This window comes from Rhodococcus sp. NPDC056960, from assembly GCF_042674125.1.
GTDB lineage: Bacteria > Actinomycetota > Actinomycetes > Mycobacteriales > Mycobacteriaceae > Rhodococcus_F.
Window position 1 is genome coordinate 225,951 of record NZ_JBHURF010000013.1, and the last position, 57,671, is coordinate 283,621.

Genomic DNA, 57,671 nt, shown 5'->3' on the forward strand with positions numbered 1-57,671 from the left:
TAGAAATCCGGGGCCGAGTGGTTACCGAGCAGACCCCGCCAGCGCGACGGTGGGAGAGGCGACGAAGAGTTCGGCCGCCGCGATACGCCGTGCCGCCCGGTGCAGCGAGACTGCCTCGACCACCCCGTCGAGAGAGGTGGTGAGGTCGATGTCGAGAACCCCCGCCGCCGTCCCCAGGCGCAGCGATCCGGGCCACCGCACGCGGGCATTGTCGGCCACCACTCCCCCGGCCACGGTGGCGGCCGCAGCGACCGCGACTGCCGAGGTCAGCCCGATCGCCGGATGGGGTGCGAGCATCGAGAGCATTCGCACCGAGATGTCGTAGTCCTCGCCGGCGACGTCGATGCCTGCGCTGGTGCGATAGTCCCGCGGCGGACCGACCACGCCGACCTTCGGAATTGCGTGGGAGACGGGGTCACCGGGCTTGCTCAGTCCCATCCGGAGAGACGATTCCTGCCGCAGGGCCATGAGGATATCGACGTGTTCGGATATCTCCGAATTACTTTCCGCCCCGGTGAGCCCCAGATCCGCGGCATCGAACAACGCAGCGGGCGCGCCCGCGACGACCATGGTGCCCCGGTGGCGGGAACTCCCGAGCTCGATCGAATCGGACGCCGAACCGGTGGGCAGCAGCGTGGCACCGGAGGTGAGGTCGGTGAAGGTCAGCGAGACCGGAACGCCGAGCGCGCTGGTTCCCGGCACGGCCGCCTCGCCCTCGGTGGGGATCATCCCGCCCGGGGTGGCGATCTCGGCGGTCAGGATTGCGCCGGTGTTGGTGTTGCGCATCCGCACGGTCGTCGTCGTGCTGTCGACGGGGACGAGTCCGGACTGCAGCGCATACAACCCGATCGCGGTGGCGCAGTTTCCACAGTTGCTGCCCCATTCCACCCGGCGGTCGCCGATCGCCACCTGCGCGAACAGGTACTCGACGTCGATGCCGGATTCCCCGGATCGCCGCACGATCGCGGCTTTGGACGTCGTCGAACTGCCACCGCCCACGCCGTCGAGCTGACGGGGATCACCCGAGCCGAAGGCGGAGGTGAGAATGGCGTCGAGCCCGCCCGCCTCCTCGACCAGTGGGTCGACATCAACCGCGTTGAAGAGCCAGCACTTGCTGGTGCCCCCTCGCATCCAGGTTCCACGGAGTGTGAACACCGTTCGGCCGCCTTTCGTTCGTGACGAAGTGTGAGGCACCGCCGAAGGCTCTGATCGGGTAGAGGAACTGAATCTCCAGCGGTGACAGCACAAGCCTGCGCCACCGCAGGTTGGAGCACAATTACGAAAGTATCGACGTCCCTTAAGGCTGACTTAAATGTCGATGACACCCGGAGGGTACGAGCGCCCACGACGACAGGCAGGCCAGCGCCCCGGCCCGCGAGACAGGCTGACTTTAGCTGAACTAAACCCCCGGATAGAAACTCGACATTGTTCTGAAGAACTGTCGTCTCTAACGTGATGTAGGCCATGATCGACGAGAGGATGTGACATGCGAATCCCGAGCCAGTTGCCCGACAGCGAAGGTGCCGGACGGAAGTCGCGAGCCCTGCGAGTTCCTTCGACAGGAACAGCCGTCGACCCGGCAGGCGCCCCTGCCGCACTGCAAGCGAAAGAACGACCATGACCTCCATCGAGATAGTCCCCCTGATCGCTCTGGTCGCGATGTTCGTGATCGCCACGATCTTCCCCATCAACATCGGAATCCTCGGCTTCATCGGCGCATTCCTTGTCGGCGCCTTCGCACTCGGCTACGACGACAAGGAAATCCTGGAGGCGTTCCCGAGTTCGATCGTCCTGACGATCATCGGCGTCACCTACTTCTTCGGCATGGCCAAGAGGAACGGCACGATCGATCTCCTCGTCAACGCCTGCATCCGCGCGGTCGGTGGCCGGACGGTCGTCGTTCCCTGGGTGTTCTTCTTCTCCGCGTCGGTGCTGACCGCCCTGGGTACGTTCAGTCCGGCTGCGGTGGCACTGATCTCGCCCGCCGCGATGTCCTTTGCCGCCCGCACCCGGATGAGTCCGCTCGTGATGGGCATCCTGACGATCAACGGCGCCCATGCCGGCGCATTCTCACCGATCTCGGTCTCCGGTGTCCTCGTCACCGACATCGTCAAGTCCAGCGGTCTGTCCATCCCTCCGTGGACGCTGTTCTTCGCCAGCTACGGCATCAACCTGCTGCTGTCGGTGCTGACCGTGGTCGGATACTCGGTTCTCGCCCGAGTCCGGGATCTGGAGTACACCGCCACCGGCACCAGCGACGGAACCGTCGGTGCACAAACGAATCCCACCGGAGGTACGGCACCCGACTGGGCACCGGCCGGCGGTGCGGGCGCGTCCGGCGGGACGCAGGTACTCACCCGTGAGCGCAGGTCGACGAGCATCGTGCCCGACGCGGACCCCGTGACCGCCGTCCAGAAACTCACCCTCGTCCTCATCGCGGCCGTCCTCGTCCTGGTGCTGGTCCTGCACCTGCCGATCAGCTTCGTCGCCATTGCTGCCGGAGCGATTCTCGCCTTCACCGACCTGTCGAAGCAGAACGAAGCCATCGCCGGCATCAGCTGGTCCACCGTTCTTCTCGTCGCCGGAATGGTCACCTACATCTCGGTGATGGAGGACATGGGCACCATCGACCATCTCGCCCAGATGGCGATCACCGTCGGCGCGCCGCTGCTGGTCGCGTTCGTACTCTGCTACGTCATCGGAGTCACGTCGGCGTTCGCATCGTCGACCGCACTGCTCACCGCCATCATTCCCCTCGCCCTTCCGCTCCTGCAGACCGGCGCGCTCCCGGTCGTCGGTGTCGTCGCAGCCCTGGCCATTTCGGCGACCGTCGTCGATGTGTCCCCGTTCTCGACCAACGGCGCGCTCGTTCTCGCCAACGCCCAGAACATCGAGCGGCCCGCGTTCTACCGCCAGCTCCTGCTCAACGCGGGCATCGTCGTCGCCGTCGCACCGGCACTCTGCTGGCTCATCCTGGTCGTCGTCCCGGCGCTGTTCTAGGAACAAGAGAAAACCGCGACCGCCACCCCACCCGGGGTGGCGGTCGCATGCGTGTGCGAGGTCTCCGGACCACTAACGGGGTCGTCAGGTGTATGTGCCGGTGGCGGTGGCGTGGACGCGCCCACCGCCGGAGGTGATCGCCAACTCGACGCCGGCCGAATTCGGTGTGGGAGTGCCCTCGACGCGAAACCGGTCCTCCAGGATCACAGGCTGCCTCAGGCGGAACTCGAAGCTGCGCAATGTCTTGTCGTCGGATCGCCGACGGCAGAGTTCGGCCATGTAGACGGCCAGCAACGGGCCGTGGACGACGAGTCCGGGGTAACCCTCCGTGCCCGTGGTGTACGGGTGGTCGTAGTGGATGCGGTGTGCGTTGGCGGTGAGCGCGCTGAATCGGAACAGCAGGGCGGTATCGGGATGTGGCTCGGCGGTCCAGGGCGCGGTCGGCGGCGGGAGCGGCTCGGAACTGCGGGTGAAACTGGTGGTCGATCCGATGTCGCTGCGGTAGACCAGGTTCTGTTCTTCGACGAGGGCGGTGTCCCCGTCCTGTCGGTATTCACTGCGTTCGGTGACGAACAGCAGATCGCCGGTGCGGCCGGTCTTGGGTTGGATGCGGGCGATGCTGGTGTGTTTGGTAGCCGGACTCCCGAGCCGCAGGGGCCGGTGTTGTTCGATCCGGGAGCCGGCGAACATCCTGCGGCGGTGTGGGATCGGTGGCAGGAAGTGACCGTTGCGAGGGTGGCCGTCCGCGCCGAGATCGCCCGCATTCGGCCAGTCGAGGAAGTACAGCCACTGCCACAGCAGGGGGAGAACAGTCCCTTCGGTGAACGTGTCGCCGGAATCGAGCGCGGCGGCCAGGTTGCACGCGGGTTCAGGAGAAAGGGAGTCGCGGCGGTCCACTCGACGTGGGTGCCATCCGGTGACGAACTGCGAGAGTCCGGAGTGGCCGGGAACGGTATGTGTCACGGTGTCCTCGAGAAAGATCGGTGAGCGTGGGTCACGGAGTCGGGGGCGCCCACGGTTGGAGCCGGGCCATTCCCGCGGCGCGACCCTTGCCTGCGAGAGAGAGCGCGAGTTTGCGGGACGCTTCGTCGATCATCTCGTCGTCGAGCGTCGCCGCTCCGCGGGCGCCGCCGGCCGCGGAGGTGTGCCAGGCGTAGGCGTCGAGGATGTTCTCGGCATGGTCGTAGTCGGCCTGGGACGGGGTGAAGATCGCGTTGGCAGCGTCGATCTGACTCGGGTGCAGAACCCACTTGCCGTCAAATCCGAGCGCGGCGACCTGGGAGGCGGTGCGACGGAAGCCGTCGAGGTCGCGGATTCCGGCGTACGGCCCGTCGATGGCCTGCAGGCCGTTGGCGCGGGCGGCCATGAGGATGGACATGAACACGTGGTGGAATGCGTCGGCGATTTCGTATCCGGGCGGCTGCTCGCCGATGGTCAAGGACTTCATGTTGATACTGGCCATGAAGTCGCCGGGGCCGAAGATGATCGTCTCGAGCCGCGGTGAGGCCTTCGCGATGTCGTAGACGTTGATCAGCCCCTGGGCGTCCTCGATCTGCGCTTCGATTCCGATCCGGCCGACGTCGAGGCCCTCGGCCTTCTCGAGTTGGGTGAGCAGCAGATCCAGGGCCTGGACGTGTGCGGCGCCGCAGACCTTGGGGAGCACGACGGCGTCGAGTTCCGACCCGGCCCCGGTCACGACCTCGATGACGTCGGTGTAGGTCCACGGGGTCGTCCAGTCGTTCACGCGTACAGCGCGGATCGTGTCCTTCCACCCGCCCTGGTTCAGCGCGGCGACCACGTTCTTGCGCGCCTCGGGTTTGACCGCGGGCGCGCAGGCGTCCTCGAGGTCGAGGAGCACCTGATCGGAGTCGAGGGTCCGGGCCTTGTCGAGCATCTTGCGGCTCGATGCGGGGACGGCGAGATTGGAGCGGCGCGGCCGCAGGGTGCGTGTCGTCATTCGAATTCCTTTGCCGTGTGCCGGATCAGATGATTCCGGCGTCCTGCAGGGCGGAGATGTTGTCGGCGGGCAGGTCGAGGAACTTGCCGTAGACGTAGTCGTTGTCCTCACCGACGTTGCGGCCGAGGTGGTCGATGCGGCCGGGGCTGTCGGACAGGCGGGCGACCGGGGCCTGGACGCGCACGACACCGAGGTCCTCGTCGGGGACGGGCACGAAGGTGTTCCGGGCGATCATCTGCGGGTCGTTCATCAGCTGTTCGGCGTCGTAGACCGGGCCCGCGGCGACTCCGTGTTCGTCGAAGCGGCGCAGCACCTCGTCGAGTGGCAGTGAACGCACCCAGTCGGCGACCAGGCCGTCGACCTCGTGGCGGTTGGCGACCCGGCGCAGGGGTTCGGAGAATTCCGGGTCGTCGCGCAGTTCGGGGCGGCCGATGGCGTCGAAGACGCGCAGGGCGAGCTCCGGGGAGCTGCCGGACAGGGCGAGCCAGTGACCGTCGGAGGTCTGGTAGGTGTTGCGGGGCACGCTGATCGCCCACTTGTTGCCGGTGCGCACGGGCGAGACACCGAGCTGGTCGAAGGTGAGGGTGGCCTGCTCGATGAACCGGGCCAGCGGCTCGACCAGGCTGAGGTCGACGAGTTGTCCGCGACCGGTGATGGTGCGGTGGTGGACGGCGAGCATGGTGGCGAAGGCGCCATGCACGGCGGCGGTGCAGTCGGCGAGCATGAAGCCGGGCAGGGTGGGGGTGCCATCCGGTTCGCCGGTGATATGAGAGAAGCCGCTCATGGCCTCGCCGATGGTGCCGAATCCGGGTTTGTCGCTATAAGGTCCGCCGGCTCCGTAGCCGGTGACGTGCACCATGATCAGGCCCGGATTGCGTTCGGCCAGTTCGTCATAGGTCAGCCCCCACTTGGCGAGGGTGGACGGGCGCGCGTTGACGATGACGATGTCGGCGCGGGCCGCCATGTCCTTGAACAGTGCCTGACCTTCGGGCTTGCGCAGGTTGAGCGACGCCGCGCGCTTGTTGCGGCCCAGGCTTTTCCACATCAGGTTGACGTCGCCCTTCATCGAACCCCACTGCCGGATCGGGTCTCCGGAGCCGGGCTGTTCGATCTTGATCACGTCGGCGCCGTATTCGCCGAGGTAGGTCGCCATCATCGGGCCGGCAACGAGGGTGGCGGCATCGATGACGGTCAGGCCGGACAGTGGTCCTGCATTCATGGGGTCTCCCGGGGTGGTGTGCGGCGGTGACGCGGACCGCGCCCCACTAACAATCGTCGGATTATGGATTTTGGATCCAGAACGATGGTAGCGTCGGTCACATTCACCGCGCAAGCCCCGTCCGGCCACGCGCATCGGCACCTCCACCCGACTACGAAACGGAACCACCATGACCCCATCACCCGAGCCCGGTGGCCGAACCCACTACCGCCGCGACGGCCACGTCGCCGTCATCGAACTCGACAATCCCCCGCTCAACGTCGTCTCGCTCGCGATGACGGCGTCCCTGGAGCGGCACCTCGCCCGCGCCGCCGACGATCCCGACGTCCGTGCTCTAGTTATCACCGGCCGCGGAGACCGTGCCTTCTGCGCGGGTTCCGACATCGGGGAATTCGACGACTACATGAGCCCGGGCAGGGTCGTCGAGTTGAAGTTGCGGCACCAGAACGAAGTCTTCGATCGCCTGGAGAACCTGCCCAAGCCGACGGTGGCGGCACTCAACGGCCTCGCCTACGGCGGCGGCCTGGAGATCGCACTGTGCTGCGATCTGATCGTCTCCGCACCGCAGACGAAGGTGGCGCTGCCGGAGACCCGGCTCGGCGTGTTCCCCAGCAGCGGGGGGCCGATCCGGCTCGCCCGCCGCATCGGCCCGGCCCGGGCGAAGTACCTGATCTTCACCGCCGACCCGATCGACGCGCGCACCGGCTACGACTACGGCCTGGTCAACGAGTTGGTCGAGGAGGGCGACGTCGTCGAGGCCGCCCTACGGCTGGCGCATCGCCTCGCCGCCGGACCGCGGATCGGACTGGCTGCGGCGAAGGAACTGATCAACCGCTCCCAGAGCGCCGACGCGCAGTCGCTGCGGGAGACCTCCCTCGCGTTCAGCGACCGGGCGTTCAGCTCCGCCGAATGCGCCGCCGGCGTGCACGCCTTCCGCACCCGCACCGCCCCGAACTTCGCCGACGCCGACCGGATCGCCGAGGCGGCGCGATGAACGCCGGACCCCTCGCCGGCCTGCGGGTCGTCGAGATCTCGGCGTTCGTGGCCGCACCGCTGTGCGGGATGACCCTGGCCCAGCTCGGCGCCGAGGTCATCCGGATCGACCCGATCGGCGGCAACATCGACGTCAACCGGTGGCCGCTGACCGCCGAGGGCAACAGCATCTATTGGTCGAGCCTGAACAAGGGCAAGAAGTCGATCACCCTGGACCTCAAATCGGACGAGGGACAGCGGTTGGCGACGGAGTTGATCTGCGCACCCGGCAACGGCGCGGGGATCGTCGTGACCAACCTGCCCACCCGCGGCTGGCTCGACTACGACACACTGCGGGCACTCCGCCCCGACGTCATCGCGGTCACCCTCACCGGCAACCACGACGGCACCCCCGCGGTCGACTACACCGTCAACCCGTCCAGCGGCTTCCCCACCGCCACCGGTCCCGCGGACGGTGTGACCAACCACGTCCTCCCGGCCTGGGACGTCGCCGCCGGCCTCTACCTCGCCCTGGCCGTGGTCGGTGCCGAACGGGAACGACAGCGCACCGGAGAGGGGCAGTCGGTGACCCTCGCGCTCTCCGACGTCATGCTGGCGACCGTCGCCAACCTCGGCTACGTCGCCGAGGTGCAGGTCAACGGCACCGGACGCGAGCCCACCGGAAACCACGTCTACGGCGCCTTCGGGCGCGATTTCGCCACCGCCGACGGGCGTCGCATCATGATCGCGGCGATGACCGGACGGCAATGGGCCGCGATCACCACGGCCACCGGCCTCGCCGAGCGACTGGCGCACATCGAGCCGATGCTGGGTGTCGACCTGTCCACCGACGGCGGCCGCTACCAGGCCCGCGACGCCATCGCTACCGTCCTGACCCCCTGGTTCGCTGCGCGCACACTCTCCGACGTCGAGGAGCTGTTCACCCGGCACCACGTACTTCACAGTGTGTACCGCGATTTCGGACAGCTGGTCACCGAGGACCCCCGCTGCTCGGCCGCCAATCCGCTCTTCGCCGAGGTCGACCAACCCGGGATCGGCACGGTCCTCACCCCGCGCAGCCCCCTGGCCTTCGGACGGGGCGAACCCGGCCCCGCCGCCGCCCCGGTCCTCGGCGCCGACACCACCAGCGTCCTCACCGGCCACCTCGCCCGGACATTCGAGCAGGTCAACGCGCTTCTGAACTCGGGGGCCGTGTCCGATTCGTCCTGTGGTGTCGCGCCATGAAATCCGCGGTTGTGCTCCAAGTCACCCTCACGTATAGTCATTTCTGGATCCAGAATCCAAAATACAAAGTCCGCTAAATGGGAGTTTTCCCTCCTTCCGCCCTTAGGATGAAAAGGTGTCCACTCTTGATACGCGCCCCCTGATCGACCGGATCGCCGACGAGCTCCGCGCCCGAGTCATGGACGGCCGGCTGAAGCCCGGTCAGCGCGTCCGCCAGGAAGACCTCGCCGCACAATTGGGGGTCAGCCGGACACCGCTGCGGGAGACGTTCCGCCGACTCGAATCGGAAGGATGGTTCGTCACCCACGCCCGCCAGGGTGTGGTCGTCGCCGGACTGTCGCTCCCCGAGGTTATCGAGTTGGCCACCGCCCGGTTGGCACTCGAGCCGACGGCAGCACGCATCGCCGCAGTCACCCACGACGACGCCGCGCACGCCCGGCTCGCCCAGCTGATCGAACAGCGTCATTCCAGCGAAATCGAGTCACGGCCCGGGGAATTTCAGGAAGTCAATCGGGAATTCCACCTCGAGATCTACGGCGCCTACACCGGCCACATGTCCGAACTGGGCAGGCAGACTCGACTGGTCTGGGAGAAATTCGCCCGCTACCGCCTCTACTACTGGCAGGACCGCCAGCACGTGTGCCTGTCCACCGATGCGCATCGCAAGATCGCGGACCTGTGGTCCCGGCGCGACGGGGACGGCACCGAACTCGCACTGGCGCAACACATTTTCGACGCGATCGTCGATCAAATCGAATCCCTCGGTGGCGGCGAACACGCCCCCGACCCCGGGCTGCTGACCATCGCCGCACGATACGGACTCGACGATCGACTCAGGAGCATGAGCGCGGCGGGCTGATACCCCACCGCCGACAGGACACACCCCGGGCGGGCGCTCTCCACATCTTCACATCCTCGAAATCGGCTTCCTTACAGCCGATTCCATAGCCCACACCCTGGCGGTGTATTTCGGCGACCCCGAAAACACCCACCCCAGCCCTGCCTCTCCGGCAAGAAAGGGTCGCGAAGTGTCCATTGCACTCGTCGCGCTCGCGGTCTATCTGGCCAGCGTCATCCTGTTGATCTCCCTGTTGAAACGCCCCGTCGGTGAATCGATGGTCGTCTCGTTCCTGATCCTGTGCGCCTTCGCCGGCACCCAGGCCCCCGCACTCGCCTGGGAATCGCTGTCCACCGCCGCGATGAACCCGATCGTGTTCTCGGTGATCGTGTTCGTCTTCCTCGGCGCCCTGTTCGAACGCACCGGCATCATCAACCGGCAGATCGACATCCTCAACTCCCTGCTCGGACGCATCCCCGGCGGCGCCGGGTACGTGTCGACCATCTCCTCGGCGCTTTTCGGGGCCGTCTCGCACGGCGGTTCCGCCAACGCCGCCGCCGTCGGATCGGTGACCGTGCCGTGGATGAAGCGCTCGGGTTGGCCCAGTCACGTGGCCGCCACCCTCGTCGCCGGGAACTCGGGCATCGGGCACGTCATCCCGCCCAGCCCCTCGATGCTCCTGCTGCTCGGCATGGCCGCCGTCTCCCCGGTGGCGAACATCGGATCGGTGTTCCTGCCCCTGATGGTCGCCGCCGGCTGGCTGCTGGCCTACCGTTTGCTCGTCACGCTGTTCTTCGTGCGCCGCTACAAGGTCGCCGCCGTCGACCGGTCCGAACTGCTGCCCCTGCGCACCGCCCTGCGCAACGGCTACCTCACCCTGCTGGTGTTCCTCGGCATCCTCATCCCCCTGCTGATCACCATCGGCCCCGTCCACGGCTACCTCGAGAGCGCGATCGGCGCCGGCCCCACCAAGGCCATCAACATCGTCGTGTGGATCCCGATCCTGATGCTGATCGTCACCGCACTGCTGGGCATCGGTAACCTGCCGCACCGCCCCCGCGAGGTCGCCCGCTTCGTCGCCAACACCGCCCCTTCCTTCGTCGCCGTCGGCGCCACCGTCCTGTTCGCCTTCGCCGCATCCGAGGCCTTCACCGCACTCGGACTCGGCGACGCCGTCGAATCCCTGCTCGGCAACCTCGACGCGAACCCGATCGTCCTGCTCCTCGTCATCGGTATCGTGCTCGTCCTGGTGGCCGGTCCCCTGCCCGCCGCAGCGACCACCGCAACCCTGGGCAGCGTCGCCTTCGTGACACTGACCGACGCCGGAATCGGCGTCGCCGCCGCCATCGCCGCCATCTTGATCTTCGTCTCCACCGAAGGCGCCTCACCCCCGGCCGGAGCCCCGATCTACATCGCCTCCGGGCAAGCGAAAACCAACCCCGTCAAGACCTTCGTGCCCTTGGTCGCCCTCTACGTGGTGCCGTTCATCGCACTGGGTGTGCTCATCGGCTCCGGCATCCTGCCCATCGCATGACCGACCAGAAAGCGCTCGAGACCATGTCCACACACCAGCGCACCAACCACACCGTCGACAGCAACGACGCCACCGACAGTCCGACCCCGCCGGCCTCACTGTGGTACCGCATCCTGCGCACGATCTTCACCACCGCGATGACCGTCACCGTCCTCGGCGGCATCCTCGCCGTGGCCGGGCAGGCCCTCGGGCTGGTCGTCAGCTCCGGCCCGGTGGTTCTCTTCTTCGCGAACTACCCGTCCAAGGCCGCGTTCATCGCCGCCTCCGTGGTCTGCATCTCCTCGCTGCTGCTGAGCTACTGCAAGGCCTCCAAGTCCGCCCCGCCCGTCGACGACGAAGGATGACCGCCACCGTGAATCCGCTTCGCTCCCTGCTGTTCTGCCCGGCCACCGAACCCACGAAAGTGCTGAAGATCCCGTCCCTGAACGCCGACGCCGCGGCGGTCGACCTCGAAGACGCGGTCAGTGACTCGCACAAGACCGCGGCCCGGGCGACCGCACTCGACACCATCGCCGACCCGATCTTCGACACCAACCCGGTGTACGTGCGCGTCAACGGCTTCGGCACCGGCCGCACCCCCGACGACATCCGCGCGGTCGTGCACCCCAACCTCACCGGCATCGTGCTGGCCAAGACCGACGACGCCGACAGCATCCGCGAAGCGAGTCGCATTCTCGACGAGGCCGAACGCGCCGCCGGACTCCCCGCCGGGCAGATCACGATCCTGCCGCTACTCGAAACCGCCTCCGGCGTGTACCGCGCGGCCGACATCCTCGCCGCCTCCACCCGCATCGAGACCGCCATATTCGGATTCGTCGACTACATGCTCGACGTCGGCATCCACAGCATCGACCACACCCCCGACGCCGAAGAACTGCTCTACGCCCGCTCTGCGGTGGTCATGGCCTGCCGGGTCGCCGGTGTCACCCCACCACTCGACGGTCCCTTCCTCGGCGTCGGCAACCCGGAGGCGTTCCTCCGGCAATGCCGGCAAGCCCGCTCGCTCGGTTACCGCGGCAAGATGCTCATCCACCCGTCCCAGATCGAGTTCTCACACGAAGGCTTCGCCCCCTCCCCCGAAGAAGTCGAACAGGCCCAACGGATCCTCGACCAGTTCGCCGAGGCCGAACGCCGTGGAGTCGGCGCCATCGTCGTCGACGGCCGCCTCGTCGACTACCCCGTCAAGTACCGCGCCGAGCACATCGTGACATCGGCCGCGAACACCGGTTTCTGACAACCCAGACCCGATCCGGTGTGCGGGTACCGGCGAGGACCGGTACCCGCACCCCTGCTCTCGAGTTTCAGCGGCGGCGACAACAGGTCACGCAGAACTGTCAGACCTACGCGGCCGTTGACATCATCAGCATCCGGCGTGCGGGAAAATGGCCTCGGCCTGCATCGACAGCACGCCGTCGTGGCGTCGTGCCCACAGTCGCATGGTGTCACCGTCGCGGCGGCCCTCGATGTGGAACGGGGAGTTCCCAGAGATTGGGGCCAGCCCGCGGAAGCTGAACCGGGTGGGCTGCCGGCCGACGGTGTGGGTTGCCAGGTCGATCAGCAAGGTCGCGGTCAGCGGTCCGTGGAAGACCAGACCGTCATAGCCTTCGACGTCCCGGGCGTAGTCCACGTCATAGTGGATGCGGTGCCCGTTGAAGGTCAGGGCGGAGTACCGGAACAGCGTCACCGGACCCGGAGTCACCTCTTCGGTGATCTCGGCGTCACCGGGTGCGGCCTTCAGCGGCGGTGTCGGCGCGTCGGGGGACGAATCTTCGCGGTAGACGATGTCCTGTTCCTCGGTCACTGCCAGGATCTCACCTGTATAGACCTCGTGCTGGACGGTCACGAAACACAGCGGCCCGGTCCGGCCTTCCTTCTCGACGATGTTGCTGATCGTCGACACCTTGCGGACGGGGGCACCCAAGCGCAGCGGAGCGTGGAAGCTGAATCGTCCACCGGCCCACATCCGTCGAGGAAGTGTGATCGGCGGCAGGAAGCCACCCTTGGCTGGATGCCCATCCCGGCCGAGTTCGCCGGCGGGCTTGGCTTCGAGAAAGTACAACCAGTGCCACAGCGGCGGCAGTGCATCACCGTCGGACAGGTGCGGGATTCGGCCGAGAGTGGACTGCATGAAGCGGGCGGGCTCGGTACGCAGGGTATCCGCGTGCTCCTCGCTGCGTCCCAGCCAATCCTTGACGTCAGACACGATCGGTCTCCTTCGTGTGGTTCTGAATGAATTCTCGGCGGATCCTGGCCGTATCAGCGCGGACGGCGGGTGCCTGCGTGACGACATACTCAGGTTCGCGGCAAAGATGCGGTTGGTAGTGAGGAGTCCTCACGAAATTGCGAATCAGTCGGGGTTGATCGAACAACTCGCGAATTCGCCGCCTGCAGGTGCTACTGGGCATCGAGCCAGCGGGTGAATGCCACCACCGATGTCCACAGCTCCTTGTGCGGTGGGACACTCACGTAGTAGCTCGGCGACGGCGGCAGAAGCTCCTCGTCGATGTCGAACGGGATGCACAATTGCCCCGCAGACAGCATCCCCTCCGCGTTGACGCGATTGCCGAGGGCCACGCCCAAGCTCTGTGCCGCAGCGTCGAACGCATGCAGGGAATACCCGACCGTGAGAAATCGCTGGTCCTTCGCCCAGTCGAAGTCGGAGATCACCGATTTCCACGATGTCAGTCGGCGCTCGGTTTCGATGAGCGTCAACCCTTGTAGCGATGCGAGACTGTCGATCTCATGGTCGGCCACGTAGTCGGGATTGGCGAGCGCCACCATGTCATCCGGCATGAGGCGCCGAGTGGAAAAGTGAGGATCGCTGTCGAACCGGTATTCGATCGCCACATCGATTATCGATTCGTCGGGATCTAGGGTCATCCGATCCATAAGACGCACATCGTATTCCGGATATTCTGCGAAGAAGTCACCCAGCCGCGGCAGTAGCCATTTCGTAGTGAGCGTCGGCGGTGCCGCGATGGTGAGAGTGTCACGTTCCTTTCTCCTGGAGGCAATCGACGTTGCCCGATCGATCGCCTGCAAGGCCGGACTGACCTCCACGAGAAAATCGCGGCCTGTGTCGGTGAGATCGAGGGTGCGACCCCGGCGGATGAACAGCGTCGCACCGAGGTGGGCCTCGAGCTTGGCCAGTTGATGACTCACCGCCGGTGGTGTCACATATAGCTCTTGTGCGGCCTGCCGGACGCTACCCAATCGCGCGACCACCTCGAAGACACGCACAGCAGGCAGTGGGGGAAGTTGCATTTCCTGAAGCCCTCAAGCAATTCGATTGTGGTTCAACTATTTCGACCACTCGGAACGATTTCGATCATCGGGAGTCTGGGCGGTGACTCCCACGCAAGTCCACAACAGTGGTTGCCATCGCAGTACGCGTCGTCGACGTGATTGATCCTATGCACGAGCACTAATTAGCACAAGTGAATGATATGCAACACCCTGTAAAGCACAGCTTTACAGAAGAAGCGGCCCGCCGAATGCAGGCACCGCTCGTGCACCACCCGTCCTGACGATCGAGGGCATGCAAGCTCCTCGACGGAGCAATGGTGTCCGCCGGGGCCGCCCTCTACGCTTTCTGCGGCTGCAGACTGGGAGAACTACTCGGCCTTTCCGATTATCCGCGGTCAGCGGAGAACGAACGGGTTTCCCACGGTCGCTCCGGTGTTGATCCACACGCTCTTGGTTTCGAGGTACTCGTCGATTGCCTCGATGCCGTTTTCGCGGCCGATCCCCGAGTCCTTTACACCACCGAAGGGCAGCATGAAACTCACCGCCCGGTAGGTGTTGACCCACACCGTTCCCGATTCGATCGCCTCGACCAGGCGGAAGGCGCGGGGCAGGTCGGTGGTCCAGACGCCGGCGCCGAGACCGTACTTCGAGTCGTTGGCAATGGCGATCGCCTCGTCTTCGGTGTCGAACGGGATCACCGCGAGCACCGGGCCGAAGACTTCCTCTTGCGCGAGCCGGGACTGATTGCTCACCCCGGTGAACACCGTCGGCTGCACGAACCACCCGCCGCTTCCGGTGTCGGCGACCGCACCGCCAAGCGCGAGGTGAGCGCCCTCGCCGGTGGCGATGTCGATGTACTCGAGCACCTTCCCGTACTGGTCCCGAGTGGTGATCGGACCCACTTGGGTGTCGGGGTCCATCGGATCGCCGATCCGGGCGGTCGAGGCCAGCGCCACCAGCTTGGCGACGACCTCCTCGTGCACCGACCGTTCGACAAGGAGTCGGCTTCCGGCGATGCAGGTCTGGCCGGTCGCGGCGAAGATGCCGGATACGGCGCCGTTGACCGCGGCGTCGAGATCGGCGTCGGCGAAGACGATGTTCGGTGACTTGCCGCCCAGTTCGAGGGACACTCGCTTGAGGCCGCGGGCCGCTGCGGCACCGATGTGCCGTCCGGTGGCATCGGACCCGGTAAAACCCACCTTGCGGACCAGCGGGTGATCGACCAGCGGGCCGCCCACGTCGGGACCGAACCCGGTGACCACGTTGACGACACCGGCCGGCAGACCCGCCTCCTCGAGGATGCGGACGAATACGAGGGTGGAGGCGGAGGTGTACTCGGACGGTTTGACCACCGCCGAACACCCCGCCGCCAGCGCCGGTGCCAGCTTCCAGGTGAGCAGCAGCAGCGGCGAGTTCCACGGGGTGATGATCCCCACGACGCCGATCGGCTCCCGCCGGGTATAGGTGAAGTATCCCGGCTTGTCGACCGGGACGACGCGGCCTTCGATCTTGTCGGCGAGGCCACCGTAGTACCGGTACCACTGGGCGAGATACTGGCACTGGCCCAGCATTTCGGTGTAGAGCTTGCCGTTGTCGCGGACCTCGGTGCGGGCGAGCAGCTCGGCGTTTTCCTCGAGCGCATCGGCGATGCGCTGCAGGACCCGGCCGCGGGCGGTGGGGGTCATGCTCGCCCACGGCCCGGTCGTCATGGCGCGGTGCGCGGCCTGGACCGCGTCCTCCACGTCGTCGGCCTGCCCGCGCGCGATCTGCGCCCACGGCTCACCGGTGAAGGGGTTGTCCGTCTCGAAATACGTCTCGTCCGCGGACGGGCGCCGTTGCCCGTCGATGTGAAGCAGGTAAGTCTGCATGGCGGTGTCTCTCTCGATTCGGCTCGACGATCAGAATGTGTCGAGGCCGAGCGCGGCGCGGAATTTATTCTTCACGGCGGTGCCGTCGCGGGGCGGAAGGGCGCGCGGCGGCTCGGTCTGCTCGATGAAGACCTGGACGAAGGTGGTGCCTTCGCGGGCCTTGACGAACTCCGCCACGCGGTCGACCTCATCGATGTCGCGGACGCGTTCGGTCCGGGCGATTCCGAACGACGAAGCGACGCCTGCCAAGTCGGCACCTAGGCTCGAGTGGCTGCGCTGCATGCCGGTTTCTCCGAAGTGTCCGTTGTCGAGGACGACGATGGTGAGGTTCTTCGGGGCCTTCACGGCGACCGATCCGAGCGCGCCGATGCCCATGAGCTGTTCGCCGTCACCGGTGATGACGACCACCGATTCGTCCGGGCGGGCGAGCGCGAGGCCGAGACCGGTGGGCACGGCCGCGCCCATGGCGCCCCACAGGTAGAAGTTGCGGTCCCGCTCACCCGCCGCGAAGACGTCGTAGGACGGGGACCCGAGACCGGTGACGACCAGCGCCTCCGGCGCCAGGTCGAGCAGTGTCGCGACGAATTCACGCCGGTCGATGCGGTCGCCGGCGAGGGTTCCGATGGTCGAGTTGTGTGCGTTCACTTGCGCTCCCACTTCTTACGTCCGATGAGTCGCTGGCCCAGGAGCACGGCGACGCGCTCACCAGCGAGAAATGCCTGATCGAAGGCGGCGGAGACCACCTCGCCGACCTGATCGGGGTCGTCGACCCGGAACACGGTGATGCCCATCAGCTCGAGCGCCTGCTGGGTCGTCGAGCCCATCGGGATCTGCCACGGATTGAACTCGGCGTACTCACCGCGCATCGTCACCAGCGTGAGGAACGGGAACTTGCACATCTCCAGCAGAGAGAACATGTTGACGCAGTTGCCGACTCCGCTGCTCTGCATGAGCAGGACCGCGCGTTGCCCGCCGAGCCAGGCTCCGCTGACGACGCCGACCCCTTCTTCCTCGGTGGTCAGAACGACGTCTTCGATGCTGGGGTCGGCGATCGCGGCCTGGATCGCGTACGAGTGGCCGGCGTCCGGGACATAGGCGATCTGCTTGACATCTCCCTCACGCAGAACGTCGAACACGGACTTCTGCCAGCCGGGTGCGCTGACTGTGGAATTCATGGGTGCTCCGATTCATTACGATGGGCTCCCATAGATCATGAAACAACATGCCAACATGTAGGTAATAACAACTATTGATGGCAATATCACGCTTTGTTTCACCCAGCAGCTGAGACGTTCGATCATTCTCGGCGGTCGGGGCACCGTTTCCGGTGGCGCCAAGGCACCAGAGGGAGCACGTGCATCGTGACTCCATTCTTGGGCAGTAAGTGAGCGTCTCCTCCGACGGAGACCGCGAACTCGCCACGACCTCGACTGATGATCCCTAGGGCGTCCGCGTCCGGTTCGAAGGCACCCGTGCAGTGCCGTCTAAAGCGAATGTAAGGAAAGCCGGACATCTCTTCCCTCTCGCTGTGGTGGCGACCACATTGGTTTCAGTGCCTATGCACGATCACAGCAGTCGAGGAAGGGACATCATGCGACACACGACTTCGAACCCAGCGTCGTCGACCGGCGAGAGGCGGGTTGTTGCGAACGTGGTTCGCGGCTGCATCGGGAACCTCGTGGAGTGGTACGACTGGTTCGTCTATGCGGCATTCAGTGTGTTCTTCGCGGCATCCTTCTTCCCGCAGAGCAGCACCACTGCCCAGCTGCTTTCCACGGCACTGGTTTTCGCCGTCGGATTCCTCATGCGACCGATCGGCGGCTACATCCTGGGCCGATACGCGGACCGCTACGGGCGGAAGAACGCGCTGACACTGTCGGTGCTCATGATGGCCGCGGGATCGCTGATCATCGCTGCGACACCGAGTTTCGAAGCGATCGGCATGCTCGCCCCGGCACTGCTGGTGACGGCGCGACTGATCCAGGGACTCTCCGTGGGAGGTGAATTCGCCTCCAGCGCCACGTATCTCTCGGAGGTCGCGACCCCCGGCCGCCGCGGCTTCTATTCGAGCTTTCAGTACGTGTCGATCATTCTGGGTCAGCTCGCCGCGCTCGGCGTCCAGATCATTCTGCTGCAGCTTCTCACCATGGACCAGATGCATGCCTGGGGTTGGCGCATTCCGTTCGTCATCGGTGCGGTCGCCGCGGTGACCGTGATGCTGTTCCGGCGAGGGATGGACGAGTCGGACCAGTACAAGGAGGAGGCGGCGGAGATCGCGGCCGAGAAGGCATCCGGCACGAAGCCGTCGGCCAAGCGCGGCACGCTGCGTCTGCTGCTGCAGTACCCGAAGCAACTCGCGATGGTCTTCGGCCTCGCCATCGGCGGTACGGTCGCGTTCTACACGTACACCACCTACCTGCAGAAGTACATGATCAACACCTCCGGGATCGCCCCGGAAACGGTGGCGTGGATCAACTTCGCCGCACTGTTCGTCTACATGCTTCTGCAGCCCGTGGCAGGACTGATCTCCGACCGCATCGGCCGCCGCAAGGTCATGCTGTTCTTCGGCATCGGCTCGACCGTGCTGACCGTGCCGATCCTGACCCTGCTCGGCCACACCACCAACGCGTTCGTCGCGTTCGGCCTGATGATGACCGGACTGGTCATCGTCACCGCCTACAGCGCACTGAGCGCGATCGTCAAGGCGGAACTGTTCCCGACGAAGGTCCGCGCACTCGGTGTCGGCCTCCCCCACGCGATCACCGCCGCCCTGTTCAGCGGCACCGCCGAGCCGCTCGCGCTCGCACTCAAGCAGGCCGGACACGAATCGGCATTCTTCTACTACGTCGTCGGCTGCTCCGCACTGACCCTGATCGCGGCACTGTTCATGACCAAGGGCAAGGGCGGCACCACCCTCGATCCCGCGACGAACGGCACCGCCCGCGACGGCCGCGAGGAGGATCGCGACGGCCGCGAACTCGAGCGTGTCTGATCTCTCCGCCTCCGGCATTGTTCCCCCGGCCCACCGTGGCCGGGGGACAATGCCGGTTATGCGCATCGCGGTGGTCGAGGACGACGACGGCGTCGGCAACGCACTCGTCGCGGGGCTGACCCGGCAGGCGCATCAGCCTGTGCGGATGAAGTTCGGGTCGGAACTGCTGTTGCACCACGGCGAGATGGACTTCGTCCTGCTCGATCTCGGGTTACCGGACCGCGACGGCCTCGAGGTGCTGCGTCAACTCCGCCAGGTCAGCACTGTCCCGGTCATCATCCTGACCGCCCGCGACGACGAGCGCTCGGTGGTGCGCGGGCTGCGCGGCGGCGCCGACGACTACCTGGTGAAGCCGGCGCGGATGTCGGAGCTGTTCGCGCGCATCGAAGTGGTGCGCCGGCGAAGCCTGACCGTCGAAGGCGGCGCTCCACGCGAGGTGGTCACCGGGGATGTCCGCGTCGACCTCGATTCGCGCACCGTCACCGTGGCGGGCACGGACGTGGACCTGACGTCGAAGGAATTCTCCCTTCTCGAGATTCTGCTCGAGAACCCGGGTGCGGCGGTCAGCCGTCAGCAACTGATGGATCGGGTCTGGGGTGACGCGTTCGTCGCGGTCTCCCGCACCCTCGACGTCCACATCGGCACCCTGCGGGCCAAGCTGGACCGGCCCGGGCTGATCAGCACCATCCGTGGTTTCGGCTACCGCTGGGTGTGCTGAAACGATATGCGCCGACGACTGCTCCTGATCCTCGCGATCCTCGGATCCTGCGCGGTCGCAAGTTTCGCGATTCCCCTCGCGATCGCGACCGCGGACTCGCGGACGCAGGAGTTCACCCTCGGCCGTGAGGGCGACATCCAGCGGTTCGCCGTTCTCGCCGAGGAGTACGTCAGAACCGGCGATCCCGCCAGGATCGCCGGCGAGGTCGAGGCGTACGACGACGTGTACGGCGAGGGCGTCCTGGTCGTCTCCACGCGCGGTGTGCCCACCCTCGGCGTGGGCCTCGACGGCAACGACCCCGGAATCGAGGCCGCGATCCGCAGCGGACTGCGCAACGAACGGGTCTCCACCGTCGACAGGCTGTTTCCGTGGAGCGACGACGAGGCGCTGTTCGTCAAACCGGTGGGATCGGGTGCACAGGTGAACGGCACCATCGTCCTGCGCGCCTCGACCGCGGAGGCCCGTTCCGACATCCTCCGGCAGTGGGCCGTGATCGCGGCCGGCGCAGTGCTGGCACTGCTCGCGTTCGGCCTGCTCGCAATCGCCCTGAGCCGCTGGGTACTCGGACCGCTCGCGAACCTGTCCACCGGAATCATGCAACTGATTCGCCGCATGCCCGACGCGAAGGAGCCGCCGACTTCCGAGCCGCCACCATCCGTCCTGCCCGCCACGGCCGCGGGCGGCCCGCCCGAGGTACGCCGGCTCGCGCATTCGTTCGACGTGATGTCCTCGGCCGTTCTCCGGGCCGCGGACGCACAGCAGCGTCTGATCGCCGACACCGCGCACCAGCTGCGGAACCCGCTTGCGGCGTTGCAGTTCCGCCTCGACCTCCTCGACGACGGGATACCGGACGACGCGCGCGAGGATTATCACAGCGTGACCGAGGAGGCCAAACGTCTGCAGACGATCCTCGACAGTCTGCTCTCCCTGGCCTCTGCCGAGACACCACGTTTCGGTGCCGGCCGGTCCGAGGCGAACTGCGATGCGTTGTCGGTGGTCGCCGACCGGGTCGACTTCTGGTCGGTGACGGCCCGGGAACGCGGTGCGCGGCTGACGACCGTCGCGGCACCCGACCTCGACCGTGTTCCGGTCGCGATCGCCGAGAACGATCTGTCCCAGGTGCTCGACGTGCTGATCGACAACGCATCCCGGTACGCGGGCCCGCATCCCACGATCGAGATCGGCGTCGGCGTGGAGCGGTCACCGGACCACCCTCGGGTGTGCGTGTGGGTAGCCGACGACGGCCCGGGCGTCCCGGCGGAACTGCGCGGCAAACTCACCGCCCGCTTCTTCCGGGCCAGCGATCAGGCCGGAACGGGACTCGGCCTGTCCATCGTCGAGGTCGTCGCCGCCGCGTACGGCGGCAGGCTCGCCATCGACGAGGCCCCCGCCGGTGGACTGCGCGTACGCTTGTGGCTCGAACCGCACGTGGAGACGCCCGACGATGATTAACCGGCGACAGTTTCTCGGCGGTGTGGCCGCAGCGGTCGCGCTGTCCGGTTGTGCCCGCGCGCAGCCGTCGGGGACGTACGAGATCGCGTCCGGTGAGCGCGACGGATTCCAGTCCGAGTTCGCGGAGTTGCTTGCGGATACCGCGGCCACGGAGGACGGGGATCTGCGATTGTCGGTGCGCTACACCACCGGTTCGCTGGAGAACCTGTCGCTGCTGGCGTCGGGCGAGGTGCTCGTCGGGCTGACGTTGGCCGACTCCGCTGTCCTGTCGGCCACCCCGATGCTCGCCATCGGCCGAGTGTACGAGAACTATCTCCAGTGCGCGGTGCCCGCGCGCTCACCGATTCGATCGATGAAAGATCTTCGCGGGCAGTCGATCAGTCTCGGCTCCCCGGGGTCCGGGACCGCGCAGACCGGACGGCGGGTGCTCGAGGCGAGCGGGCTGACCGTCGACGACGTCACGGTGCGCCCGGTCTCGCTCACCACCGTCCTCGACTCGCTGAGCGACGGCACGGTCGCGGCCGCGCTGTGGGCCGGGGGTGTGCCCACACCGGCGGCGGTACCGCGGCCCGGGCACGGTCCGGACGGGGGAATCCGGCTGCTCGACCTGTCCGCCGAGTACGTCGAGATGCGCAGGGTCTACGGTCCGATATACGAACCGGTTTCGGTCCCGGCCGGGACGTACGGGGACACTGCCGAGACCGCGACGGTGGGCGTTCCCAGCCTGCTCGTCGCGTCCCCGCAATTACCCGACGCCGTTGCCGGCGCGCTCGTGGATCTTCTCGTCGACAGGGCGCAGGACCTGATTCCCCCCGATACCGTCGGAGCTCAGTTCCTGGACGTCCGGTCGCTGATCCAGACGGCGGGCGTTCCGCGTCATCCGGGGGCAGTCGAGGCGTATCGACGCCATCACGGCTAGACGTTCGTCATGTACGGCCATAACGGCCGACCGTCGCGGATCGGCACCAACCTCAACTACATGTAAAAACTCGGGCCCACCCGATTGACTTGACCTCGCATCAGACTGCAAAATGGCCGTACATTTCGAGGAAGGCTGACTCCATGGCACCGCAGACCGCCCTACCGCTCGCGGGGATCACCGTTGTGAGCATCGAACAAGCCGTTGCCGCACCCTTCGCGACGCGGCAACTGGCCGATCTCGGCGCCCGGGTGATCAAGGTCGAACGTCCCGATACCGGCGACTTCGCGCGGCGGTACGACGAGACCGTGCACGGCGAGTCGAGCTATTTCGTCTGGCTCAACCGTTCCAAGGAATCGCTGACCCTGGATCTGAAGTCCGACGAGGGCCGCGACATTCTCGAAAAGCTGTTGAGTACAGCCGATGTCTTCGTGCAAAACCTGGCTCCGGGTGCGGCGGCCCGGATGAATCTCGACGCCCAGTCGCTCCAGCAGCGCTACCCCACCCTGATTCCATGCGACGTGTCCGGGTACGGCAACACCGGCCCCTGGGCGGATCGCAAGGCCTACGACATGCTCGTCCAGGGCGAATCCGGCCTGATGTCGCTGACCGGTCCCGACGATTGCCCGTCCAAGGCGGGGGTGTCGATCGCGGATATCGCCGCCGGCATGTACGCCTACAGCGGGATCATGTCCGCGCTGTACGCCCGCGCGACCACCGGCACCGCCCGCGCCGTCGAGGTCGCGTTGTTCGAGGCGCTCGGCGAATGGATGGGATCGCCCGCCTATTACACCGAATACGGCGGCCGGCAGCCGAGCCGCGTTGGAGCGCAGCACGCGACGATCGCCCCGTACGGTCCGTTCCCCACCGCCGACGGCACGGTCCTGCTGTCGATTCAGAACGAGCGCGAATGGTCCGCATTCTGCGCCGAAGTCCTCGGCGACGAATCGATCGCGACCGACCCGCGTTTCTGCCGCAACTCCGCGCGGGTGGAGCACCGCGAGGAATGCAACGCGCTGATCTCCGAGCGGACGCGTCTGCTCAGCACCGATGATGCACTCGCCCTGCTCGACAAGGTGTCGATCGCCAACGGGAGACTGGGCTCCGTCTCGGACTTCCTGTCGCACCCCTCCCTGGCAGGCCGTGAGCGGTGGCGTGAGGTGGATACACCGGGCGGCCCGGTTCGGACGCTGATGCCGCCGGCGAACCTCAGTGGCGTGGAACCGCGGTTCGATCCGGTCCCGGCTCTGGGTGCGCACACCGATGCCATCCTGGGAGAGCTCGGCTACACCGATGAGGGTATCTCCAAATTGCGCACCGCAGACACGGTCTGAGGTCCGACAGTGTTCCGAGCAGTGGCGTCCGACGGAACCCCGATCGCGTACCAGGAGTCCGGCGCCGGACCCCCGCTGCTGCTGCTCGCCGGTCAGGCCAACAACCATCACTGGTGGGATCTCGTACGCACGGACTTCGACAGCCACTTCCGTACGGTCACGGTCGACTACCGCGGAACCGGATCGAGCGGAAAACCCGAGACCGATTACAGCACAGAGCTGTTCGCCGAGGATACGATGTGCGTGCTGGACGCGCTCGGCATCGAGACCGCGCACGTCTACGGAACCTCGATGGGAGGCCGGGTAGCGCAGTGGGTCGCCGCGCGTCACCCCCACCGGGTCCGCGCCCTGATTCTCGGCTGCACTTCCCCGGGCGGAACCCATGCGGTGGAGCGAAGCCGCGAGGTGCGCGAGAGCCTGGCGCAACCCGATCCCGAACGGTCACGCCGCGCGCTACTGGAATTGATGTACACGGACGACTGGCTCAGTCGAAATCCAGCCACCTACAACACCCTCGGTGACCCCGACATGCCCGCGCATGCCAAGCTCGCGCATTTGCGGGCCAGCAACGGCCATGACGCTTGGGATGCGCTGCCCTCGATCAACGCGCCGACTCTCGTCCTGCACGGGACCGACGACCTCCTCTCCCCGGTCGACAACGCGCCGCTACTCGCCGAACGGATCCCGGACGCGCGCGTGCAACTGCTCCCGGGCGCGCGGCACGCCTACTTCGAGGAAGAGCGCTCCGTCGCGGGGGCCGCGGCGATCGGCTTTTTCACCGAACGCTGAGTATCCGCTCACGAGGCGACGAGGTGAATTGAGGCGGGTTGGTCGCCGGCTCCTCGCACGCAGTCGGCGGCGGCCTACTCCACCGGACGCGGCATTCTCCTTTGTAATAGCCAACTCCATTACATATCATCCACTGATGACCCAAGCGGCGAGTATCGGGAAGGTAGGCCGTCGGTGGACGTCAAGCAGTTGACCGCACTGGTCGCCGTGGCGGATGCCGGGAGCGTGACCCGCGCCGCCGAACTCCTCCACCTGGTTCAGCCTGCGGTGACGCGCCAAATACACACGCTCGAACAGGAACTGGGCGTTCCACTGTTCGAGCGTAGCCGTGCGGGAATGGAATTGACCGAGTCCGGTCGGCTCATGCTCGAACGCGCTCGCAGAGTGTTGTCCGAACTCGAGCGTGCGCGGGCCGAGATTCGCCCCAATCCGGGAGTACTGCAAGGCATCGTGACTGTCGGACTACTTGCCTCCACGGCCGAACTTCTCGCCGAGCAACTCGTCACGACCGTGTTGCAGGAACACCCGGCGGTCCGATTGCGCATCGTCTCCGGCTACGCCGGGCACGTGCGGCAGTGGCTCGATGCCGGCGACATCGATCTGGGTCTGCTCTACAACGTGAAATCCGCGTCCACGCTCAATGTACGACCCCTCCTCGCCGAGAAGCTGTGGGCAGTGGCACCACCCGACAGCGGGCTGGACATCGGACGACCGGTCACTCTCAACGAAGTGGCCTCCCATCCGGTCGTGATGCCCAGTGCGCCCCACGGAATTCGGACACTCGTCGCAGCGGCCTGCACGAGACTCGACATCGGTCTGAACATCGTCGTCGAAACCAACGAGGTGGGCGTCCAGAAGAGACTCGTCCGAGCTGGTCACGGCTGGACGATTCTGCCGGGCATCGCCGTTGCAGATGATGTAGGCGCCGGCCTGCTCAGCGCAGCACCCTTGCATTCTCCGGCAGTCGAGCGCACCGTCGCGCTCGCCCTACCGAGCACCCCGAAGATTCCGCCCGCGGTACACGCGGTCGCCGATCTGCTCGTTCACCAGATGCGAGAAGCCGTCGACCGCGGCGATTGGCCGTCCGCGCACTGGATGCTCGACAAATAGCCGGCGCGAATCAAAGCCCGCCTCGCGACACCAGCTGCGAAACGATGACGTTCCGCTGGATCTCGTTGGTGCCCTCACCGACGATCATCAGCGGCGCATCCCGGAAATACCGCTCCACGTCGTACTCGGTCGAATAACCGTAACCACCGTGAATCCGAACAGCATCGAGGGCGATGTCCATCGCCACCTCCGACGCATACAGCTTCGCCATCCCCGCCTCCATGTCACACCGGTCGCCGCTGTCGTACTGCTCGGCCGCATGCCAGGTCAGCTGCCGGGCCGCCGTCAGCTTCGTCGCCATGTCCGCCAGATAGTTGCCGATCGACTGATGCTTCCAGATCGGCTGACCGAAACTCTCCCGCTGCTGCGCATAGGCGAGCGAATCCTCGAGCGCCGCCGTCGCCACACCCAACGCCCGGCACGCCACCTGAATCCGTCCGGTCTCCAGCCCCTTCATCATCTGACCGAAACCCTTCCCCGGCGCGCCGCCGAGGATCGCCGTCGCCGGGATCCGGTACCCATCGAACGACAGCTCACACGTCTCCACACCCTTGTAACCGAGCTTGGGCAGATCCCGCGACACCGTCAGACCGGGACCGTGCTCGACCAGCACAATGGAGATCCCCCGATGCTTCGGGGTCGCCTGCGGGTCGGTCTTGCACAGCAACGCGATCAACCCGGACCGGCGCGCGTTGGAAATCCACGTCTTCGCCCCGGAGATCACCAGATCGTCACCATCCGCCTTCGCGGTCGTCGACATGGCCTGCAGATCCGAACCGCCACCGGGCTCGGTCAACGCCATCGTCGCCCGGATCTCACCGGTCGCCATCCTCGGCAGGTACTGCCGCTTCTGCTCCTCCGTGCCGTACAGCGACAGCAACTTCGCCACGACCGTGTGCCCACCCATCGCCCCGGCCAGGCTCATCCACCCACGGGCCAGCTCCTGCGTCACCCGCGCATAGCAGGGCATCGACACCGGCGATCCGCCGTACTCCTCCGGGACCGCCAGACCGTAGATCCCGATCTGCTTCATCTGCTCGATCCACTTCTCCGGGTACTCGTTGGCGTGCTCGACCGCCTGCACCGTCGGCTTCACGTCACGATCGATGAACGCGCGCACCGTCTCGACCAGGTACGACTCTTCGTCGTTCAGCTTGCCCATGAATCCACCTCACACTTTCCGCAACATTTGTACGGCCATATTCCCGAATATGGCCGCTTCGGTCAAGCCTGCGTGTGAGGTCACCCCGCCATCGAGAGTCGCGGTCCAGGCCAGATCGCTACCAACCTTGCTGCTCGAGGGCACAGAATGAGAAAAGTGGCACCCGTGAACGCAACGCTCGTATTTACAGTCCCTTCACAAACCGAGCCGGGGGGATTGGCTCGATTCCCGTCGGCCTCTCACCGTACGGCGCCGATGCTGTCAGGGCAGATTCGTCGCCCGCGGCGTCGTGAAGCGGGACTGGAGGCCAATGAGGACGAGGTCGAGACCGTCGTCGAGAAGCGCCTCGCCGTCGTAGTGCGCCAACTCGGAAGCGAGACCGCGCAATTGGGGGAATCGCTTGCGCGGCAACCGGTGCAGACCGAGCCGGAGGACGTCTTCGGATTCCTCCGGGTCCTCGACCAGTTCCTGCAACTCGTCGAGGATGTGCCCTTGCAGGAATCCGAAGAAGAGCCGATAGGCGCGCAGCGCATCGCGCGGGGCGAATCCGGTGCGGACGAGGAGTTCGAGGAAATCTTCCAGCGGTCGCAGCGTCCCTACAGGCCGCAGGGCCAACGGAGTGGACAGCGGTCGGGTCACCAGCAGCGGGACCACGTGCGGGTGCGCGAGGGCGAGATTGCGGTAGTTGTGAGCCAGCCCCCGCAATTCGGTGGCCCAGTCCGAGGCGTCGGGATCGATGACGAGCTCGCTCAGGACCAGTTCCACGACGCCGTCGAGCAACGCCGCCTTGTTGCGGGCGTAGCGGTAGAGGGTCATCGCCTCACGGTCGAGCGCCTGCGCCAGCCTGCGCATCGACAGCGCCTCGACTCCCTCGGCATCGACGATGTCCAGGGCGGTGATCAGTACTCGTTCGGTGGTCAGGCGGGTGCGTCCCGTGGAACCCGTCTCCGTACCCGGCCCGGCCGTCTCAGCGCGCCCCATGTGGTCGCCCCTAACTCGATGTGCCTGCCGCTACCGGTCGAAACCAAACTTACACCCAAAGCTTGCACTGTAGGCACTGCTACGTATACTTACGGTGTATGGGTTCGCTCCAGCAGAGGGTCGCACTCACCACACGTCAGCTCGTTCGAGACGACGTCTGCGGTGATCCGATCCGGAATCGGGCGCCCAACCGAAGGAGTCATCCATGATCTCCACTGAACCTCGTTCTACCCGTCCCCTCTCCGTCGCGAAATCGCGCACGGCCGTCCTGGCCTGGGGCTGAAATCCGCACCCTCGCAGCCGAGGTCGCGCACGCGGCCCGTCCTCGGACATCCGAGTCCGTCGTACCCGCGCTCCGTCAGAACCTGGCACAGGGTAACGACCCGGCGGCGACGGCGCCGTTATGTCTGGTCGATGTGCCGGGCGTGCGAACCGTCCTCGACGTCACCGTGCTCGCCGCCCTCGTCATCGTCCTGACCGTGCTGGTGTCGTTGACGACTGCCGTCGCCGGTGCCGCCGTGGCGGCGGGAGCGGCAGTCGCCGTCCGACGCGTTCTGCCCTCCGGTATCGAAACTTGATGCTGAGAAAGGTCTTTCATCATGTGGCTTCTCCTCGCCCGCCGGTTCCGTCGGCTTGCGTTGGTCCTTCTCCTTCTCCCCCTCGTCGCGGCGGTGCTGTCGCGGCTCGGCAGCTACCTCGAGCATCGCGCCGGCGGGCCTACCCGCACGTCACAGGGCATGCTCGCACTCTCCCGGTTCGTCCGCCGTCGAAGCGCTCGGAACGACACCGACCAGTCCTGATCCTCATCCGAACCTCGGAGCACCCATGAACATCGTCACCGCGCTGCCCATCGTCGTGCTGCGCATCCAATACAGGATCGTCCGCATCCCCCTGACGCTGATCGACGACGAACTCCTGTCCCGCGTGGCCCCAGAGGGTCCGGCCCGACGGCTGTACCAGCGAAGTCTCGGCCTGCTCGACGGCGTCGTCGAAGCCCTCCTCGGCGAGGCCCGCCCGGCTCGGCCGGATGCGCCCGACGAGACGCACGACGTCACCGTCGAATATCGGAGCGAGGGCGCGGCCACGGAACGGGATACCCCCGTCCTGCGCCGTGATCACCGGGAAAATCCCGAGCTCAACGCGAAGGCCGCGAGAAGGCTCGACAGCGATCTCACCGCCGAACAGATCGCGCACATCCCCGCCACAGAGCGGCCGACACCGGATGCTCTGGCACGACTCGCGGACGCCGCAGCGGCGACTCCCGACACCGACATCACACCCGAATTGGCACACCGGGCGGAGGAACTCTCCCACACCGAAGCCACACCACCCAGCATTGCGCCGATTCCGGACGACCCCGGGTTCGTCCCGACCTCCGAGAACCGCTGACTCTCGACCGCCTCTCACCGAAGGAACCACCGATCTATGTCGACGTCCCGTCTTGTCCCGGCCACCCCAACCCGAACGGGTGGATCGATGAGCACCGAAGAGATCAAAGCCCATCTCGCTTCGATGTTCGCCGACGACGACACCGATGACCGAACCACCGAGCACATCGAATAGTGCCCAATGCCCGCCGAAGGGACCGAACGAATGAGTACGCTCACCGCCTCGCCACCCGACCGCACGTCCACCGAGACCGCCGTGACCGCCGTGACCGCCGAGACGTTGCGGTGGCGCGCGGGTCGGCCGAAAGCATCGCGGAACCGCGACAATTACGAGGACGTACTCGAACTGTTCTCCGCGATGGCAACGCTCCCCGACACCGACCGCGACCGTATCCGGTTGCGTGCGAACATCATCGAACGGTGCCTGCCGCTGGCAGCGCACATCGCACTCAAGTTCCGTAACCGCGGCGAAGCCGGTGAGGACCTCGAGCAGGTAGCCCGACTCGCGCTCGTCAAGGCTGTCGACCGTTTCGACATTCAGCAGGGCACGATGTTCGTCGCTTTCGCGGTGCTCACCATCACCGGCGAGATCCGTCGCCACTTCCGCGACACCGGCTGGACGCTGCACGTTCCCCGCCGACTGCAGGAACGCCACCTCGCACTCACCGCCACCACCACCGAACTGAGCACCTCTCTCGGACGCGCACCGACGGCCCGCGAACTTGCGGACGCATTGTCGCTGACCGTCGAGGAGGTGGCGGAGGGATTGCGGGTCGCCGACGCGTATCAGACGCTGTCGACCGACTTCCCCATCGGCGATGGCACCGACTCCACACTGGTCTCGGACACCGTCGGTGCCGTCGACCCTGCACTCGACCGGGTCGACGTACAGATGTCGCTGCGACCGATCATCGCGAAGTTGCCGGACCTCGACCGCACCGTATTACTGCTGCGCTTCTACGAGAACCTCACCCAAACCCAGATCGCCGCCCGCATCGGTGTCTCCCAGATGCAGATCTCGCGGATCCTCGCCCGCACCCTCGCGACCCTGCGCACCCAACTGGCCTGACCGACGGAGGTCCGTCCGGACGGCACGCCCCGACGTGTGATGCCGCTTACTCCTCGTCGAATCCATTGAGTCTTCAATCAGAGTCTCGATACGATCGACATCGCACCTCGCCACCTCATGTCCCCCTCGGCGACGGTGTGGAGGCACCCATGACCGGTGCCTTTGTCACCGATGTCGAGCCCAGGCATCAGCGCACCGACCCGGCGGCCTCCCGCCGCGGCCTCGTTGTGTACCGGCCGCGGAAATCTCGAAGTGCCCCCGCCCGTCGCTGATCGTGCCTGCATGCCTCCACGGCACCCAGCGAAGTGCGATATGTCGAGGGGTCATGTCGCACAACAACTCCGAAATCGCGGCCGGTGCGCTTCGCATTCACTGCTCTCGCCGGAAAGACGATGATGAACACGTTTGCATCCCGACCGACCGCACCGACCCAGGTCTCCGCATCGGACTGGCAAGACCGCGGATCCTGCCGCGGCACCGACACCGACATGTTCTTCTCCCCCGAGGGTGAACGCGGACACGCCCGCGCCCGACGTGAACGCGCCGCCAAACAAATCTGTCAGGACTGCCCGGTGCTCACCGAATGCCGCACCCACGCCGTCACCGCCGCCGAACCCTATGGAATTTGGGGCGGGTTGTCCGAAACCGACCGTAACCGTCACAGGCGACGTACCGGACGCGCTTTCCGCCAACCCCGCGACCAAGTGGCAACCCCTCGAGCCCACACCGTTGAAAACTGATCGCGGGCGTCGGCCCAGGACGGGCTGCAGGTGTCAGTCGACTTGCCGTCCGATGCGTCGATACACATCCGGTCGCTGCTTCTTGAACCAGTACCCGAGGGTGATACCGACTGTGATGATGACGATCAGGGCTACCGCGCACACGGTTCCGATGATCGAACTGCCGAGCATCAGGTCGAGATTTGTCAGGGCGAAGTAGAGAACCGCGCCGAGACCGACGAAGGCGAGAACCGGTGCCAGCCATGTGCGCCATACGTTCTCGCGATGGCCGGGATTCTTCCTGAAGAAGAGGATCACGGCAGCGCAGGTGCCCAGGAGCAGTGGCAGCATGCAGATTGTGCCGAAGCCTCCGGCGGCGCCGTAGATGAGGACGGCGTCCCTCGTCGACGCGATGGTCGTGAGGTAGACGGCGAGGCAGACACCGATACTGGTCAGGGTTGCGACGTACGGGGATCCGAGCTTCGGGTGAACGCGTCCCAGCGCCGCCGGGAGAACGCGGTCGTGGCCGAGGGTGTACATGTATCGCACGGACGCGCCCTGAACGGAGTTCGCCGCCGCGAGTTGGCTGGTGACCAGCAGGACGGACACCAGGGTCGGGACGAACCCACCCATGTACGTTTCGACGGTGCCGAAAAACGAGTCGACGGGTGCGGTACGGGCGTCCTCGACGACCTGGGACGGACCGACCGCGATGATGTAGGCCCAAGCGGCCAGGGCGAAGAAGAGCGTCGTGAAGGTGATGGCGCCGTAGGCGGCGCGGGGCACGGTCGTCTCCGGATTGCGAGCCTCTTCGCGGAAGACTGCCATCGACTCGAGACCGATCATCGTGGTCAATGCGAACAGCACGGCCAGGCCCGGACTTCCGGATAGGAACTCCGACGGCGCAAAAGATTGCGGTGAGTATCCTTCCGGGCCGCCCTTGATCATCACGAGCGCCTGATAGGCCGCGACGATGATGATCTCGAGTACGACGCCGACGGCCACCGCTTTTGCGGACAGGTCGACGCGGAGCAGGTTGAGCAGCGTGACGATCGCGAAGCCGACGAGTCCCCACACCTGCCACGGCAGCAGCGTCGTACCGATCAGTTGCTGGGCGAGATTCTGGCTGATCAGGCCGAAGTAGACGTAGCCGGCGACAGCCAACGACAGGTACGCGAAGGTGGCGAGCAACGAGCCTGCCAGGGCTGCCGGTTTTCCGATGCCTTCGGCGACGTAACAGTAGAACGCGCCCGGACTCTTCATGTGGCGGCTCATGGTCAGTGTGCCGACCTGGAATAGCAGGAAGAGACCGCCCGCTGCGAGGAAGGCAACCGGCGCACCGATGCCGTTGCCGAAGGCGATGACGGGTTGCAGCCACCCGGCCAGCACTGCGAGCGGCGCGTTGAACGCGACGAAGATGAAGCCGAGGGTGACGGCGTTCAGCGTGCGAGGTAGGCGATCGGGCTGGTCCGACCCGGTGGCCGGCACGGGATCGGCTCCCTTCGCGGCGGTGGATATTTCATTCATCTGTCGACACACTCCAGAGTGGATGGCAGTGGTGGGAGGCGGGGTGTCCCGCGTTTGCGAGGGTTGGTCATCGGTTGCTGCGAACTGTCGCCGCGACCATGCGCGAGGCGCGCTGGGCCTCGGTGAGTAGGGCGGTGACGCCGGTGGCGTGGCCTCCGGGTTGCCTCCTCGAGTGTGATCTGCGACTCGTCCTGCGGATGACGCTAGGCCCCTTCCGACTCCGCGTCAACAACTGGATCAAACTTTATTATTTAAATCTCGAATTTTATGATCGTGGGCGCACAATCCGCGGCGCCAACTCGGACGAGCACGCCCGCCACTCACGTGTCCACAGGTAGCGGCCGCGGTCAGCGACTTCGACGGGGGTTGACGCACCGATTCGTCGCTCATACGCTGTTGTAAATATTTAAATTTGACTCCGTTGGGTTCGCCCCGACGAGTCGACTCATCCGAGGAGAGCGCTCTTGTCCGAGAACGTCACAGTCCCCCGCTTCAACGTGCACACCACCGACTGGACTCCGCTGCCCGAACTGGGCGGGCACGAGGCGATCCTCTACAAGTCGGAAGACGGACGCCGGCTGGCGGGCAGCTTCCGCGAGTCGGGCAGGCACACCATGAAGATGCCCTTCGACGAGTTCATCTACGTGGTCGCGGGGAGCACGAGGATCACGGTGGAGGGAGAGGACCCCTTCGACCTCGGCGTCGGCGATTGCTGCTACCTGAAGGAAGGCATGGAGGTGACATTTGAGCATTCGGAAGACTTCCACGACGTCACTGTCTTGATCTCGGATCAACCCATCGAGTACTGAGGATCGGACTTCGCGCTCTGTCGTCGTGTTCGTTGTGTCGAGTGGACAGAGGTGGCCGATCTTCATGCATGCAACCATGTTTCTCGACGCCCAATCGACTCAGGGGGATTAAGTGCCATTCGCCGTTGCGGACATGCTTTTCGGCAACATGCCGTCATCGGACCTGTCCGATACGGTTGTACGGAGAATTCGTGCGGCCATCGGACTCGGCCTGCTCAAGGACGGGCAGAAACTTCCGAAGGAAGCGGAACTGGCGAAGCGCTTCGGGATCTCGTCCTCCACGTTGCGAGAAGCACTCGGCGTGCTGCGCACCGAAGACCTGATCGAGACCCGCGCCGGCAAATACGGCGGCAGTTTCGTCAAGCATCCGAAGGAAATCGCCTCGCTCGCACGCGACGAGCTCACCCGCATGTCGTTCACCGAGCTGCGCGATCTGGGAGACTGGCGTCAGATGCTGGTGACACAATCGGCCGGCTTCGCTGCACGCCGAGCGTCGGCAGCCGACGTCGCCCGGCTCGCCGGCTACGCCGATCAGGTCGCCGCAGCGCACACCGCCGAGCAGGCCCGCCGGGCGCACGGACGATTTCATCTCGTACTCGCGGCCGCCGGGCAGTCGATGCGCCTGAACAAGGCCGAATTCGTCATGCACGAAGAGCTCGACTGGCTGTTCGGCCTCGTACTCGACACCGACGAGAAACGACAGCTCAATGCCGACGAGCTACGCGCGATCGTCGAAGAGGTGCGCGCACAGAACGCCGAACGGGCAAGCGCATCCGCGGCGCGGCACTCGATCAACCTCGTCGAGGAACTGGCACGTCTGCGCCTGGACATCATTGCCGCCCGGCAGTCGGCCAGCCCAGCCGAATCCGGGGCGAAGGATGCACAATCCCTGGCCACGGAGATCGGTCACTTCACGGAAGGGCTCGTCGACCAACTCCGCACATTGGCGACGACCGCCGCGCCCATCCTCGGCGAGGGCACGGACGAACGAAAGATCCGCGCTCGGATCTCGTTGTCGATCATGGTGTTGTTCGAAGACGTGCCGTCCTACATCCAGGGACTCGGAATCAACGCGGACGTCGGTGTCGTGCCCGAGCACCCGTACTGGATCAACTGGTGGCGGCCCTCCGGACAGGAGTTGGTGGAAGACACCTCGCACGTGATGGACCCCAACGACGAGAACTTCTACGACTACGAGGCGCGGGAATACATGGCGCATCCCCGCGAGCACCTGGAGGAGTGGGCCGCCGGACCCTATGTGGACTACGGCGGGGTGAACGATTACGCGATCACCATCTCCGCACCGATCGTCTATCACGATCGGTTCCTGGGAGTCGCGGCGGTGGACGTCCTCGTTGCCGATCTCGAACACCGGTTTTCGTCGTGGCTCGCCGCGATCCAGGAAACCTGCGTGCTTCTCAACGCCGAGAATCGCGTCGTGATCTCCAATTCGGCGGGCTACAACGTCGGCGACGTGGTGAAGACGGCGCCGAGCGATCGGGTGGTACCGCTCAACTGCCTCGGCTGGTCCGTGATGACCAACCACTCCCGGACGAATGCCGCGGCGCCGCTCTCCAATCCGGTGCCGGAGATTGCCTGACACGGAGGCAGTCCCGCGTTCCTCACAAGGCGCCCCCGGGTGTCAGCCCTCCACGGGTGTGGAGGGCGATTCGCGATATGCGGTCACGTCCAGTTCGACCCGGAACGGCGGATACAGCCCGACCTGGAAAGTCGTGCGGGCGGGTGGCTGCGTGCGGAAAACCTCGGACCACACCTGGTTGTAATCCGGGAAGAAGCTGAGATCGGCAAGGTAGCAGGTGACCTTGACGATGTCGGACATGGTTGCGCCCGCGGCCGCCAAGTGCGTGCGCACATTGGCGAAGGCGGCGTGCATCTCGTCCTGTATGCCGCCGGTGACCGGTTGCCAGTCCGCATCGACGCCGACCTGGCCGGACAGGACGATCCAGGGTCCCGCTGTGACGAAAGGCGGTGCGGGCAGCGGTGTCGTCGAGTTCTTCATTCGTGTCCTTCGTACCGGGGGTGAGTGAGGCGGGCACTGCTCGGCGCCGCGGAGCACACCCCGGCCTCACTCGTGTGGCGCGGTGAGGCCGGGGCAGCGTAGCGGCACCTAAGGAGCTGCGGTGACCGCTCCGAACACGGCCCGCAGCGCGGTGAGCCGCTCGGCAAGCTCGCCGACTTCCTTCTCGGACGGCATCAGATACGGTGCGCGCACGTCACCCACCGCGAGACCCTCGAGGCCACATCCGGCTTTGCACAGCGCCACGTAGTTGGGCGACTGCTCCATGAAGCGGAGGAAGGAACGCAGTTCGCGCCACAACTGCTGAGTCCGTTCGTCGTTCGGTGCGGTGCGGAGCCGGTCGATCATCTGAACGACCACGTCGGGGATGAAGCTCGCGGCCCCGAAGACGGCTCCGTTCGCGCCGCCGGCGATCGCATAGGGCAGGAAGGAATCCGACCCGACGAAGACGTCGAGGCCGCCGGACGACGGCAGCAGCAGGTCGCCGAGCAAGGTCGTATCGCCCGAGCTGTCCTTGATGGCGCTGACGTTCGGCAGTACCGCGAGCTGTCGTACCTGCTCGATGGTGAGGATGCCGGCCGGGGGCGTGTTGTAGATCATGATCGGCAGATCCACACCGGCGGTGACGTGTTCGTAGAACCGGAAGCGCTCGGCCCAATTGATCGGTTCCCCGAACGGGGAGGCGACCAACAGTCCGAAGGCCCCGATCTGCTGGGCGTGCCGGCTCAGCGCGATGGTGTCGCGGGTGGCCAGGGCTCCGGTCTGGACGACCACCGGTACCCGGCCGGCGACCAGTCGGATCGTTTCCTCCGCGAGGGCGCGTCGCTCGTCCAGCGACAGGGCCCCGAATTCGCCGGTGCCGCCGCCGATCACGAGTCCGGACACCCCGGCGCCGACGTGACGTTCGATCAGCTGCCCGAGCGCGGGAACGTCGAGTTCGTCGTCGTGCAGCGGGGTGACGAGTGCGGGCAACAGGCCCGTCGGCCACGAGGTGGATGCGCTCACTGGGTGATCTCCTCATCGAGCTGGTGGATGGTCTGACGGGCGCGACAGAGAAAGTCGAAATCGCATCCGGTGTCGGTCTGAGTAACGGTCTGCGCATACAGACGGGCGAACCCGCGCTCGGGCACCTTCGGGGCCGGGGCGCTCGACGCGGCGCGGCGGGCGTCGAGATCCGCGTCGGAGACCTCGACGTCGACCCGCCGACGGGGGACGTCGAGGTTGATGATGTCCCCGGTGCGGACGAGCCCCAACGGGCCGCCCACCGCGGATTCGGGGGCGACGTGCAGGACAGCGGTCGCCTTGACGGTGCCGCCCATCCGGTTGTCGGAGATCCGCACCATGTCGGTGACTCCCTGCCGGAGCAGCTTGCCCGGGACCGGGATGCGGCCGTACTCGGGCATGCCGACCGCGCCTCGCGGGCCCTGGCCGCGCAGGACGATGACGTCGTCGGCACGGATGTCGAAATCGGGGTGGTACAGCTTCTCCTGCAGTTCTTCGTTGCTCTCGAACACCACCGCGCGGCCGCGGTGCACCAGGAGTTCGGGGGTGGCGACGCCGGTGCGGACGATGGCCCCGTCGGGGGCGATGTTCCCGCGAACCACCGCGAATCCGCGCGGCGCGGCCACCGGATTGTCCAGTGTTCCGATGACGCGGGAGTCGGTGATCTCCGCATCCCTGATCGCTTCGCCCAGCTTGTCACCGGTGACGGTGAGGACGTCGCGGTGAATGAGGGGGCCGAGCGCGTCGAGCAGGGCGGGCACGCCGCCTGCGTTGAAGAAGTCGTTCATGTAGAACTCGCCGGAGGGCTTCAGGTTCAGCAGTACCGGCGTGTCGGCGGAGATTTCGTCGAACCGCTCGAGGCGCAGATCGACGTCGAGGCGGCCCGCGATTGCGAGCAGGTGAATCACCGCATTGCTGGAGCCGTCGACGGTCGCGAGTGCCCGGATGGCATTGTCGAAGGCGTCGGCGGTCATGATCTGCGAAGGGCGGACGTCGTCGGCCACCAACCGCATGATGTGCTCGCCGACGTCGCGGCACATCGCCAGCCGTCGCGAATCCACGGCGGGAATCGCGGAACTGCCGGCCGGCGCCATGCCGAGGGCTTCGGCGATGGTGGTCATCGTCGCGGCGGTGCCCATGGTGCTGCAGTGACCGGGGGTCCGTTCGAGGGACGACTCGAGGCAGTTGAGGGCGCATTCGTCGATCTCGCCGCGATCGAGCGCATCGAACGCCTTGTGCATGTCCGACCCGGATCCGACATCGCGGCCGCGCCAGAAGCCGCTGAACGAGGGACCACCGGGCAGGATGATGGCGGGCAGATCCAGGGAGCCCGCGGCCATCAGCATCGCGGGGATCGTCTCGTCGCACGCCCCGAGGAGCACCAGTCCGTCCATCGCGTAGGTGGTGGCCGTCTGCTCGATCTCCATGGCCAGCAGATTGCGGTGCATGAAGGACACCCCGATCGGCCGGGCGGTGTCGGCGCCCATGGTCATCGTGTTGAAGACGCGGGGCAGCCCGCCCGCCTGCAGGATCGCCTCCTTCACCGCGGTGATCATGCCGTCGAAATGAGTGTGGCAGCGGTTGTAATCGCTGGTGTTGTTGCAGATTCCGATGATGGGTTTGGCGTAGTCCTGCTCACGCAGACCCTGCGATTTGAGTGCCGCGCGTTGCAGGAACCCGTTGATCCCCGTCATCTCTGTCCAGTTCACGCTGCGCAACCGGTGCGTGTCGTCCGTCATGATGTGTCCTTCGAAAATGTGGTGTGTCAGTGCGCGCGGGGGTCACGAAATAGCTTCTCGCGTTCCATGACGGGATCGAGGATCCCGGTGCCGAATTCCTCCGCGAACTCGTCGGCCTTCGCGGGGTGGCGGCGGTTGACCGGGTACGACAGACCGGCCAGCACTTGCGGCGCCATGTAATACGCGGCACTGACGAGCACGGCACAGAGATGAAATTCCTCCGGGCTCTCGCTCGCGTGCTTCTCGACGCTGTCCCAGCGAATGTCGGACGGCAGCGATTCGATGGCGCGCTGAATCGACTTGTCCTCGTATCCACATGCCCTCACCGCGGTGCGGAGCAGTCCCTCGAAAGAGGGCAGACTGCGCACGCTCGGCATGCTCTCGGTGCCGGGTATCAGAACCTCGGCCAGCCGGGTGCACCGTTCGACGTCGTCTGCGTGCAGTTCCAGCGTGCTCACGCCGGCACCTCCTGCGCCTGGGCGGTGTCGGCGATGTGCTCGGCGGTCCGCAATGCCAGCGCCGCGATCGTGGCGGTCGGATTCATCGCGCCACTGGTGACCATGACACTACCGTCGACGATGAACAGATTGGGCACGTCGTGACTGCGTCCGAACCCGTCGACCACCGAGGTGGCCGGGTCGTTACCCATCCGAGCGGTACCGAGGATGTGACCCGGCGCCTCCCGCCAGAGGTCGCGCGTGAAGATGTGCGCCGCCCCGGCCGCTTCGTGCATCTCCCGCTGCCGGGCCAGGGAGAAGTCGAGGTTCTTCTGCGTGTTCTCGCTGATGCGGTAATCGATCTTGGGTGCGGGCAGTCCGTCGCTGTCGGTGAGCACCGAATCGAGAGTGACCCGGTTCCGTTCCTCGGGCAGATCCTCGATGTTGCCGGCCCAGTTGAGGGCATGCCCGGCGAACTTGTCGAGGTTATGGACGGCGTCACCCCAGCGCTGGTCGAAGGGCTGGTCGTCGAACATCTCCAGGATGTGCTGGACACCCGGCAGGGGCATCAGGTTGGCCTTCGATCCTCGGTAGAACCCCCGTGCGAGGTCGGTCTCGTAGAACTCGAGCGAGTAGAGCAGCTGACCGGCGGGACCCTTCCACGACTCGACGTCCTCGTCGTACAGTCCGATGGCGGCGTTGTTCGGATGCAGCATCAGGTTCTTGCCCACCAATCCGGACGAGTTGGCGAGGCCGTCGGGGTGCCGATCCGACGCCGACAGCAACAGCAGGCGTGAGGTGCCGATACCGTTGGCGGCCATCACGACCGCGTTGGTGCGCTGGCGATGTTCGCGTCCCTCCCGGTCGATCCAGACCACCGCGTTGGCCCGGCCCTCGGAATCGACCGCGACCTGGTGAACGCGGGCGCCGGTGACCAGTTTCGCGCCGGCGTCGATGGCGTGAGGCCAGTAGCCGATGTCGAACGACGCCTTCGCGCCTGCGGGACATCCGGTCTCGCACACGCCCCACCGCACACACTGCACCAGATGCTTGTGATTGAAGGTGGGGATGGCATTGGTGCCGGGCCACCAGTGCCAGCCGAGTTTGTTCATCCCGCGCGCGGCGACGACGCCGCCCTTGCCCATCGGGTGCGGGGGCATGTCGAAGTCCTGATCCGGGAAGGCGGGATCCCCGCCGAGCCCGGCGACGCCGAGGAACTTGTCGACCCGGTTGTAGTACGGCTCGAGGTCCCAGTAGTCGATCGGCCAGTCGTCACAGATTCCGTCGAGCGTCTTGACGCGAAAGTCGGACGGTAGCAGGCGCATCCACATGGCGCCGTACAGCAAGCTCGATCCGCCCACCCCGGCGAACATGATGGGGACGACGTCGGTGTCGTCGAGATTCATCGGGTAGTCGGCCGGCCTGCCCCGTGTGTTCGGATTCCAGCTCCACTGCTTCTGCAGCAACAGCTCGAACTCGGGCTTGTTTCCCGGGTAGTCCGCGGGACTGACCCAATCGCCCTGCTCGAGGCATACCACCTTGAAACCGCGTCGGGCGAGTGTGTGGGCGGTGACCGCGCCCGACGGACCGCCACCGACGATGACGACATCGGCGACGTCGTCGCTCAGAGAATTCACGTACTTACCTCCTCGTGTGGATTCGACGGTAGGCCACCTCCAACTGCCTAGTCAATACAGAATTCACTCTTATTATTTATATCGTCATTTTTGTGTGCCGTCATAGGCTATTGCTTTCACCTGGCTCTATCCGGCAGGATGAGACCAGGCACCGTGCGTGCATCTCACTATATGGACACTCTTCAGGAGCGTCAGCTTCGCCGCACGGGCACCCGACCAGACCTCAGAGTCAAGGAAGTGAACGATGAGCAATCCCACCGACAGCGCCAAACTCCTCCTCCGAACGCGCGAAGACCTCGAGCGGCGGACACTCGGCCACGTGATCAACGGTCGTGTCGAGCCCCTCGGTGAATCGAGCACCCTCGACGTGGTCGACCCGGCCACCGAGGAGGTCATCGCCGCCATCCCGAGCGGTACCGCCTCCGACGTCGACCGTGCGGTCGCCGCCGCCCGCGCTGCGCTGCCGGCGTGGCGGGCCACGCCCTACGGTGACCGGGCCAAGGTACTGACCGCGATCGCGGACGTCGTAGACGCGAACGTCGAGCGTCTCGCCGCCTTGGAATCGCTCAATGCCGGCAAACCTCTCGCCGTCTCTCGGGACGAAATCCCGGGTGTGGCAGAAGCATTCCGGTTCCTCGCCGGGGCTGCACGCGCACTGCAGTCGCCCGCGTCCGAGGAATACACCAAGGGGTACCTGTCGCTGATCCGCCGCGAACCGGTGGGTGTGGTCGGTGCGGTCACCCCGTGGAACTATCCGTTGCTGACCGCGTCCTGGAAGATCGCGCCCGCTCTCGCCATGGGAAACACGATGGTGCTCAAGCCGTCGGAACTCACCCCGTTGACCACGCTGTTGTTCATGGACCTGATCTCCGACATCGTTCCCGCGGGCGTGCTCAACATCGTCCTGGGCACCGGCAGCGAGGTCGGCTCAGCCCTGTCCCAGCACTCGGACATCGATCTGATCTCGTTGACCGGCAGCGTCGCGAGCGGCAAGGCCGTGATCTCCCAGTCTGCGGACACCCTCAAACCGACCCACCTGGAGCTGGGTGGAAAGGCACCGGTGGTCGTCTTCGACGACGCCGATCTCACCAAGGTCACCGACGGAGTGCGGATGGCCGGATTCTGGAATTCCGGACAGGAATGCGGCGCGGCCACCCGCATCCTCTGTGCCGAATCCATCCGGGACGAACTCGTCGAGCGCCTGGTCACCGCCGTGTCGACGATCCGCGTGGGGTCCGCGGGCGACGGCGAGGAGGTGGAGATGGGTCCCCTGGTCAGCGGCAGGCAACGCGACGCTGTCGCCGGCATGATCGACCGTGCCCGGCGGGACGGTGCCACCATTGCCCTCGGCGGTCACACCCCCGACGGGCCGGGGTACTTCTATCCGCCGACGATCGTCACCGAAGTCCCGGACGGCAGTGAGATCGCCACGGAGGAGATCTTCGGCCCCGTCGTGACCGTCCAGACCTTCGCCGACGAGGCCGACGCCATCAGCCGCTCCAACGACGCGGCGTACGGGCTCGCCGCCTCCGTGTGGACCGAGAACGTCGGTCGCGCACTGCGTGTTTCCAGCGCCCTGGACTTCGGGACGGTATGGGTGAACGGCCACCTGGTCCTGGCCAACGAAATGCCCTGGGGCGGATTCGGAGCCTCCGGACACGGACGTGAAATGTCGATCTTCGCCCTCGAGGACTTCTCCCGCACCAAACACGTCATGATCTCGACGGGTCAGCAGTAGCGAACCCGTGGATACCGTTACGTATCAGCGACGCCGTGCGCTCTTCCTGCTCTACTGTCTGCCCGGCGTCGTGTTGGCGTCCTGGGTCACCCGTACTCCCGCGATTCGCGATCGTCTCGGCGCCTCCACCGCCGAGATGGGCGTCGTCTTGGTGGGCATGTCGATCGGATCGATGACCGGAATCTTCTGTTCCGGCATGCTGGTACGCCGATGGGGAACTCGCTCGGTCACCTTGATGGGCACGATCACGATGATCGCCGGCGTCGCGACGATCGGAGCCGCGGCCGCCATCGGCACGTCCTCAGTCGTGTTCGCCGGTCTCGCGCTCTTCGGTCTGGGCATGGGAGCGAACGAAATTGCACTCAACATCGATGGCGCGGAGATAGAACGCATCCTCGGCAGACCGGTGCTGCCGACACTGCACGGCTGCTTCAGTCTCGGAGCGGCGATCGGAGCCGTCATCGGCATCATCCTCGGCGTGCTGAACTACTCCGTCACCGTGCACCTGCTCGTCGTTGCACTCGTCTGCGCACCGGCCGTCGTGGCCGTGCGTGCCCTTCCCCTCGGCTATGGCATCTCCCGGCATCGACGTGCGCGACGTCGGGGCCGGACCCCCACCGAGGTGAATCCGCTGCGCGAGGGCCGCATCATCGTGCTCTGCCTGACAGTGCTGGCGATGGCACTCGCCGAGGGTGCCGCCACCGACTGGCTGCCGCTGTTGATGGTGGACGGACACGGCGTCGGCCCGGTTGCCGGCTCGGTGGTCTACGCCGTGTTCGCAGCGTCGATGGCAGCGGGACGCTTCTCGGGACCGATCGTCCTGACACGATTCGACCGCTCAACCGTCGTTCGGATCAGCGCACTTCTGGGTGCAAGCGGCCTCGCCGTCGTCATCTTCTCCCCCGGCGCGGCACCCGCCGGTATCGCCGTCGTACTGTGGGGGCTCGGCACCGCCCTCGGATTTCCGCTGGCGATCTCCGCGGCCGGTGACGGCCCCGGGGATCGGTCCGTGGCCGTGAGCGCGGTGGCCACCGCCGGAACCTCCGCACTTCTCATCGGTCCACCCTTGCTGGGTTTTCTCGGTGAGCACTTCACGCTCCGCGGCGCCATGATCGTCGTTCTCGCGCTCCTGGTACTCGCCGCCGCCGGCGCATCCGCGATGAGACCACCACCGACCTCCCGCTCTCATGGGGAACGCCGGCGGATCGAAACCGAGTGCATCTGAGCGATACGTTCGATCGGCCAAGTAATTGCGAGGATTTTCGTTCGATCCGCCGATCACACAGGTGGGGTGATCGTCTTTAGTTGCAGAGAGCTTCGTATGAGGCACGTCACGTGCCTCCTGAAATCGAGGTCTTGCGGAGAACGACGAAAGGGAACCCCCCATGTCCATCGCCGAATTACGCGACCAACTCTCGCGACACGCTACTTCGATCCGGACCGGTCGCTCATGAGCAGCGCACCGGAGCTGAAGAAAGTGCTCAGCCAGCGACAGCTGACGATGATCGCCATCGGCGGTGTGATCGGTGCCGGCCTGTTCGTCGGATCCGGCGTCGTCATCTCCGACACCGGCCCCGCGGCCTTCATTACCTACGCCGCCAGCGGCATCTTGATCATCATGGTCATGCGCATGCTGGCCGAGATGGCCGTGGCGAATCCGTCGACCGGTTCGTTCGCGGATTATGCGCGCACCGCGCTCGGCAACTGGGCCGGCTTCTCCGTCGGCTGGCTGTACTGGTACTTCTGGGTGATCGTCGTCGGATTCGAAGCGATCGCGGGCGCCCAGATCATCCAGTACTGGATCGACGTCCCGCTGTGGTTGTGCGCCCTGGTGCTGATGGTCCTGATGACCGCGACCAACCTGTTCTCCGTCTCGTCCTTCGGCGAGTTCGAATACTGGTTCGCGGGCGTGAAGGTGTGCGCGATCTGTCTGTTCATCGGGCTCGGCTCGCTCTATGTGTTCGGCGTCTGGCCGAACAAGACGATGGATTTCTCCAACCTGTGGTCCCACGGCGGGTTCCTGCCGCACGGTCCCGCCGCGATCACCGTCGGCGTGGTGACGGTGATCTTCTCGATGGTCGGCGCGGAGGTCGCGACGATCGCGGCCGCGGAGTCGGAGAATCCGGAGAAGGCAGTCGCCAAGGCCGCGAACTCGGTGATCCTGCGCATCGCCGTCTTCTTCGTCGGCGCGGTATTCCTGCTGGTCACGATCCTCCCCTGGAATGACAACGGCCTGGCGGCCTCCCCCTTCGTCGCCGCGATGACCGAGATGGGCATTCCGTACGCCGACAACATCATGAACGCCGTCGTGTTGACGGCCGTGCTGAGCTGTCTCAACTCGGGGATGTACACCTCCTCGCGCATGCTGTTCGTCCTGGCCGCACGCCGCGAGGCACCGCCTCAACTCACCCGAATCACCCGGCGCGGCGTGCCGGCCACCGCGATCCTGGTGTCCTCGGTCGTCGGGTTCCTCTGCGTCATCGCCGCCGCGGTCTCCCCGGATACCGTGTTCACGTTCCTGCTGAACTCGAGCGGCGCGATCATCCTGTTCGTCTACCTCCTGATCGCGGTCTCGCACATCGTGCTTCGTTTCCGCACCCCGGACTCCGAGTTGCGCGTGAAGATGTGGTTGTTCCCGGTGTTGTCGCTGCTGACCACCGCGGCGATCCTCGGCGTGCTGCTGCAGATGTACCTCGTAGACAGCGCCCGGTCGCAACTGGTGCTGAGCCTGCTGTCCTGGGCTGTGGTCGTGGTGTTGTTCTTCGCCAACAAGTGGTTCCTGCGTCGTCGCCCTGCCGTCGAATCGACTCTCACAGCGGCGAAAGTCTGACGGGCACTTCTGCTCCCGAATCGGACGGACACTCCCGCCCGCCGCAGGCCACCAGCACCGTCCACCCCGCTCTCGTGTAGGAGCGGGCGACGGTGCGGTCGGCGTCGAGAACATGCAATGTGCCGTCCGCTCGGAGATCGACGACGTAGCCCGGGTCGTACTCGTCGATCCGGGTATCCGATTGGATGGCGAACCCTCTTGCCATGATGTGCCCTCCGTGGTCAGTTGGTTAATTGTTCGGTTGGCCGGTGCCGGCGCGGCCGACCATGGTCCGCACCTGCCGGGCCGCGACGGACAGCGTCGCCAGGTCGGCCGGGTGGGCGGCGAAGATCTCGGTGAGGATCGAGCGGGCGCGGGCCAGCCGGGAGGTGTTGGTGGCCTCCCAGTCCGCGATCTTCTCGGCGGCGGTTTCGGCGGATGCCGAGCCGGAGAGCACGTCGAGGCACAGCAGTCGCATCGAGCCGTACACGTCGTCGCGGAGGGCGAGCCGGGCCAGGCCGTTCCAGCGGTCGGTGTCGTCGAGGCCGGAGATCGCGGTCAGCAGGTGATCGAGACCGAGGTGCGCGTTGAGGGTGTAATACAGCTCGGCGACTTCGTCGAGTTCCCGGTTTTCGAGGTCGGCGATGTCGATGATGTCCATGGCGCAGAATCCGTGCAGCAGGCTGAGCACTGCGGTGGCGTGGTGTTCGTCGGCGCCGCGGGCGACCAGTTGCTCGGTCCGGGTCCGCACGACCACCGCGTCCGGACCCTGCAACCAGCCCGAAACCTTCGGCAGCAGGCACTCGAAAGCCCTACCGTATCGGGTGATTTCGGCGCCGATGGCGAGCGGCTGCGGCCGGTGGTTGAGCAACCACCGCGACAGCCGGTCGAGCAGCCGCCGCACCTCGGACATCATGGCATCGGAGACCGCGGTGTTCGGTGCGCCCGTGCGGATCCCGCGAATCAAAGCAGGAAGATCGGCGATCGCACTCGCAGCGGCAAAGGCGCGGACGGCGTCGACAGTGGAGGCGCCGGTGTCCTCGCAGAGCCGGAACACGTAGGTGATGCCGCCGGTGTCGACCACCTCGTTGGTGATCACGGTCGCGATGATCTCGCGGCGCAGCCGGTGGGTGCGGATCGCGTCCGGATAGTCCTCCCGTAACCGGGCGGGGAAATAGCCGAGCAGGCGGTCGGTGAAGGCGTCCCCGTCGACGAGGTCGCCGGCCAGCAGATCCGCCTTCAACGCGAGTTTGACGTGCGCCGTCAGGGTCGCCAATTCCGGGGAGGTCAGCCCGTGCCCCTGCTTGCCGCGCCGTTCCAGCTCGTCCTCGCCGGGCAAAGCTTCGAGGGTGCGGTCGAGACCGCGCTGCGCCTCGAGCGCCCGGATCTGACGGGCGTGCACCCGCAGCTTGCCGGCCGCGGTCACGCGACCGGTGCCGAGGAGAGCGTTCTGGTCGACGTTGTCGGCCAGGACGAGACGCTCGACGTCGTCGGTCATCTCCTGCAGCAGCCGGTTCCGGGTATTCGGGTCGATACGTCCGGTGGCGACGAGTCCGTCGAGGAGGATCTTGATGTTGACCTCGTGGTCGGAGCAGTCGACGCCGGCCGAGTTGTCGAGGGCGTCGGTGTTGATCCGGCCGCCGTCGAGCGCGAACTCGATACGCCCGAGGGCGGTGACGCCAAGGTTGCCGCCCTCGCCGATCACCGTGGCGCGCACCTGCCCGGCGTCGACGCGGACCCCGTCGTTGGCCTTGTCCCCGACCTCGAGATGCGTTTCGCGGGCGGCCTTGACGTAGGTGCCGATCCCACCGTTCCACATCAGGTCCACCGGGGCCCGCAGGATGGCCCGGATCAGGTCCTGCGGGGACAGCCGGGTCACGGTCGAGTCCAGGCCCAGCGCCTCGCGCATCTCCGCGGACACGGGAACCGATTTCGCGGTGCGGTCGAACACCCCTCCCCCGGCACTGATCCGGGCGGTGTCGTAGTCGGTCCAGGACGAGCGGGGCAGCTCGAACAGCCGGGCCCGCTCCCGGTACGAGGTGACCGGATCCGGGTTCGGATCGACGAAGATGTGCCGGTGGTCGAACGCGGCAACGAGCCGGATGTGCTCGCTGAGGAGCATGCCGTTGCCGAAGACGTCGCCGCTCATGTCCCCGACTCCGGCGACGGTGAAGTCCTGGTTCTGGGTGTCGATGCCCATTTCCCGGAAGTGCCGCTTGACGCTCTCCCACGCACCCTTGGCGGTGATGCCCATGGCCTTGTGGTCGTAGCCCACCGACCCGCCGGAGGCGAAGGCGTCACCGAGCCAGAACCCGTACTCGGCGGCGACGGCGTTGGCCTCGTCGGAGAACGTGGCGGTGCCCTTGTCAGCGGCGACCACCAGGTAGGGGTCGTCACCGTCGCGGCGCACCACCGCGGCCGGCGGCACGGTCGCGCCCGTCTCCGGATGGACGTTGTCGGTCACGTCGAGCAGCGCTCCGATGAACGCGCGGTAGCACTCGACGCCCGCCGCCCGGGACGCGTCCCGGTCGGCGACGGGATCTCCGGTGGGCGCCGGTGGCCGCGTGACGACGAAACCGCCCTTGGCCCCGACCGGGACGATCACCGCGTTCTTGACCGCCTGCGCCTTGACCAGGCCGAGGATTTCGGTGCGGAAGTCCTCCCGCCGGTCGGACCAGCGCAGCCCGCCGCGGGCGACGGCGCCGTAGCGCAGGTGCACCCCCTCGACGTGCGGGGAATAGACGAACACCTCGAATCGCGGGCGCGGCTGCGGGAGTTGGGACAGCGCACTGGGTTCGAGTTTGAGGGACAGCGCGGGCGAGCGCCGAACTCCGTCGCCGGTGCGGTAGTAGTTCGTGCGCACGGTGGCCCGCATCAGGTCGAGGTAGGCGCGCAGGATCCGGTCCGCCTCCAGGCTGACGACCTCCTCGATGGCTCCGCCGATCTGCTCGGCGATGGCGGTGCTGTCGCGGCTCGGATCACCGGTGGGGTCGAACAGGGCGGTGAACAGGTCGATCAGTGCCGCGCAGGTGCGGGGGTTGTCGGCGAGGACGGCGGCGATGCTCGTGGCGCTGTACGGGAACCCGATCTGCCGCAGGTACTTCGCGTAGGCACGCAGCAGCGCCGCCTCGGTCCAGGTCAGGCCGACCCGCGCGACGAGGGCGTTGAAGGAGTCGACTTCGGCTGCGCCGGACCAGGCGGCGACGAAGGTGTCGCAGAAGCGGCGGGCCAGCGTCCCCGGCTGCGCCGAGTGCAATTCGGCCGCGACGGTCGCGGTGACGTCCGCCGGCCCGGCGGGGCGGAGGGTGAACTCGTAGATCCAGGTCGACAACCCGTCGGGGCGGGTCACCGGGTAGGGGCGTTCGTCGAGTACCTCGACGCCGAGACTGTGGAGGATGGGCAGGATTTCGCTGAGCGAGACTCGTTCACCGGCGACATACAGGGTGAACCGCAGTTCGGTGTGTTCGCCGACCGGCCGGGTGTGGAGCGCGACGTCGACGGCACCCGCCGCGAGGGCTTGGAGGCGGACGATGTCGGCGGCCGCGCGGTCGGCGGTGAAGTCGTGTTTGTACGACGCGGGCAGTCGGTGCATGTAGCCCGCACCGACCGACGCGGGCACTGCGGTGACGTCGCGCAGGTGGTCGTGGAGCGCATCGTCCCAGCTGCGGCACACCGTTGCCAGCCGCGCCCGCACCTGTTCTTCGACGACGCTCCAGTCCGCGTGGTCGTCCAGCACCTGGTCGTCGCCGGCTCGGAGGCTGAAATGCACCAGGGCGAGCGGGTTCTCGGTGACCCGCACCGTGTGGTCGATGGCCGTGCCGGGGAATTGTTCGAGCAGCGTGCGCTGCATGCCGGTCCGCACCGCCGTGGTGTATCGGTCGCGGGGAAGATACACCAGCGCCGAGAGCGACCGATGGTCGCCGGCCGGACGCAGGAACAGCAGCAGGTCTTCGCGTTCGGTGGCGCCGAGGACCGACACCACCGTGCGGTGCAGGGTGTCGACGTCGAGGGCGAACAGCTCCGGCCGCGGGTGGTCCTGGATGATGTCGAGCAGTGTCTGCCCGGTGTGGGAGTCGAGCCGGTAACCCGCCTTTGTGATGACGTCGCGGACGCGGTGGGCGAGAACCGGTATGTCGAGGACGTTTTCGTGCAGCGCGGTGACGGTGAACACCCCGAGGAAGCGGTGTTCGCCGAGCGCCGCACCGGTTTCCCCGATGTCCGGGACCGTGATCAGATGCGGGTGCAGCCCGCCGGAACTCGGGGGAAACTCCGGGCCCTGGGCGACCGCGACCAGGGACTGGGTCGCGCGGTCCGGGTCGACCGTGAATCCGGTCGTCCGGAACACCCCGAGCTCGTCGGTGATGTCGGTGCCACGGCCCTGGTAGTGGTAGCCGAGGAAGGTGACGTTTCCGTCGCCGAACCAGCGGAGCAGGTCGACGCTGTCGGCGAGTTCCTCCCGATCCCATGGGGCCGGCACCGACGTCGCCGCTGCCAGTGTCGCGGCCACCTGTTCGACGCGTTCGCGCGTGGCGGGCAGGTCCGCGGCGATGTTCCGGAGTGCGGTCAGCGCCTGCGCGAGGTCGGCCCGTAGCTGCCCGGCCCGGGAATCCTCCATCGGGGCAGCCAGTTCGAACCGCATCCAGGACTCGGACGTCGACTCGATTCGGTCTGCGCCGACGTCGATGAGTGTGCCCGTCTCGTCGCGAATCGCGGGCACGACGGGATGGAGCAGGCGAGTGATCACTGCTCCGCCGGATTCGACGACGCCGCTGAGCGTATCGACCAGGAGAGGCATGTCGTCGGTGACGACGAGCACCGCCGGAAGGGGGCCGGCGGGATGGCAGTGCACGATGTCGGCGCCGGGGAGACGCCTCGTCGCGAGGTCCACATGCTCGCGCACCACGGTGTCCGCGGCGCCGTGATCGCCCGGGGACGTGTGCGGGAAGAACACCGTTCGGAGACTTTCGAGCGTCGCGGGAAGCGCCGCGGCCGACCTCTCACGTATACCGGAATGCGCCGACATGCTCACCGGGAGTTCACCGTTCCTTCGTCGAGGTCCACGCACGCGGCGCCGTTGCCACGAGCTGGTGCCAGTCAGTAAACCGACTGCGACCATCGAAGTATTGGGCTCGATGTGAGAAAAGGTGTTCCGGTTTTTGTTCTCTCGGCCAACTCTCAGGAGGGCGTGGAATTCGCTTCGCCGCGGCGCCGCAAGGCGAGCTGCAGTTCGAACAGCATTCGGTCGGAGGCGTCGTGCAAGTCGATACCGACGATCTCCTCGACGCGGCGAATCCGATAGCGCAGGGTGTTCGGATGTACTTGCAGCACAGCGGCAGCAGCTCGGACGTCGCCGTGTGCCGCGAGATAGGCTTCGGCGCTGTCCTGCAGGTTCGATGCGTGCTTGTCGTCGTAGTCGACGAGGGCGTCGAGCCGCGGGTCGTGCAGCTCCCGGTGCTCGGCGAGAAGGTCGAGGATCTCTCCGAACAGCACCGCGGTCCGCGATTCGGCGAGCGTGGTCACCCGGCCCTCGGGGAACGTGGCCGCGGTGCCGTCGAGAACGCGGTCGACCTCCACCCGCGCTCCGGCGACCTCCCCCAGATCGGGCACCGGGATCGCGATCGCGGCACGCAGCACGATCGACCGCTTGGCCTCGAACTGCTCGACGAGTTGCCGGGTCCAGGTGGTCACCGATTTCGCGCTCGTGTAGCGCGGGAGCAGCACGTAGGCGCGCTCGCCGATGATCGTCGCGACGGAGTCACGGCGAAAGGAACTTGCCTGCAGCCGCAACATGCTGCCCAGTCCCGTCAGCCCGCCGCCAGGGGTCTCGGTGGCACTGACAGCGAAACCCACGACCGCGGCAGGCCCGGTCGCCGGCAGGTTGAGGGCACTGACCACGGACGGGACGTCCACACCACCCCCGCGGGCCCCGAACAGCCGCTGGATCAGCAGGCCCTCCGTGGACGGCGCATTGAGACTGCGGGAGATGATCCGCGCGGCGATCGCGGACGCACCCCGCAGCACGTCTTCGGCGTCGTCGGCGAACGGTGTCACCCCCTGTTGCAGCCAGATCGACCCGAGCGTGCGCGCCGATGTCGTCGCGTCCTCGGAGGACTGCCGGATGCTGACCACCAGCCGGCGCTCGGTGCCGAGTTTGCGATGAGCAGGAACGTCGATCACCTCGTCGCTGCTGCGGAGGCGGTCGAACACTCCCCACCGCTGCAGTGCCCGCAGGTAGTCGCGTGGGCCTTCGCGGCCGAGGATGGACAGCGTCCGCAACTCGTCGGCGGCCTCGTCGGAGGCGGAGTAGGCGAGCACGTGCGATTGCGCGTCCTCGATCGACACCATGCCGCCGGCGTTCTGCGCGACGATCTGCGCCAGCCCGAACAGGTCGGTGTCGGTGGCGAGCAGATCCGGATCCCCCAGTCCCGTGCTGCGGCGAGAGCGGTCCAGCATGCGTTGCACCAGCGGGAACACGTGGTCCCATCGGGCCTTCGGGTGCACGGCCACCAATGCGACCCCGGCGCGCCGCGCCGCCGCCTGCAGCGCCGTCGACGTGGCCGCATTCTTGGACATCACCGCACGCGCCCGGTGGTCGGATGGGCGGAGTGCAACGTCGTCGAACCAGCGCACGGCCTCCGTCTTGCCGATCCCGACGTGCAGGTAGAGGTCCGGCAGCGGAGATTGCGAATCGGTCTCGGTGGCCAGGTCGGAACTGTCGACCAGTGCGACCGACGACAGGGCGATCTCGGTGCCTGCCGGCGCATCGATCAGTTCGACGACGGAGGTGTCGAGGGCGCTGAGAAGCTCACGCAGCGTGATGCTTCCGGCGGCGCGGCCGGACGGTTCGGTTGAACCCGTACGGGTTCCGCCATCAGTTTTCACGGGACGATCTCCACTTCGGGACCACATGAGTGGTTGGCTGATAGTACAACTTCGATCATAGAGATTTGTTCTACTGGCTCATTCTTTTGCCGCCGTGCTGGTGTTGACTACGGCTAGTTCGTTGCGGCGGCCGTCTTCGCCGCCACATCCCGTAGGAGGTTTTCATGGACGCCATCACCACCACCCCGCAGCCCGTCAACGAGCCGGTGGGGTCCTTCACGCCGGGGAGCCCGGAGCGGGCGCGACTGCAGGCGAAGCTGGCCGAACTGGGATCGAATCCGACGGAGATCCACCACGTGATCGGCGGGGCGCACCGCCGCGGCGCCGGACCGATCGTCGACGTCGTCCAGCCGCATCGGCATTCGGCGGTACTGGGCACCTTCACCAACGCGGGCGCACAGGACATCCAGGACGCGGTCGCCGCGGCCACAGCCGCCGCCCCGGCCTGGCGGGCACTGTCGTTCGAGGACCGGGCCGCGGTGTTCCTGCGCGCAGCCGATCTGCTGTCCGGACCGTGGCGCGAAACCCTCGCCGCCGCAACGATGCTCGGACAGTCGAAGACCGCGTACCAGGCCGAGATCGACACCCCGTGCGAGCTCATCGACTTCTGGCGGTTCAACGTCCACTTCGCCCGTCAGATCCTCGCCGACCAGCCGATCTCCTCCCCCGGCGTGTGGAACAAGCTCGAGTACCGCTCCCTCGAGGGCTTCGTGTACGCGATCACCCCCTTCAACTTCACCGCCATCGCCGGCAACCTGCCCACCGCACCCGCGCTGATGGGCAACACGGTGGTGTGGAAGCCGTCGCAGACCCAGGCCGTCGCCGCGTACTGGACGATGAAGCTGCTCGAGGCCGCCGGCCTGCCGCCAGGCGTGATCAACCTGGTCAACGGCTCCGGCGCCGCCGTCTCCGACGTCGTGCTCGCCGACCCCCGCCTCGCCGGAATCCACTTCACCGGATCCACCGCCACGTTCCAGCACCTGTGGCAGCAGGTCGGGAACAACATCTCGAACTACCACTCCTACCCGCGTCTGGTCGGCGAGACCGGCGGCAAGGACTTCGTCCTCGCCCACTCCTCCGCGAACCCCGACACCCTGACCACCGCGCTGCTGCGCGGCGCGTTCGACTACCAGGGCCAGAAGTGCTCCGCCGCCTCCCGCGCATTCGTCCCGAAGTCGGTGTGGGCGCGGATGGGTGACGACTTCATCGAGACGGCATCGACGCTGAAATACGGTGACGTCACCGACTTCGCGAACTTCGGCGGCGCCGTGATCGACAAGCGGGCCTTCGACCGCAACGCCGACGCCATCGCCCGCGCCAAGGCCACCCCGAGCCTGACCATCGCCGCCGGCGGCCACGTCGACGACAGCGTCGGCTACTTCGTCGACCCCACCGTGCTCCTCGGCGACGACCCCACCGACGACGCGTTCCGCACCGAATACTTCGGACCGATCCTGTCCGTGCACGTCTACGACGACTCCGCCGCCGGATCGTTCGAGAATGTCCTCGACCTCGTCGACAAGGGGTCCGCGTACGCGCTGACCGGTGCGATCATCGCCGACGATCGCACCGCGATCGCCCAGGCCACCGACGACCTGCGGTTCGCGGCCGGCAACTTCTACATCAACGACAAGCCCACCGGCGCCGTCGTCGGACAGCAACCGTTCGGTGGCGCTCGCGCGTCGGGCACCAACGACAAGGCCGGCTCCCCGCAGAACCTGCTGCGCTGGACGTCCGCCCGCACCATCAAGGAAACGTTCGTCCCCGCCACCGACCACCGCTACCCGCACCAGGCGGCCGACACCTCCGAGGACATCTGATGGCATTCTCCGCCCTGCTCCGCCCCGCCCTCCTGGCCGCCGCGCGTTCCCCCCGGATGGAGCGCACCGTCACCAAGATCCCGGTGACCCGGAACCTCGTCGACCGGTTCGTCGCCGGCGAGACCGAGGACCAGGCGATCGCCGCGACCACGTCGATCCTCGACTCCGGCCGCTACATCAGCATCGACCACCTCGGCGAGGACACCACCGATTCGGCGCAGGCCGACACCACCGTGTCGCACTACCTGACCCTTCTGTCCGATCTGGCGGCACTCAGCCAGAACACGGCATCGTCGTCACCCGCCTCGGTTCGCAATGTCGAGGTGTCGTTGAAGCTGTCGGCCCTGGGCCAGTTCCTGCCCCGGGACGGACACAAGGTGGCGCTCGAAAACGCGCACAAGATCTGCACGGCCGCCGAGGAGGCCGGCGCGTGGGTGACCGTGGACGCCGAGGACCACACCACCACCGACTCGACGCTGTCGATCGTCCGCGAACTCCGTGAGGACTTCCCCTCGCTCGGCACCGTGCTGCAGGCGTACCTGAAGCGCACCGAGGACGACTGCCGGGACCTGTCCGGCCCCGGATCGCGCATCCGGTTGTGCAAGGGCGCCTACAAGGAACCCGCCTCGGTCGCGTACCAGGGTAAGGAGGCGGTCGACGAGGCCTACCTGCGCTGCCTGCGCATTCTGATGAACGGCCAGGGCTACCCGATGGTCGCCTCGCACGACCCGGCCATGATCGAGGCCGCCCTGCAGCAGGCGAAGGCCAAGGGTCGCACCGACGACGAGTTCGAAATCCAGATGCTCTACGGCATCCGCGACACCGAGCAACTCCGACTGATCGGCGACGACAAGCACCTGCGGGTGTACCTGCCGTACGGCCAGCAGTGGTACGGCTACTTCATGCGCCGACTCGCCGAACGTCCCGCCAACCTGGCCTTCTTCCTCCGGTCGCTGGCCTCGACGAAGTAGAACCCTCGGGGTTCACCGGCGGCGGTCGTGTGGATCGGCGTCGCGTCACCGCACCAATCGGTATCCGCGACGCGCGGCGACGAGACCCGCGACCGCCCCGAGGACCGCGCTGAGGGCCAGGCCGCCGGCGAGGAAGGGGATCGGGTCCACTGTTTCCATGTGCCCGGTGCTGTCCCCGGCGCCGAGCGGTTCGTAGCTGCCCACGTAGAAGTGCACCGGGTACGACAACCACCAGGCGAACAGTCCGGTACACGCCAGGCCCGCGCCGAGACCGAGGGCCGTTCCGATGAGAATCAGTGTTCGCACGAGATCAACTTCGCGATCGCCCGCCGTGTCGTTACCACGCAGGCGCTCACGCCCCAATTCGGTAGCAACACTACTGGAAATAGGGAAAGTTAATTAAATTGTCCTAATTGTTCCGATCCCGGAGAATAATTCCCGTGACGGAACTGCTTGCTCGCCCCAGTGTTCTCACCCGCTCCCGTATTTCCGGCAGCGGTATCGACCCACGGTTGGTGGTGCTTCTCGGCGCGGCCGCGACCTCACTGACCGGGACTCTGATCAAATTGTCCGGGGTGAGTCCGGCGACGTCGTCGTTCTTCCGTTGCGCCATTGCCGCCCCAATTCTCGGAGTGCTGGCCTGGCGGGAGTTCCGCCGCCACGGCGGTATCGCACCGAAGGTGCTGGCGATGCAGCTCGCCGGCGGGGCCTTGCTCGGGGCGGACTTCGCGCTGTGGGCGCATTCGATCTCCATGATCGGGGCCGGAATCTCCACCGTCGTGGTCAACATCCAGGTGATCGTCGTGCCGATCCTGGCGTGGCTGGTCTTCCGCGAGACGGTGCCGCTGCGCTTCGTGATCGCGGTGCCGTTCCTGTTCGGCGGCGTCGCCCTGGCCGGAGGTCTGCTCGGGGGCACCGGATCCGGTGACCAATTGCTCCTCGGCACCGCGCTCTCACTCGCCGCCGGCACTGCCTACGGCGGCTACCTCTTCCTCAGCGGGCGGGCCGGAGCGGCACATCGGGCGTCCTCGCAGGTGTTCGTCGCCACCGTCGCCGGCGGAGTGATCGGCACCGCGGTCGGATCACTTTGGGGAACAATCGATCTCACTCCCGGCTGGACGGCGTTCGGGTGGCTGACGGCGCTGGCGCTGACCGGTCAGGTCATCGGCTGGGTGCTCGTCGGGTCGGCGCTGCCCCGCCTGCGCGCCGAAGTCGGGGCGACGCTCCTGCTCGCGCAACCGGTCATCGCGCTCGCCGTCGCAATGATCGTCCTCGGTGAGCGCCCCGACCCCACCCAACTCGCCGGGTGCGCCGTCGTGGTCGCCGCGGTGTGGGCGGTCACCCACCGACCTCCCGCACCGCGACGCCACAGCGCCACGCCGACGACGGATCCGGTCCAGAACCCGTAAACACGCACGCGGTGTCGTGACACCCGTGCCGCATCAACCACCCGACACACTCTGGAGGAGGAACATTGACCGCCGCCACCCCCGCCCATCCGGGTACCACCCGCACCCTGTGCTCCTCCTCCGCGCGCACCCGCGGACGACAGGCATTGCACGATCTACGATTGCCGTCGACGTCGATCCTGCTCGGGGCGCTGTCCATCACCACGTTCTGGGTCCTCGGACTCGGCTTCGTCCTGGGCACGTCCGCGGTGCTCTGCGGCGCCCTCGCCACCGCCCGATCCGACGACGACGAAGCGGCGTCACTCCGGGCGCTGCTGGGAATCCTCGCCGGGGCCGCGGGGATCACGCTGTCCGCGATCGCACTGCTGCCGGCATTGGACCTGCGAACATGAGGTGGACACCACGCCGACTGCCGGCCCCACCCAGACCTGCCCGAACCGGACGCGGCGACCGCCCCTTCGCCCGGCCCGTAGATCGGCTCGCCGCCCGCCTGCGCGTCGTGCTGATGCTGTTCGCGGCACTGACGATTGTCGTCAGCGCCGGTGTCACCGTCGCGGCCTTCTCCGCCGCGCAGACACGTGCCGCCGATCAGCACGCCCGCACCCAGCCCGTTGCCGCCAACATCGCCCCCGACAGCGATGGTGCTGCGGTGCCGCAGACGACCACCCTCGCTGTCGGCAGCGAACCGGCCACCGCCTCGGTGTCCTGGAGGTGGGCCGGGCAAACCCGAACCGACATCATCGAACTCCCGGCGGGAACTCACCCCGGCGACCGGACATCCATCCTCGTCGACGCCTCCGGCGCCTGGGCTGGGCCCGAAATCACCCCCGCCCGGGTGGTCGGGAGCGCGATCTCCGCCCTCATCGCGTCACTGATCGGGGCCACCGCGCTCACCGGCGCCCTCTACGCCTGGGGTAAGAGACACCTCGAACGGCACCGGCAGCGCTACTGGGACCAGTGCCTGCACCGTTTCTTCGCCACCTACCGCTGAGAGTCAGGAGTCGGTCCGGACGGTTCCGTTGCTGTCCGCTTCCTTGTCCGCTGTGTCCTTCGCCGGATGCCGGTGGCGACGGGTCTTGTTCCGCATTTCGGTGGCGAGGTGCATGCCGCCGGATCGGACGGTCTCCCCGCCCGAGCGAATGCGGTCGCGGACCGACTCGACGTGCTCGTTGGCGGCCGCCGTGGTGTCGAGCAACTCGTCCCGGGCGGACTCGCTCAACTGAGCGGTCTCCGGAGTCGCGGTGAGGAACTTGCTGCCCTGGGAGAGCAGGTCCTGGGGTCCGCCCACTCTCGCGATCTTCACTGCCGTTTTCAACTGGCGGGTGCGACCCAGGAGGTATCCCGCGCCGATAGCGGCGGCCAGCTCAATTCTCTTGATCTTCATGATCGAACCCACTTTGCCGTTGATCGTGGTTACGCATCTCGTCGGCCATCTCGCCGATAGGTGGACGCGTCGGTGCACGTGGTGCACACTCTGCGACTACCCCGGTCTCCCGGGACCCAATCGGCAGAGTCAGGCGAACTTCCCGGTGGCCCGCCGTCTCACAGTGCTGCGCCAACTCAACGTGACGGGTCTATCGAGGCAATCCTCACCGCGAGAAGGAGATTGACGACATCCTCGACGTGCCGAAGATCCTTGCCGGTACGTTCGGCAATCCGGCCCAACCGGTAGTACATGGTGTTCACGTGGATCCGTAGCGCCGCGGCGGCCTCCGTCGCGTTCATGTCGGCGGCGACGTATGCCGACAACGTCTCGATGTAGATCGAGCCCGACGAGAGGTCTTCCGCTATGAATGCGCGCAGCTGAGGATCGATGAGCCGGCGCGCGGTCGGGTCCGGCCGGCGCACCAGATAGTCCAGGGGCGAGAGGTCGTCGAAAACCTGGACCGCCCGTCGGCCCCCCAAGTGGTCGCAGGCGACCTGCGCCTCGAGCAACCCCGCGGCGGTCTGCGTGAACTCGTCGTGCGTCGAGCTGATCCCGATCGAAGCGGCGATCTTGCTTTTCCCGAGTTCTTTGACCGCGCGCGCGACCTTCTGCGACAGCGCGGCGAGGGTGAACCGTCCGGACGGCACCAGCCCGACGAGGTCCTGCCGCCACGGGACCAGCATTCCGGGAAGCTGCCGAGCGAGGGCTTTGCGCGCGTCGAGAATCAGGTCCGCTTCGGCGGTCTCCGAGGTTGCGCGGCACACGATGACGACGAAATCGGCCCCGGGTTCGAGACCGGCCCTGCGCATCGCCTCCAGGCGGACCGATATGCGGGGCACGTTCCCCGCGAGCAGATCCTCGAGGCAGTCGCGCGCGATGCGCTCCTGATCGGCCACGAGATACTGCTGCGCCTGA

General features: G+C 66.5%; 52 protein-coding genes and 1 pseudogene (2 of these 53 cut by a window edge). 30 read left to right on the forward strand and 23 right to left on the reverse strand.

Features of this window, described 5'->3' with window-relative positions; all coding sequences use genetic code 11:
* On the forward strand, positions 1-3 hold the 3' portion of the coding sequence (locus ACFTWF_RS22130) for a LysR family transcriptional regulator (protein WP_378463320.1). 918 nt of this gene lie to the left of the window's left edge; the window shows 3 of its 921 coding nt (coding positions 919-921); the start codon falls outside the window, past its left edge; the stop codon is at positions 1-3.
* An 18-nt stretch (positions 4-21) separates the two neighbouring features.
* On the opposite strand, the gene ACFTWF_RS22135 is transcribed toward ACFTWF_RS22130, so the two are convergent.
* Positions 22-1,131: a PrpF domain-containing protein gene (locus ACFTWF_RS22135; RefSeq protein WP_378463321.1), complete on the reverse strand. Its 1,110-nt coding sequence runs from the start codon at positions 1,129-1,131 to the stop codon at positions 22-24.
* Positions 1,132-1,617: 486 nt separating this feature from the next.
* Here ACFTWF_RS22135 and ACFTWF_RS22140 point away from each other — a divergent pair, with 486 nt between their 5' ends.
* Positions 1,618-3,000 carry an SLC13 family permease gene (locus ACFTWF_RS22140; RefSeq protein WP_378463322.1) on the forward strand — a complete coding sequence of 461 codons (1,383 nt, stop codon included), beginning with the start codon at positions 1,618-1,620 and terminating at the stop codon, positions 2,998-3,000.
* Between the two features lie 84 nt (positions 3,001-3,084).
* On the opposite strand, the gene ACFTWF_RS22145 is transcribed toward ACFTWF_RS22140, so the two are convergent.
* The 3 genes from ACFTWF_RS22145 to ACFTWF_RS22155 are packed head-to-tail and all read right to left on the reverse strand — an operon-like array spanning position 3,085 to position 6,176.
* The gene (locus tag ACFTWF_RS22145; RefSeq protein WP_378463323.1) at positions 3,085-3,963 is read right to left on the reverse strand and encodes a hypothetical protein; all 879 of its coding nucleotides are present in this window, start codon (positions 3,961-3,963) and stop codon (positions 3,085-3,087) included.
* A 31-nt stretch (positions 3,964-3,994) separates the two neighbouring features.
* Positions 3,995-4,957: an HpcH/HpaI aldolase/citrate lyase family protein gene (locus ACFTWF_RS22150; protein ID WP_378463324.1), complete on the reverse strand. Its 963-nt coding sequence runs from the start codon at positions 4,955-4,957 to the stop codon at positions 3,995-3,997.
* A gap of 25 nt (positions 4,958-4,982) precedes the next feature.
* Entirely contained in the window at positions 4,983-6,176 is a 1,194-nt protein-coding gene (locus ACFTWF_RS22155; RefSeq protein ID WP_378463325.1) for a CaiB/BaiF CoA transferase family protein, read from the reverse strand.
* Between the two features lie 169 nt (positions 6,177-6,345).
* Between ACFTWF_RS22155 and ACFTWF_RS22160 the strand changes: the two genes are divergently transcribed.
* The 6 genes from ACFTWF_RS22160 to ACFTWF_RS22185 all read left to right on the forward strand — a co-directional run bounded on the left by ACFTWF_RS22160 (position 6,346) and on the right by ACFTWF_RS22185 (position 11,999).
* Positions 6,346-7,170 (forward strand): enoyl-CoA hydratase/isomerase family protein, encoded by an 825-nt coding sequence (locus ACFTWF_RS22160; RefSeq protein ID WP_378463326.1) that lies wholly within the window; start codon positions 6,346-6,348, stop codon positions 7,168-7,170.
* Positions 7,167-8,393, forward strand: a complete 1,227-nt coding sequence (locus ACFTWF_RS22165) for a CoA transferase (protein ID WP_378463327.1) — start codon at positions 7,167-7,169, stop codon at positions 8,391-8,393. Before ACFTWF_RS22160 ends, ACFTWF_RS22165 begins: the two co-directional genes overlap by 4 nt.
* A gap of 115 nt (positions 8,394-8,508) precedes the next feature.
* Positions 8,509-9,252, forward strand: coding sequence for a GntR family transcriptional regulator (locus ACFTWF_RS22170; RefSeq protein ID WP_378463328.1), 744 nt, complete (start codon positions 8,509-8,511; stop codon positions 9,250-9,252).
* A 169-nt stretch (positions 9,253-9,421) separates the two neighbouring features.
* The gene (locus ACFTWF_RS22175) at positions 9,422-10,765 is read left to right on the forward strand and encodes a TRAP transporter large permease subunit (protein ID WP_378463329.1); all 1,344 of its coding nucleotides are present in this window, start codon (positions 9,422-9,424) and stop codon (positions 10,763-10,765) included.
* A gap of 23 nt (positions 10,766-10,788) precedes the next feature.
* Positions 10,789-11,109 carry a hypothetical protein gene (locus ACFTWF_RS22180; protein WP_378463330.1) on the forward strand — a complete coding sequence of 107 codons (321 nt, stop codon included), beginning with the start codon at positions 10,789-10,791 and terminating at the stop codon, positions 11,107-11,109.
* A complete protein-coding gene (locus ACFTWF_RS22185; protein WP_378463331.1) occupies positions 11,106-11,999 on the forward strand; it encodes an HpcH/HpaI aldolase/citrate lyase family protein in 894 nt (297 codons plus the stop codon). The genes ACFTWF_RS22180 and ACFTWF_RS22185 overlap by 4 nt, the downstream gene beginning before the upstream one ends.
* A 126-nt stretch (positions 12,000-12,125) precedes the next feature.
* On the opposite strand, the gene ACFTWF_RS22190 is transcribed toward ACFTWF_RS22185, so the two are convergent.
* The 5 genes from ACFTWF_RS22190 to ACFTWF_RS22210 form a co-directional block, all read right to left on the reverse strand.
* Complete coding sequence (locus ACFTWF_RS22190) at positions 12,126-12,968, reverse strand: MaoC family dehydratase N-terminal domain-containing protein (RefSeq protein WP_378463332.1); 843 nt, start codon at positions 12,966-12,968, stop codon at positions 12,126-12,128.
* 191 nt (positions 12,969-13,159) lie between these two features.
* Complete coding sequence (locus tag ACFTWF_RS22195) at positions 13,160-14,029, reverse strand: LysR family transcriptional regulator (protein WP_378463333.1); 870 nt, start codon at positions 14,027-14,029, stop codon at positions 13,160-13,162.
* A 377-nt stretch (positions 14,030-14,406) separates the two neighbouring features.
* A complete protein-coding gene (locus ACFTWF_RS22200) occupies positions 14,407-15,879 on the reverse strand; it encodes an aldehyde dehydrogenase (protein WP_378463334.1) in 1,473 nt (490 codons plus the stop codon).
* 30 nt (positions 15,880-15,909) lie between these two features.
* Positions 15,910-16,524, reverse strand: coding sequence for a thiamine pyrophosphate-dependent enzyme (locus ACFTWF_RS22205; RefSeq protein ID WP_378463335.1), 615 nt, complete (start codon positions 16,522-16,524; stop codon positions 15,910-15,912).
* Complete coding sequence (locus tag ACFTWF_RS22210) at positions 16,521-17,054, reverse strand: phosphonopyruvate decarboxylase (RefSeq protein ID WP_378463336.1); 534 nt, start codon at positions 17,052-17,054, stop codon at positions 16,521-16,523. The genes ACFTWF_RS22205 and ACFTWF_RS22210 overlap by 4 nt, the downstream gene beginning before the upstream one ends.
* A gap of 416 nt (positions 17,055-17,470) precedes the next feature.
* On the opposite strand from ACFTWF_RS22210, the gene ACFTWF_RS22215 reads away from it, so the two are divergent.
* The 7 genes from ACFTWF_RS22215 (at position 17,471) to ACFTWF_RS22245 (ending at position 25,193) form a co-directional block, all read left to right on the forward strand.
* Positions 17,471-18,871, forward strand: coding sequence for an MFS transporter (locus ACFTWF_RS22215; RefSeq protein ID WP_378463337.1), 1,401 nt, complete (start codon positions 17,471-17,473; stop codon positions 18,869-18,871).
* 58 nt (positions 18,872-18,929) lie between these two features.
* Positions 18,930-19,589, forward strand: a complete 660-nt coding sequence (locus ACFTWF_RS22220; RefSeq protein WP_378463338.1) for a response regulator transcription factor — start codon at positions 18,930-18,932, stop codon at positions 19,587-19,589.
* A gap of 6 nt (positions 19,590-19,595) precedes the next feature.
* Complete coding sequence (locus ACFTWF_RS22225) at positions 19,596-21,041, forward strand: sensor histidine kinase (protein ID WP_378463339.1); 1,446 nt, start codon at positions 19,596-19,598, stop codon at positions 21,039-21,041.
* Positions 21,034-21,960: a TAXI family TRAP transporter solute-binding subunit gene (locus ACFTWF_RS22230; protein WP_378463340.1), complete on the forward strand. Its 927-nt coding sequence runs from the start codon at positions 21,034-21,036 to the stop codon at positions 21,958-21,960. The genes ACFTWF_RS22225 and ACFTWF_RS22230 overlap by 8 nt, the downstream gene beginning before the upstream one ends.
* A gap of 143 nt (positions 21,961-22,103) precedes the next feature.
* The gene (locus ACFTWF_RS22235; protein ID WP_378463341.1) at positions 22,104-23,294 is read left to right on the forward strand and encodes a CaiB/BaiF CoA transferase family protein; all 1,191 of its coding nucleotides are present in this window, start codon (positions 22,104-22,106) and stop codon (positions 23,292-23,294) included.
* Positions 23,295-23,303: 9 nt separating this feature from the next.
* Positions 23,304-24,083 carry an alpha/beta fold hydrolase gene (locus ACFTWF_RS22240; protein WP_378463342.1) on the forward strand — a complete coding sequence of 260 codons (780 nt, stop codon included), beginning with the start codon at positions 23,304-23,306 and terminating at the stop codon, positions 24,081-24,083.
* A gap of 174 nt (positions 24,084-24,257) precedes the next feature.
* Positions 24,258-25,193 (forward strand): LysR substrate-binding domain-containing protein, encoded by a 936-nt coding sequence (locus ACFTWF_RS22245; RefSeq protein WP_378463343.1) that lies wholly within the window; start codon positions 24,258-24,260, stop codon positions 25,191-25,193.
* Positions 25,194-25,203: 10 nt separating this feature from the next.
* On the opposite strand, the gene ACFTWF_RS22250 is transcribed toward ACFTWF_RS22245, so the two are convergent.
* Together ACFTWF_RS22250 and ACFTWF_RS22255 are read right to left on the reverse strand one after the other, a co-directional pair.
* Entirely contained in the window at positions 25,204-26,355 is a 1,152-nt protein-coding gene (locus ACFTWF_RS22250) for an acyl-CoA dehydrogenase family protein (RefSeq protein ID WP_378463344.1), read from the reverse strand.
* A 261-nt stretch (positions 26,356-26,616) separates the two neighbouring features.
* Positions 26,617-27,336 carry a TetR/AcrR family transcriptional regulator gene (locus ACFTWF_RS22255; protein ID WP_378463345.1) on the reverse strand — a complete coding sequence of 240 codons (720 nt, stop codon included), beginning with the start codon at positions 27,334-27,336 and terminating at the stop codon, positions 26,617-26,619.
* 425 nt (positions 27,337-27,761) lie between these two features.
* Between ACFTWF_RS22255 and ACFTWF_RS22260 the strand changes: the two genes are divergently transcribed.
* From ACFTWF_RS22260 to ACFTWF_RS22280, 5 genes are all read left to right on the forward strand, one after another.
* Positions 27,762-27,914 (forward strand): hypothetical protein, encoded by a 153-nt coding sequence (locus ACFTWF_RS22260; protein ID WP_378463346.1) that lies wholly within the window; start codon positions 27,762-27,764, stop codon positions 27,912-27,914.
* Between the two features lie 21 nt (positions 27,915-27,935).
* Positions 27,936-28,136 (forward strand): hypothetical protein, encoded by a 201-nt coding sequence (locus tag ACFTWF_RS22265; protein ID WP_378463347.1) that lies wholly within the window; start codon positions 27,936-27,938, stop codon positions 28,134-28,136.
* Positions 28,137-28,161: 25 nt separating this feature from the next.
* A complete protein-coding gene (locus tag ACFTWF_RS22270) occupies positions 28,162-28,725 on the forward strand; it encodes a hypothetical protein (RefSeq protein WP_378463348.1) in 564 nt (187 codons plus the stop codon).
* A gap of 357 nt (positions 28,726-29,082) precedes the next feature.
* On the forward strand, positions 29,083-29,793 hold the full coding sequence (locus ACFTWF_RS22275; RefSeq protein WP_378463376.1) for a SigB/SigF/SigG family RNA polymerase sigma factor: 711 nt from the start codon (positions 29,083-29,085) through the stop codon (positions 29,791-29,793).
* A gap of 395 nt (positions 29,794-30,188) precedes the next feature.
* Positions 30,189-30,533: a WhiB family transcriptional regulator gene (locus ACFTWF_RS22280; RefSeq protein WP_378463377.1), complete on the forward strand. Its 345-nt coding sequence runs from the start codon at positions 30,189-30,191 to the stop codon at positions 30,531-30,533.
* A 33-nt stretch (positions 30,534-30,566) separates the two neighbouring features.
* Here ACFTWF_RS22280 and ACFTWF_RS22285 read toward each other — a convergent pair whose 3' ends face one another.
* Complete coding sequence (locus ACFTWF_RS22285) at positions 30,567-32,039, reverse strand: APC family permease (protein WP_378463349.1); 1,473 nt, start codon at positions 32,037-32,039, stop codon at positions 30,567-30,569.
* 464 nt (positions 32,040-32,503) lie between these two features.
* Between ACFTWF_RS22285 and ACFTWF_RS22290 the strand changes: the two genes are divergently transcribed.
* Entirely contained in the window at positions 32,504-32,848 is a 345-nt protein-coding gene (locus tag ACFTWF_RS22290; protein ID WP_378463350.1) for a cupin domain-containing protein, read from the forward strand.
* Positions 32,849-32,960: 112 nt separating this feature from the next.
* On the forward strand, positions 32,961-34,448 hold the full coding sequence (locus ACFTWF_RS22295) for a GntR family transcriptional regulator (RefSeq protein ID WP_378463351.1): 1,488 nt from the start codon (positions 32,961-32,963) through the stop codon (positions 34,446-34,448).
* Positions 34,449-34,490: 42 nt separating this feature from the next.
* Here ACFTWF_RS22295 and ACFTWF_RS22300 read toward each other — a convergent pair whose 3' ends face one another.
* The 5 genes from ACFTWF_RS22300 to ACFTWF_RS22320 form a co-directional block, all read right to left on the reverse strand.
* Positions 34,491-34,868 (reverse strand): RidA family protein, encoded by a 378-nt coding sequence (locus ACFTWF_RS22300; RefSeq protein WP_378463352.1) that lies wholly within the window; start codon positions 34,866-34,868, stop codon positions 34,491-34,493.
* Positions 34,869-34,976: 108 nt separating this feature from the next.
* Positions 34,977-35,891: a dihydrodipicolinate synthase family protein gene (locus ACFTWF_RS22305; RefSeq protein WP_378463353.1), complete on the reverse strand. Its 915-nt coding sequence runs from the start codon at positions 35,889-35,891 to the stop codon at positions 34,977-34,979.
* The gene (locus tag ACFTWF_RS22310) at positions 35,888-37,627 is read right to left on the reverse strand and encodes a dihydroxy-acid dehydratase (protein WP_378463354.1); all 1,740 of its coding nucleotides are present in this window, start codon (positions 37,625-37,627) and stop codon (positions 35,888-35,890) included. The genes ACFTWF_RS22305 and ACFTWF_RS22310 overlap by 4 nt, the downstream gene beginning before the upstream one ends.
* 26 nt (positions 37,628-37,653) lie before the next feature.
* A complete protein-coding gene (locus ACFTWF_RS22315; protein ID WP_378463355.1) occupies positions 37,654-38,085 on the reverse strand; it encodes a hypothetical protein in 432 nt (143 codons plus the stop codon).
* A complete protein-coding gene (locus tag ACFTWF_RS22320) occupies positions 38,082-39,701 on the reverse strand; it encodes a GMC family oxidoreductase (protein WP_378463356.1) in 1,620 nt (539 codons plus the stop codon). The genes ACFTWF_RS22315 and ACFTWF_RS22320 overlap by 4 nt, the downstream gene beginning before the upstream one ends.
* A gap of 244 nt (positions 39,702-39,945) precedes the next feature.
* Here ACFTWF_RS22320 and ACFTWF_RS22325 point away from each other — a divergent pair, with 244 nt between their 5' ends.
* The 3 genes and pseudogenes from ACFTWF_RS22325 to ACFTWF_RS22335 all read left to right on the forward strand — a co-directional run.
* Positions 39,946-41,439 carry an aminobutyraldehyde dehydrogenase gene (locus ACFTWF_RS22325; protein WP_378463357.1) on the forward strand — a complete coding sequence of 498 codons (1,494 nt, stop codon included), beginning with the start codon at positions 39,946-39,948 and terminating at the stop codon, positions 41,437-41,439.
* A gap of 7 nt (positions 41,440-41,446) precedes the next feature.
* A complete protein-coding gene (locus tag ACFTWF_RS22330; RefSeq protein ID WP_378463358.1) occupies positions 41,447-42,664 on the forward strand; it encodes an MFS transporter in 1,218 nt (405 codons plus the stop codon).
* A 225-nt stretch (positions 42,665-42,889) separates the two neighbouring features.
* A pseudogene (locus ACFTWF_RS22335) lies at positions 42,890-44,242 on the forward strand (amino acid permease); the annotation flags it as partial.
* A 7-nt stretch (positions 44,243-44,249) separates the two neighbouring features.
* Here the strand turns inward: ACFTWF_RS22335 and ACFTWF_RS22340 are convergent.
* The 3 genes from ACFTWF_RS22340 to ACFTWF_RS22350 form a co-directional block, all read right to left on the reverse strand.
* Positions 44,250-44,474: a hypothetical protein gene (locus tag ACFTWF_RS22340; protein WP_378463359.1), complete on the reverse strand. Its 225-nt coding sequence runs from the start codon at positions 44,472-44,474 to the stop codon at positions 44,250-44,252.
* Positions 44,475-44,498: 24 nt separating this feature from the next.
* Complete coding sequence (locus ACFTWF_RS22345; RefSeq protein ID WP_378463378.1) at positions 44,499-49,271, reverse strand: NAD-glutamate dehydrogenase; 4,773 nt, start codon at positions 49,269-49,271, stop codon at positions 44,499-44,501.
* Positions 49,272-49,423: 152 nt separating this feature from the next.
* On the reverse strand, positions 49,424-51,130 hold the full coding sequence (locus ACFTWF_RS22350; RefSeq protein ID WP_378463360.1) for a PucR family transcriptional regulator: 1,707 nt from the start codon (positions 51,128-51,130) through the stop codon (positions 49,424-49,426).
* A gap of 164 nt (positions 51,131-51,294) precedes the next feature.
* Here ACFTWF_RS22350 and pruA point away from each other — a divergent pair, with 164 nt between their 5' ends.
* Positions 51,295-52,950, forward strand: a complete 1,656-nt coding sequence (pruA, locus tag ACFTWF_RS22355; RefSeq protein ID WP_378463361.1) for an L-glutamate gamma-semialdehyde dehydrogenase — start codon at positions 51,295-51,297, stop codon at positions 52,948-52,950.
* On the forward strand, positions 52,950-53,921 hold the full coding sequence (locus ACFTWF_RS22360; RefSeq protein WP_378463362.1) for a proline dehydrogenase family protein: 972 nt from the start codon (positions 52,950-52,952) through the stop codon (positions 53,919-53,921). The genes pruA and ACFTWF_RS22360 overlap by 1 nt, the downstream gene beginning before the upstream one ends.
* 45 nt (positions 53,922-53,966) lie before the next feature.
* Here ACFTWF_RS22360 and ACFTWF_RS22365 read toward each other — a convergent pair whose 3' ends face one another.
* Complete coding sequence (locus ACFTWF_RS22365) at positions 53,967-54,227, reverse strand: hypothetical protein (RefSeq protein ID WP_378463363.1); 261 nt, start codon at positions 54,225-54,227, stop codon at positions 53,967-53,969.
* A 134-nt stretch (positions 54,228-54,361) separates the two neighbouring features.
* On the opposite strand from ACFTWF_RS22365, the gene ACFTWF_RS22370 reads away from it, so the two are divergent.
* The 3 genes from ACFTWF_RS22370 to ACFTWF_RS22380 all read left to right on the forward strand — a co-directional run bounded on the left by ACFTWF_RS22370 (position 54,362) and on the right by ACFTWF_RS22380 (position 56,321).
* Complete coding sequence (locus ACFTWF_RS22370) at positions 54,362-55,330, forward strand: DMT family transporter (protein WP_378463364.1); 969 nt, start codon at positions 54,362-54,364, stop codon at positions 55,328-55,330.
* 65 nt (positions 55,331-55,395) lie between these two features.
* On the forward strand, positions 55,396-55,722 hold the full coding sequence (locus ACFTWF_RS22375) for a hypothetical protein (protein WP_378463365.1): 327 nt from the start codon (positions 55,396-55,398) through the stop codon (positions 55,720-55,722).
* Complete coding sequence (locus tag ACFTWF_RS22380; RefSeq protein WP_378463366.1) at positions 55,719-56,321, forward strand: hypothetical protein; 603 nt, start codon at positions 55,719-55,721, stop codon at positions 56,319-56,321. The genes ACFTWF_RS22375 and ACFTWF_RS22380 overlap by 4 nt, the downstream gene beginning before the upstream one ends.
* 3 nt (positions 56,322-56,324) lie before the next feature.
* Here the strand turns inward: ACFTWF_RS22380 and ACFTWF_RS22385 are convergent, their stop codons facing one another.
* Positions 56,325-56,714 (reverse strand): hypothetical protein, encoded by a 390-nt coding sequence (locus tag ACFTWF_RS22385; RefSeq protein ID WP_378463367.1) that lies wholly within the window; start codon positions 56,712-56,714, stop codon positions 56,325-56,327.
* Between the two features lie 176 nt (positions 56,715-56,890).
* Positions 56,891-57,671, reverse strand: partial view of a PucR family transcriptional regulator gene (locus ACFTWF_RS22390; protein ID WP_378463368.1) — the 3' portion only. It continues 452 nt past the right edge of the window; the window shows 781 of its 1,233 coding nt (coding positions 453-1,233); its start codon lies off the right edge, out of view — the gene reads right to left on this strand; it ends in the stop codon at positions 56,891-56,893.

What these genes read in the sequence shown, in the direction of transcription:
- ACFTWF_RS22135 (WP_378463321.1), bottom strand. Translation starts at nt 1,131, where the DNA reads ATGCGAGGGGGCACCAGCAAGTGCTGGCTCTTCAACGCGGTTGATGTC.
- ACFTWF_RS22140 (WP_378463322.1), top strand. Translation starts at nt 1,618, where the DNA reads ATGACCTCCATCGAGATAGTCCCCCTGATCGCTCTGGTCGCGATGTTC.
- ACFTWF_RS22150 (WP_378463324.1), bottom strand. Translation starts at nt 4,957, where the DNA reads ATGACGACACGCACCCTGCGGCCGCGCCGCTCCAATCTCGCCGTCCCC.
- ACFTWF_RS22155 (WP_378463325.1), bottom strand. Translation starts at nt 6,176, where the DNA reads ATGAATGCAGGACCACTGTCCGGCCTGACCGTCATCGATGCCGCCACC.
- ACFTWF_RS22160 (WP_378463326.1), top strand. Translation starts at nt 6,346, where the DNA reads ATGACCCCATCACCCGAGCCCGGTGGCCGAACCCACTACCGCCGCGAC.
- ACFTWF_RS22165 (WP_378463327.1), top strand. Translation starts at nt 7,167, where the DNA reads ATGAACGCCGGACCCCTCGCCGGCCTGCGGGTCGTCGAGATCTCGGCG.
- ACFTWF_RS22180 (WP_378463330.1), top strand. Translation starts at nt 10,789, where the DNA reads ATGTCCACACACCAGCGCACCAACCACACCGTCGACAGCAACGACGCC.
- ACFTWF_RS22185 (WP_378463331.1), top strand. Translation starts at nt 11,106, where the DNA reads ATGACCGCCACCGTGAATCCGCTTCGCTCCCTGCTGTTCTGCCCGGCC.
- ACFTWF_RS22195 (WP_378463333.1), bottom strand. Translation starts at nt 14,029, where the DNA reads ATGCAACTTCCCCCACTGCCTGCTGTGCGTGTCTTCGAGGTGGTCGCG.
- ACFTWF_RS22200 (WP_378463334.1), bottom strand. Translation starts at nt 15,879, where the DNA reads ATGCAGACTTACCTGCTTCACATCGACGGGCAACGGCGCCCGTCCGCG.
- ACFTWF_RS22210 (WP_378463336.1), bottom strand. Translation starts at nt 17,054, where the DNA reads ATGAATTCCACAGTCAGCGCACCCGGCTGGCAGAAGTCCGTGTTCGAC.
- ACFTWF_RS22215 (WP_378463337.1), top strand. Translation starts at nt 17,471, where the DNA reads ATGCGACACACGACTTCGAACCCAGCGTCGTCGACCGGCGAGAGGCGG.
- ACFTWF_RS22220 (WP_378463338.1), top strand. Translation starts at nt 18,930, where the DNA reads ATGCGCATCGCGGTGGTCGAGGACGACGACGGCGTCGGCAACGCACTC.
- ACFTWF_RS22225 (WP_378463339.1), top strand. Translation starts at nt 19,596, where the DNA reads ATGCGCCGACGACTGCTCCTGATCCTCGCGATCCTCGGATCCTGCGCG.
- ACFTWF_RS22230 (WP_378463340.1), top strand. Translation starts at nt 21,034, where the DNA reads ATGATTAACCGGCGACAGTTTCTCGGCGGTGTGGCCGCAGCGGTCGCG.
- ACFTWF_RS22235 (WP_378463341.1), top strand. Translation starts at nt 22,104, where the DNA reads ATGGCACCGCAGACCGCCCTACCGCTCGCGGGGATCACCGTTGTGAGC.
- ACFTWF_RS22250 (WP_378463344.1), bottom strand. Translation starts at nt 26,355, where the DNA reads ATGGGCAAGCTGAACGACGAAGAGTCGTACCTGGTCGAGACGGTGCGC.
- ACFTWF_RS22255 (WP_378463345.1), bottom strand. Translation starts at nt 27,336, where the DNA reads ATGGGGCGCGCTGAGACGGCCGGGCCGGGTACGGAGACGGGTTCCACG.
- ACFTWF_RS22265 (WP_378463347.1), top strand. Translation starts at nt 27,936, where the DNA reads ATGTGGCTTCTCCTCGCCCGCCGGTTCCGTCGGCTTGCGTTGGTCCTT.
- ACFTWF_RS22270 (WP_378463348.1), top strand. Translation starts at nt 28,162, where the DNA reads ATGAACATCGTCACCGCGCTGCCCATCGTCGTGCTGCGCATCCAATAC.
- ACFTWF_RS22275 (WP_378463376.1), top strand. Translation starts at nt 29,083, where the DNA reads ATGGCAACGCTCCCCGACACCGACCGCGACCGTATCCGGTTGCGTGCG.
- ACFTWF_RS22280 (WP_378463377.1), top strand. Translation starts at nt 30,189, where the DNA reads ATGAACACGTTTGCATCCCGACCGACCGCACCGACCCAGGTCTCCGCA.
- ACFTWF_RS22285 (WP_378463349.1), bottom strand. Translation starts at nt 32,039, where the DNA reads ATGAATGAAATATCCACCGCCGCGAAGGGAGCCGATCCCGTGCCGGCC.
- ACFTWF_RS22300 (WP_378463352.1), bottom strand. Translation starts at nt 34,868, where the DNA reads ATGAAGAACTCGACGACACCGCTGCCCGCACCGCCTTTCGTCACAGCG.
- ACFTWF_RS22310 (WP_378463354.1), bottom strand. Translation starts at nt 37,627, where the DNA reads ATGACGGACGACACGCACCGGTTGCGCAGCGTGAACTGGACAGAGATG.
- ACFTWF_RS22325 (WP_378463357.1), top strand. Translation starts at nt 39,946, where the DNA reads ATGAGCAATCCCACCGACAGCGCCAAACTCCTCCTCCGAACGCGCGAA.
- ACFTWF_RS22340 (WP_378463359.1), bottom strand. Translation starts at nt 44,474, where the DNA reads ATGGCAAGAGGGTTCGCCATCCAATCGGATACCCGGATCGACGAGTAC.
- ACFTWF_RS22345 (WP_378463378.1), bottom strand. Translation starts at nt 49,271, where the DNA reads ATGTCGGCGCATTCCGGTATACGTGAGAGGTCGGCCGCGGCGCTTCCC.
- pruA (WP_378463361.1), top strand. Translation starts at nt 51,295, where the DNA reads ATGGACGCCATCACCACCACCCCGCAGCCCGTCAACGAGCCGGTGGGG.
- ACFTWF_RS22360 (WP_378463362.1), top strand. Translation starts at nt 52,950, where the DNA reads ATGGCATTCTCCGCCCTGCTCCGCCCCGCCCTCCTGGCCGCCGCGCGT.
- ACFTWF_RS22380 (WP_378463366.1), top strand. Translation starts at nt 55,719, where the DNA reads ATGAGGTGGACACCACGCCGACTGCCGGCCCCACCCAGACCTGCCCGA.
- ACFTWF_RS22385 (WP_378463367.1), bottom strand. Translation starts at nt 56,714, where the DNA reads ATGAAGATCAAGAGAATTGAGCTGGCCGCCGCTATCGGCGCGGGATAC.